Annotated in this window: 32 protein-coding genes and 1 pseudogene; 24 read left to right on the forward strand and 9 right to left on the reverse strand. The window is 45.2% G+C overall.

Going from position 1 to position 41990, the window contains the following annotated elements:
* The first annotated feature begins 94 nt into the window (after positions 1 to 94).
* From AC6RV6_RS24960 to AC6RV6_RS25000, 9 genes and pseudogenes are all read left to right on the forward strand, one after another.
* Positions 95 to 1726: a calcium-binding protein gene (locus AC6RV6_RS24960; protein ID WP_500243596.1), complete on the forward strand. Its 1632-nt coding sequence runs from the start codon at positions 95 to 97 to the stop codon at positions 1724 to 1726.
* Positions 1727 to 1833: 107 nt separating this feature from the next.
* Positions 1834 to 2202, forward strand: a pseudogene (locus tag AC6RV6_RS24965) (calcium-binding protein); the annotation flags it as partial.
* Positions 2203 to 2244: 42 nt separating this feature from the next.
* Positions 2245 to 4344: a calcium-binding protein gene (locus tag AC6RV6_RS24970; protein WP_500243597.1), complete on the forward strand. Its 2100-nt coding sequence runs from the start codon at positions 2245 to 2247 to the stop codon at positions 4342 to 4344.
* A 111-nt stretch (positions 4345 to 4455) separates the two neighbouring features.
* On the forward strand, positions 4456 to 5397 hold the full coding sequence (locus AC6RV6_RS24975; RefSeq protein WP_500243598.1) for a phosphate ABC transporter substrate-binding protein: 942 nt from the start codon (positions 4456 to 4458) through the stop codon (positions 5395 to 5397).
* Between the two features lie 93 nt (positions 5398 to 5490).
* Positions 5491 to 6312, forward strand: coding sequence for a HipA family kinase (locus AC6RV6_RS24980; RefSeq protein ID WP_500243599.1), 822 nt, complete (start codon positions 5491 to 5493; stop codon positions 6310 to 6312).
* A gap of 193 nt (positions 6313 to 6505) precedes the next feature.
* Positions 6506 to 6898, forward strand: a complete 393-nt coding sequence (locus tag AC6RV6_RS24985) for a glyoxalase superfamily protein (protein ID WP_500243600.1) — start codon at positions 6506 to 6508, stop codon at positions 6896 to 6898.
* A gap of 96 nt (positions 6899 to 6994) precedes the next feature.
* On the forward strand, positions 6995 to 8083 hold the full coding sequence (rseP, locus tag AC6RV6_RS24990; RefSeq protein WP_500243601.1) for an RIP metalloprotease RseP: 1089 nt from the start codon (positions 6995 to 6997) through the stop codon (positions 8081 to 8083).
* Between the two features lie 97 nt (positions 8084 to 8180).
* A complete protein-coding gene (gene nth, locus AC6RV6_RS24995; RefSeq protein WP_500243602.1) occupies positions 8181 to 8849 on the forward strand; it encodes an endonuclease III in 669 nt (222 codons plus the stop codon).
* A gap of 48 nt (positions 8850 to 8897) precedes the next feature.
* Entirely contained in the window at positions 8898 to 9422 is a 525-nt protein-coding gene (locus tag AC6RV6_RS25000; protein WP_500243603.1) for a methyltransferase family protein, read from the forward strand.
* Positions 9423 to 9442: 20 nt separating this feature from the next.
* On the opposite strand, the gene AC6RV6_RS25005 is transcribed toward AC6RV6_RS25000, so the two are convergent.
* Both AC6RV6_RS25005 and AC6RV6_RS25010 read right to left on the reverse strand, forming a co-directional pair.
* On the reverse strand, positions 9443 to 10756 hold the full coding sequence (locus AC6RV6_RS25005; RefSeq protein ID WP_500243604.1) for an ABC transporter substrate-binding protein: 1314 nt from the start codon (positions 10754 to 10756) through the stop codon (positions 9443 to 9445).
* 78 nt (positions 10757 to 10834) lie between these two features.
* Positions 10835 to 11998: an ABC transporter ATP-binding protein gene (locus AC6RV6_RS25010; RefSeq protein ID WP_500243605.1), complete on the reverse strand. Its 1164-nt coding sequence runs from the start codon at positions 11996 to 11998 to the stop codon at positions 10835 to 10837.
* A 129-nt stretch (positions 11999 to 12127) separates the two neighbouring features.
* Here AC6RV6_RS25010 and AC6RV6_RS25015 point away from each other — a divergent pair, with 129 nt between their 5' ends.
* Complete coding sequence (locus tag AC6RV6_RS25015) at positions 12128 to 12517, forward strand: allophanate hydrolase-related protein (RefSeq protein ID WP_500243606.1); 390 nt, start codon at positions 12128 to 12130, stop codon at positions 12515 to 12517.
* 17 nt (positions 12518 to 12534) lie between these two features.
* Positions 12535 to 13467 (forward strand): GTPase Era, encoded by a 933-nt coding sequence (era, locus tag AC6RV6_RS25020; RefSeq protein ID WP_500243607.1) that lies wholly within the window; start codon positions 12535 to 12537, stop codon positions 13465 to 13467.
* A 24-nt stretch (positions 13468 to 13491) separates the two neighbouring features.
* Here era and AC6RV6_RS25025 read toward each other — a convergent pair whose 3' ends face one another.
* The 3 genes from AC6RV6_RS25025 to AC6RV6_RS25035 all read right to left on the reverse strand — a co-directional run bounded on the left by AC6RV6_RS25025 (position 13492) and on the right by AC6RV6_RS25035 (position 15167).
* Entirely contained in the window at positions 13492 to 13935 is a 444-nt protein-coding gene (locus AC6RV6_RS25025) for a hypothetical protein (protein WP_500243608.1), read from the reverse strand.
* An 18-nt stretch (positions 13936 to 13953) separates the two neighbouring features.
* Entirely contained in the window at positions 13954 to 14175 is a 222-nt protein-coding gene (locus tag AC6RV6_RS25030; RefSeq protein ID WP_500243609.1) for a hypothetical protein, read from the reverse strand.
* Positions 14176 to 14279: 104 nt separating this feature from the next.
* Positions 14280 to 15167, reverse strand: coding sequence for a hypothetical protein (locus tag AC6RV6_RS25035; RefSeq protein ID WP_500243610.1), 888 nt, complete (start codon positions 15165 to 15167; stop codon positions 14280 to 14282).
* A gap of 515 nt (positions 15168 to 15682) precedes the next feature.
* On the opposite strand from AC6RV6_RS25035, the gene lspA reads away from it, so the two are divergent.
* Together lspA and AC6RV6_RS25045 are read left to right on the forward strand one after the other, a co-directional pair.
* Complete coding sequence (gene lspA, locus AC6RV6_RS25040) at positions 15683 to 16183, forward strand: signal peptidase II (RefSeq protein ID WP_500243611.1); 501 nt, start codon at positions 15683 to 15685, stop codon at positions 16181 to 16183.
* A gap of 10 nt (positions 16184 to 16193) precedes the next feature.
* Positions 16194 to 18425, forward strand: a complete 2232-nt coding sequence (locus tag AC6RV6_RS25045) for a PBP1A family penicillin-binding protein (protein ID WP_500243612.1) — start codon at positions 16194 to 16196, stop codon at positions 18423 to 18425.
* A gap of 48 nt (positions 18426 to 18473) precedes the next feature.
* Here AC6RV6_RS25045 and AC6RV6_RS25050 read toward each other — a convergent pair whose 3' ends face one another.
* Positions 18474 to 18818: a late competence development ComFB family protein gene (locus AC6RV6_RS25050; protein WP_500243613.1), complete on the reverse strand. Its 345-nt coding sequence runs from the start codon at positions 18816 to 18818 to the stop codon at positions 18474 to 18476.
* 380 nt (positions 18819 to 19198) lie between these two features.
* On the opposite strand from AC6RV6_RS25050, the gene AC6RV6_RS25055 reads away from it, so the two are divergent.
* The gene (locus AC6RV6_RS25055) at positions 19199 to 22783 is read left to right on the forward strand and encodes a class II glutamine amidotransferase domain-containing protein (RefSeq protein WP_500243614.1); all 3585 of its coding nucleotides are present in this window, start codon (positions 19199 to 19201) and stop codon (positions 22781 to 22783) included.
* Positions 22784 to 22895: 112 nt separating this feature from the next.
* Here the strand turns inward: AC6RV6_RS25055 and proX are convergent, their stop codons facing one another.
* Both proX and AC6RV6_RS25065 read right to left on the reverse strand, forming a co-directional pair.
* The gene (gene proX / locus AC6RV6_RS25060) at positions 22896 to 23969 is read right to left on the reverse strand and encodes a glycine betaine/L-proline ABC transporter substrate-binding protein ProX (RefSeq protein WP_500243615.1); all 1074 of its coding nucleotides are present in this window, start codon (positions 23967 to 23969) and stop codon (positions 22896 to 22898) included.
* A 37-nt stretch (positions 23970 to 24006) separates the two neighbouring features.
* A complete protein-coding gene (locus AC6RV6_RS25065) occupies positions 24007 to 24915 on the reverse strand; it encodes an ABC transporter permease (RefSeq protein WP_500243616.1) in 909 nt (302 codons plus the stop codon).
* 238 nt (positions 24916 to 25153) lie between these two features.
* Here AC6RV6_RS25065 and AC6RV6_RS25070 point away from each other — a divergent pair, with 238 nt between their 5' ends.
* Together AC6RV6_RS25070 and AC6RV6_RS25075 are read left to right on the forward strand one after the other, a co-directional pair.
* Positions 25154 to 26515, forward strand: a complete 1362-nt coding sequence (locus tag AC6RV6_RS25070) for an MATE family efflux transporter (protein ID WP_500243617.1) — start codon at positions 25154 to 25156, stop codon at positions 26513 to 26515.
* A 73-nt stretch (positions 26516 to 26588) separates the two neighbouring features.
* Positions 26589 to 27035 (forward strand): hypothetical protein, encoded by a 447-nt coding sequence (locus AC6RV6_RS25075; protein WP_500243618.1) that lies wholly within the window; start codon positions 26589 to 26591, stop codon positions 27033 to 27035.
* Here AC6RV6_RS25075 and AC6RV6_RS25080 read toward each other — a convergent pair.
* Positions 27032 to 28156, reverse strand: a complete 1125-nt coding sequence (locus AC6RV6_RS25080; RefSeq protein ID WP_500243619.1) for a cache domain-containing protein — start codon at positions 28154 to 28156, stop codon at positions 27032 to 27034. The two genes, AC6RV6_RS25075 and AC6RV6_RS25080, sit on opposite strands and share 4 nt — an antisense overlap.
* A gap of 135 nt (positions 28157 to 28291) precedes the next feature.
* Between AC6RV6_RS25080 and codA the strand changes: the two genes are divergently transcribed.
* The 8 genes from codA (at position 28292) to AC6RV6_RS25120 (ending at position 41837) form a co-directional block, all read left to right on the forward strand.
* Positions 28292 to 29542 carry a cytosine deaminase gene (gene codA / locus AC6RV6_RS25085; RefSeq protein WP_500243620.1) on the forward strand — a complete coding sequence of 417 codons (1251 nt, stop codon included), beginning with the start codon at positions 28292 to 28294 and terminating at the stop codon, positions 29540 to 29542.
* Positions 29543 to 29803: 261 nt separating this feature from the next.
* Positions 29804 to 30214, forward strand: coding sequence for a GPW/gp25 family protein (locus AC6RV6_RS25090; protein ID WP_500243621.1), 411 nt, complete (start codon positions 29804 to 29806; stop codon positions 30212 to 30214).
* Between the two features lie 64 nt (positions 30215 to 30278).
* On the forward strand, positions 30279 to 32468 hold the full coding sequence (locus tag AC6RV6_RS25095) for a putative baseplate assembly protein (protein ID WP_500243622.1): 2190 nt from the start codon (positions 30279 to 30281) through the stop codon (positions 32466 to 32468).
* Positions 32469 to 32504: 36 nt separating this feature from the next.
* Positions 32505 to 33662, forward strand: a complete 1158-nt coding sequence (locus tag AC6RV6_RS25100; RefSeq protein WP_500243623.1) for a phage tail protein — start codon at positions 32505 to 32507, stop codon at positions 33660 to 33662.
* 531 nt (positions 33663 to 34193) lie between these two features.
* Positions 34194 to 35678 (forward strand): DUF4159 domain-containing protein, encoded by a 1485-nt coding sequence (locus AC6RV6_RS25105; protein ID WP_500243624.1) that lies wholly within the window; start codon positions 34194 to 34196, stop codon positions 35676 to 35678.
* A gap of 38 nt (positions 35679 to 35716) precedes the next feature.
* Positions 35717 to 37639 (forward strand): cache domain-containing protein, encoded by a 1923-nt coding sequence (locus AC6RV6_RS25110; protein WP_500243625.1) that lies wholly within the window; start codon positions 35717 to 35719, stop codon positions 37637 to 37639.
* Positions 37640 to 37642: 3 nt separating this feature from the next.
* Entirely contained in the window at positions 37643 to 39562 is a 1920-nt protein-coding gene (locus AC6RV6_RS25115; protein WP_500243626.1) for a cyclic nucleotide-binding domain-containing protein, read from the forward strand.
* 49 nt (positions 39563 to 39611) lie between these two features.
* Positions 39612 to 41837 (forward strand): hypothetical protein, encoded by a 2226-nt coding sequence (locus tag AC6RV6_RS25120; protein ID WP_500243627.1) that lies wholly within the window; start codon positions 39612 to 39614, stop codon positions 41835 to 41837.
* Positions 41838 to 41990 lie beyond the last annotated feature (153 nt).

Consider the following 41990-nt stretch of genomic DNA (forward strand, 5'->3'; position numbering starts at 1 on the left):
TCATTTTTACTGTACTATTTATCTCTTTTTAGCACAACAACTTCGGTAGACCCCAATCATCAAGAATGTCAATATCAGTGGAAACCTCATTGATTTGCCAGAATGGTCTCCAGATTTCTTGAGCTTTCAGATGGATTTTCTTAATCTTGAAATAATAAATAACTTGCGTCGTGGTTTAGGGTTATCCGATCTTGAATTAAGTATACCTTTTAATCAATTGTATGCAATGTTTAATGGTGGTGAAGAACCTCTATTCAACAAGATATCTGTAGAAATTCCTTTCAATAGTATTTACCCAAATATTGGGACAGCGGATGATGATTTTTTAAGTTTACCGGAGTCCTTTGGGGCAGAAAACCTCTACGGTGAAGCAGGGAATGACACCCTCTATGGCAACTCATCCGACAATCGGATCATGGGTGCAGAAGATAATGATGTTATTTATGCCGGAGATGGGAATGATCGCCTTTTCGGAGAAGAGGGTACAGATGCCCTCTATGGTGAAAATGGTAATGATTTCCTAGATGCTGGGAATGAAGATAATTCTAACGACAGTCTCTATGGCGGTGCAGGGAATGATACTCTCTTCGGTTGGGGAGGTGATGACGATCTGCGAGGTGAAGATGGTAACGATGAACTCTATGGACATGAAGGAAATGACAGTCTCTATGGTGGTGCAGGTAATGACCTCCTGATCGGGGACGTAGGAGATGACGACCTGCGAGGTGAGGATGGCAATGACCGACTCTATGGACAGGAAGGAAATGATAGTCTCTATGGTGGTGCAGGTAAAGATACTCTCTTCGGGGATGTAGGGGATGACGATCTGCGAGGTGAAGATGGAGATGATGAAATCTATGGACAGGAAGGAAACGATACTCTCTACGGCGGTGCAGATAACGATCTTCTTGTTGGCGATGTAGGAGATGACTATCTGCATGGAGAAGATGGAGACGACTTACTCTATGGAGACGAAGGAAATGATACTCTCTACGGCGGTGCAGACAATGATACTCTCATCGGTGGTCTAGGAGATGACGAACTGCATGGAGAAGATGGCAACGATCTTCTCAAAGGAAATGATGGTCACGACAAACTCTATGGCGATGCAGGTGCAGATACTCTCTATGGTGGCACTGGCAACGATATCCTCGAAGGCGGTAGCGGTAACGATCGCCTCTATGGAGAAACGGGTAACGACTCCATCTACGGAAACTCCGGTTATGACTACATCGAAGGCAACGCCGATAACGACTTCCTAGATGGCGGTAGCGAAAACGATACCATCTACGGAGGTACGGGAGACGACCACATCTGCGGCGGTAGCGAAAATGACCTTCTCTTCGGACAAAGCGGACACGACAAAATTTACGGACAAGCAGGCATTGACTATCTTGACGGCGGTACCGGTAACGACCTCTTAGACGGCGGTAGCGAAAACGACCAACTTTACGGTCGCCTCGGGGACGACGAAATGTATGGCGGGACTGGCGATGACTTCCTCATGGGAGAACAAGGAAACGACTATATCGACGGTGGCGCAGATATCGATACCGTCAGCTATCATACCTCCCCCGAAACTATCTATTTCCCCAACAACTACGGCACCGCTTACAACGGCGTAACCGTCAATATTGACAACTGGATGCTTATAACAACGATCGCAGCCAACGCCGCAACCATCACGTCAACAACAAAAACCCCGACTCCTACTACATCGACCTAGAACCCAACTTCGCCATCAATAACGGCACAGCCTACGATGGTTACGGCACTATCGACACCCTCCGCAACCTCGAAAATATTATCGGTTCCGACTATAGCGACTTCCTCATCGGTAACGCCGAAGATAACGAAATCCTCGCCGGACTCGGTAACGATACCGTCATTGGCAGTGGCGGCGACGATACCCTCGATGGTGGCGACGGCATCAATACCGTCAGCTATCGTCGCGATCGCCGAGGAGTCGATGTTAACCTCACCACCGGCAAAGCCAAAGACGGGTTTGGCGGTAACGATGAACTCAGCAACTTCCGCCACGTCGCCGGATCCAAACGCGGCGATCGCATCATCGGTAACGCCGAAAACAACATTCTCACGGGAGATATTGGCGGCGACACCCTCGAAGGCGGCCGCGGCAATGACTCCCTCTACGGCGAATACGACAGCGATCGCCTCATCGGCGGCCTTGGCAAAGATACAATCTTCGGCAACCAAGGAAAAGACACCATTTGGGGTGACTTAGTGGGTAACACCACGACTGGCGATGCCGACTACATCCGAGGCGGCGACCAAAGCGACGACATTCACGCCGGCGGTGGCGATGACTTCGTAGCCGGAGATAGCGGTTTAGGTCACGATCGCATCTGGGGAGATGCCGGCAACGACACCCTCGAAGGCGGTCGCGGTGACGACCAAATTTCGGGCGGTACCGGTAACGATCGCATCTACGGACAAGATGACTACGATCGCCTCTATGGTGACGCAGGTCAAGATTACATCGAAGGCAACGGCGGTAACGACTATATCGAAGGCGGTGCCGGCAACGATACCCTTTACGGTAACGGCGATCGCGACACCCTTTACGGTAACGCCGGTAACGACACCATAGAAGGCGGAGACCTCCACGATAAAATCTGGGGCGGAAGCGGTACCGATCGCCTCTTGGGTAACGAAGGTTCCGACGAAATTCACGGCGACGGCGATCGCGACTATATCGAAGGAGGAAGCGGTCAAGATACCCTCTGGGGAGACGATGGCGCAGATACCCTCTTTGGCGGCGACCAACGCGATAAACTCTACGGCGGTAAACATAACGACATCCTCTACGGCGATGCCGACATGGACACCCTCTACGGTAACGACGGCAGCGATCGCTTATACGGTGGCAGCGAAAATGACCAACTTTATGGCGGAACCGGTAACGATCTCCTCGAAGGAGGAAGCGAAAACGACCAACTTTACGGCGACGAAAATAACGATCGCCTCTACGGTCAAGACGGCCTCGATACCCTCTTTGGCGGTAGCGGCAATGATAAACTCTACGGCGGCAATCAAAATGACGAACTTTACGGCGGGTTAAACAATGACAGCCTCGAAGGGGGAGACAATAACGATAAACTCTATGGCGAAGCAGGTAACGATCGCCTGAAAGGAGATGCCGGAGACGACCTCCTTTACGGTGGTTTAAATCATGACATCCTTGAAGGGGGCGACAATAACGACCAACTCTACGGCGATGCTGGCAACGATCGCCTCCAAGGAGATGCCGGAAATGACCATCTTTGGGGGGGAACCGACCGCGATCGCCTCTGGGGAGGTGCCGGCGAAGATACCCTCGAAGGAGAAAGCGGTAAAGATCGCCTCTGGGGAGATGCGGGGAATGACCTGCTTTATGGTGGCGATAATCACGACGATCTTTATGGAGGCAGTGAAAACGATCTTCTCTACGGAGATGCCGGCAACGACCGTTTAGAAGGCGGAGACGACAACGACACCCTTGATGGTGGTAGCGGTAACGATAACCTCAAAGGAGATGCTGGCGATGACCGTTTAGAAGGTCAAGACGGTAACGATACTCTCGCCGGTGGCAATGACAATGACACCCTCTTCGGCCAATATGGCGACGATCGTCTCTACGGTGGCAGTGGTAACGATACCTTGGATGGAGGACGCGATCGCGATCGCTTATTCGGGGATCTCGGCTTCGACCTTCTCCTCGGCGATCGGGGGAATGATACCCTCGACGGGGGTGCCGGCAATGACACCCTCAAAGGTGGATTTGATAACGACCTTCTTAAAGGCAATACCGGCAACGATGACCTTGACGGAGAAGATGGCAACAATGCCTTCTATGGCAGTGAAGGTAACGATACTCTCAAAGGTGGCACGGGCAATGACTACCTTGACGGCGGCAGCGACCACGATCGCCTCTTTGGTGGGTTGGGTAATGATATTCTCTACGGTCAAAGCGGTAATGATGTTCTCAATGGATCGGAAGGTCACGATCTGCTCTCTGGACAGGCAGGAAACGATTTATTGTACGGTAACGATGGGAACGATACCTTGCAAGGCGGATCGGGTTGGGATGGTCTCTATGGTGGTAGTGGTGCCGATACCTTTGTCTTAGAAGCGAATTCCGGTTTGAATACCATCTTTGACTTCGATTTCAATGAAGACCGTTTCGATTTAAGGGGAGCGTTGAGTTACGATGATCTCACCTTTACTCAAGGAAGTGGCAGCCAAAACGGTCGTGCTCTTATTGGTATTGAAAACAGCACAGATATTCTCGCTGCTTTAGTCGGAATTGAGGCTGGACTTCTCAACAATTCTTACTTTAGTTAATATTTTCATTGACAAATAGGATGCGAGGAGAAGTCTTCTCTCGTATCCTGAAAGTATTCAAATTGATGTTAAGGTTTGGGAAGAAGCAATGCCGAAAGTTAAATTGCAATCATGTCCCAAAAAAATGAAACGATTCCTCTCATTTTGGCACTTTTAATGACTGCGGGGATTTTAGGAGGGGGATTTTGGTGGTTGACTCGCAGGCAATCCAGTAATCTGACTCAAAGTCCTCCATCTGCCAATCCTCCGGCAACGGCTCCCAATGCCCCGCCTCCGGCAACGGCTCCGATCACAACTTCAGCACCGGGAACAACTTTTCCGCTTCTTCCTTCCATTCCGGCTGGCACTTTTATGAGAGTTGATGGCTCGACGAGTATGGCGCAAATTAATAAGGCGTTACAGGAAAAATTTGAGGAAAAATATCCAGGAGCCGGAGTCGAGTGGCAATCTCGAGGCACGAGCAAGGGTCTAGAAGCAGTTTTATCTGGAAGGGCAGAAATTGCGGCCATTTCTCGCCCTTTAACTCCTCAAGAACAAGGGCAAGGATTGGTGAGTATTCCCATTGCACGAGATGCGATCGCGATCGTTGTCAGCAACCGTAACCCCTTTCAACGCGGTTTAACTCAAGCGCAAATTGTTGCTATTTTTACCGGACGAATTACAGATTGGTCGCAAGTCGGAGGAACACAAGGACAAATTCGCGTTCTCAACCGCCCGGAAATTAGCGGGACTCACCAAGCCTTTAAAAGTATTGTGTTAAACGGGGGCAATTTTGGCACGAGTTCTAATATTCAAATAATGCCCAGAGATGAAACAACAGGAATGTTGCAAGCACTAGGAAGAGATGGGATTGGTTACGCAACGTTTAATCAAGTCGCCGATCAGCGCACCGTGCGCGTTGTTCCGATTGATGGAGTCACGCCAGAAGCCGCGAGTTATCCCTACCAGCGAGAGCTTGCCTATGTTTATAAACAACCGCCAACGAGTAGCGTAGAAGCCTTTTTGGGCTATGTTACTTCTGATGAAGGGAAGGCAGCGATCGCGGGTCAATAATTCTCTTGGTTTCAAAGTGTTAATAGATCGCAAATTTCTGCTTATATTTTTTGCAGTTGAACCCGATTTTTTGAGCCTACTGCTCATTGTTTAATGACTTTATCAATTTATCAGGGCATCCCAATCTATACAGCACGGCGTATTGTCTCATCTGAGAAACGTGGAAGCTCTCGCCCCATAGTCATTGAAACAGATGCCGGTTATTTTCTAACAAAGTTGCGTGGTGCGGCACAAGGCACATCAGCATTAGTAGCAGAGATCGTGGTTGCTGCACTGGCTGAGGCTCTGGGATTATGGGTTCCGTGTCAAGCCCTGATCTTAATTGATGCTGCGATCGAGAGTGAAAATCGTGAAGCTGAATTTCTAGATCTTCTGACAGCAAGCTATGGCATTAATCTAGGATTTCAGTACTTGCAAGAAGCCAGAGATATACATCCTAATGAAATTGAGACAATTGATGAAGATTTCGCTTGCAAAGTGCTTTGGCTAGATGCTTTGGTGATGAATGTCGATCGCACAGTTTGGAATCCAAATTTGATGTTTTATCACAACAAAATTTGGCTGATTGATGGTGGAGCCGCTCTTCCTTTCCAATACAATTGGTCGGCTGTTTTAGAAGACTCTCCACGTAATATGCCATATGCAATGAACCATCATATTTTTTGGGACAAAGCACATGATTTTGATATTTGGGATGATGAATTGGCGAGGAGACTATCAACCACCGTTCTTCAAGATGCCGTTTCTAAAATTCCTGATTGTTTTCTCCAACCTCTGCTAAATTCTGGAGCTTCTGCCGAAAAAATTGAACGAAAAAAACAGGCTTATGCAGCATTTTTATGGAAGCGATTGAAGTCTCCTAGACCATTTATGGATATGTGGCTATCTCACAAATCATTACAAAAAGAAAGTTAACGATAATTAAGAATCGCGATCTCTATCGAACTTTATTGCTATGCAGCTATAAGCGATCGCTAATTCTGAAATGCTATACTTTTAACAAAATATTTTGCCTATTGTTCTCGGTCAAACCGAAAATCCAAAACAACCTTGACAGTACAAGAAAACTAAATTAAGATAAAAAGAGAATGTTACTCTATCAAAAACAATGACTGCTCTCAACATTGCAGAAATTATTCCTATTTTCAGAATATTTGATGAAGCCAAAGCCAGAGAATTTTATTTGAATTTTCTGGGTTTTAAAGTAGATTGGGAGCATCGATTTGAACCCGATACGCCAATTTATATGCAGGTTTCAAGAGGAAAGATTATCTTACACTTATCCGAACATTCCGGCGATTGCAGTCCCGGAGCAACTGTCGTTGTTAATATGCAAAATATTGCAGAATATCACCAAGAATTAAGTCAAAAAAACTATCGGTATAACCGTCCCGGAATTGAAATTGCGCCTTGGAATGCGAAAGTGATGGAAGTTCTCGATCCCTTTAGCAATCGCCTGCGTTTTACCCAAGATATTCAAGAGGATAGCTCGACAACTTAACCCCTCAATGCGATCGCTTTTTCCAAAATATCGGGCAGTTAGGAAGAGAATGTGGCAATATAGTATGTTAAGCGTTCAGAATGAGCAAAAAATTCTATGTCAGTCTTGGCAGCAATCGGGGTTCTCGCCCTCTTAATCGTCGTACACGAACTCGGACACTTTGCCGCCGCACGGTTGCAAAATATTCGCGTCAATCGCTTTTCCATCGGTTTTGGTCCTGTATTGCTTAAATACCAAGGATCTCAGACCGAATACGCGATTCGAGCTTTTCCCCTCGGAGGATTTGTCGGATTTCCCGATGACGAACCCGATAGCGACATTCCTCCCGACGATCCCGACCTACTCCGCAACCGTCCCATTTTAGATCGAGCGATCGTGATTAGCGCGGGGGTAATTGCCAATCTCATTTTTGCTTACTTTCTCCTGACTGCTCAAATCGCCACAGTGGGATCCCCCGAGTTTAACTATCAACCCGGAGTCGCGATCGCGGATGTCGTCACCGAACCCGTAACGGCTGCACAGAAAGCAGGCATTGAAGCGGGAGATATTATTTTAAGCATTGATTCTCAGAAACTCGCAGCATCAGCAAACGTCCTGCCCGAGTTAATGGAAAAAATCCAACAATCTCCCGATCGCCCTCTCGACTTAAAAATCAAACGCGGGGAAGAAATTTTATCTCTCCAAGTTACCCCAGAAAAAGGAGAAGACGGTCAAGGGAAAATTGGGGTAATGCTTTCTCCCAACGGCGAATTATTCCACAAGCGTCAAAATCCTATCGCCGCCTTAAACGCAGGTGCCAGCGAATTTCAACGCCTTAGCGTCTTAACATTTCAAGGATTTGCTCATCTCATTGGTAACTTTAGCGAAACCGCCAATCAAGTGGCTGGACCCGTGAAAATCGTTGAAATTGGCGCGAGTCTAGCTCGTTCTGATGCGGGAAGTTTATTCCAATTTGGTGCGCTAATTAGCATTAATTTAGCGATTATAAATATCTTACCTTTACCGGCATTAGATGGCGGTCAGTTAGCATTTTTGCTCATCGAAGGACTGCGCGGTAAACCTCTCCCAGATCGCATTCAAGACAGTATCATGCAATCGGGCTTTGTTTTACTTCTCGGCTTAGGTGTCTTTCTCATTGTCCGCGATACAATCAATCTTGAAGTTATTCAAAAGTTGTTTCAGTAAATAGAGAATAAGCAACGAAAAAACTCAGTGAAAGTTAGAGAAGAGAAGGAAAGCTAATTTCCTAACAACAAATAACCAATAACTAATAACCACACCCGTGAGTGTAAATCGTAAGTGGGCGAGTCATCAACAAAGGGCGCTGGAAATTCTCGTTCGTCTCAAGCGCCTTTATCCTAATGCAACCTGTAGTCTCAGTTATCAAACAACCGTTCAACTTCTTGTTGCAACCATGCTTTCGGCACAATGTACCGACGAACGAGTCAATAAAGTCACGCCAGCATTATTTGCTCGTTTTCCCGATGCAAAAGCCTTAGCAGAAAGCGATCGCGAGGAACTCGAAACTCTCATTCGTTCGACAGGATTCTATCGCAACAAGGCGAAAAATATTCAAGGCACTTGTCAAAAAATCATCACCGAATTTAATAGTGAAGTGCCTCCCTATATGGATAAATTGCTGCAACTTCCGGGGGTGGCGAGGAAAACTGCAAATGTTGTTCTCGCTCACGGGTTTGGCAAAAATATTGGCGTAACGGTAGATACTCATGTTAAACGATTGAGTAACCGTTTGGGATTAACAGAACATAGCGATCCCATCAAAATCGAACGAGATTTAATGCGACTTCTCCCCCAAGCAGATTGGGAAAATTGGTCAATTCGCCTTATTTATCACGGTCGCGCGGTTTGCAAAGCCCGTAAACCCGATTGTCAAAATTGTACTTTAGCCGATCTCTGCCCTTTCAATGAGCAAATAACTAATAACCAATAACCAATTGTTTGCCGTTCGCTAATTTTGAGTTTATTTTAAATTGTACCCATGCCTATATTCCTCCGCCATATTCTCGCTATTGTGGCATTACCTTTCCTCGTAACCATCGTCATTCCAACCTTACTCGCACAAAAATTTCATTTAACTTTAACCTTTGGGACTACCTCGCTTGATTATTTTGCTCAAGCGATCGGAGCGATTATTTTTCTTTGTGGTTTAGTCTTTTTTCTCGGTTCTCTTCATCGTTTTATTACTGAAGGCCAAGGTACATTAGCACCGTGGGATCCCCCTCAGAAACTTGTCGTTAGCGGACTCTATCGTTATGCTCGCAATCCTATGATCTCTGGGGTTGTCTTGATTCTCATGGCAGAGGCTTTTCTCTTGTTATCGATCGCTCATTTTGCATGGGCGCTTTTTTTCTTCTCGATCCATTCAGTCTATATGTTAAAAATCGAGGAACCCCAACTAGCAAGACGCTTTGGGGATTCCTACTTAGAGTACTGTCAAAATGTACCGCGACTTCTGCCTCGCTTGCATCATTGGGAACAATCTGGGATGACAGACCTTAATTAATATTGAGCGAATAATTGCAGTTAAGCAGCAATAAACTCATTCCACTTTTGCACGAGATAAGTTTGTTCGTCCATGACAGAATTCCAACAAACAACATTGCCCAAGCGATCGTTAAAAGAGCCTCCATCGCGCACGGCATCTTTATCGGCAATTTTCTTGCCAAATGGATCGAGAATGTCCTCACTCGCAGGCTTTCCTTCATACCAGAAATCCCATTCAAAAGGTTTCATAAACTTCTTCGCATTTTCTGGTGTGGCGCTGTAATATCCCTGTCGTCCGAGGAATGCTCCTAACCAGCCATCTAACATCCAATTCAGATACTCATAAGCCGCATCTAATTCAATTCCAGAAAGATTGCGAGATAAACCAATACCGCCTCCCCAGCCGCGATATCCTTCTTTTAAGGGACCGTAAGTACATTCTATTCCCCTTGCGCGTACAGCCGTTACGGCAGGAGACCACATCGATTGTAAAACCACCTCTCCTGATGCCATTAAATTAACAGATTCATCAAAGGTTTTCCAAAAAGCACGGAATTGTCCGTTTTTCTTTTGTTCGATGAGAATTTCGGAGACGCGATCGAGTTCTTCTTTGGTCATGTTTCCTTTGTCGCCAAAGGTCATAATTCCTGACGCTTCAATGACCATTGCCGCATCCATAATACCGATGGAAGGAATATCTAAAATTGAGGTTTTGCCTTTAAATTCCGGATCGAATAATTGCGCCCAAGATTCAATTTTTTTGCCGACTAAATCCGGTCGCCAGCCGAGGGTATCGGCATTATATTGAAAGGGAATTAAAGTTGCCCAATCTGTCGGCGTTTCTGAAAATTCTTTTGAGTCTTCTCCTGTGAGAAACATGACTTTTCGCGGTGCAGTGCCTTGAGAAGTATTAACGGGAGCATTTGCATATAATTCCCCTGATGTAAAGATGGGAACGATTTTATCAAAATCCTTGACTTTCTTAACGTCAATCGGTTGTAAATTTCCAGAAGGAATTACTAAAGGTAAGCTGAAATATTCTCCATCAAAAATGTCGTATTGTTTGGGTTGAGTAATAGCAATTTGATTATTTTCCTCTGTACTCAGCGCCCGCGTATCGACCTTGAAACCGAGATCTTTTTGGATTTGCTCGGCAACGTCATTAATTTGGGAAACCCCTGTACCGATAAAACGCAGCGTGACATCTTTGATTTTATTGGTATTGAGTTCTGGACTTCTTGGTGTTTCTTTTTTCGTTGTCTCCGAACTATTATTAGTACAGCCTTTAGCGGTTAGAAAAGCACCGGCAGCAAGTCCGGTTTGCATGAGTCTACGACGAGAAAGATTTGACATTGTTATTTGTTGTTAGTTGCTTGTTCTTGGTTATTGATTGTGAGTGATCTAACTTACTCTTTCTTTTGATTTTTGTTTTTAATGAGACAGAAAAATACACTCATTTGGCGACCAACTGAGATGAACCAATTGCCCTTCTTGATACTCTTCAGCGAGCCAGTCTTCGGTTCGAGTCTTATATAATAACTCTTTTTCGTTGCTTTCTTGGAGTAGGGAAACGCGAGTAATATAACCTGTGAATTCAACAGAAATAATGCGAGCAGGCAGAGAGTTAGAGTTAAATTGAGAAGATTGAGAATAAGGATGTAAGTGCATTAGATCGGAGCGCACGCAACAGGCTGCTTTTGTGCCGATCGCGACGGCATGACCTGTTGCTAAAAGCGTACCAATGCCATCAACTTCGAGGGTAATGACCTCTCGATCGCCATCTCTTGAACTCCCCATGACTTCCCCAACAAAAATGTTGTTATCGCCCACAAAACGGGCGACAAATTGAGAAGCAGGATGGCTATAAATTTGGGCGGGTTTCCCGACTTGATCTACCCGTCCTCGATCCATGACGACGATGCGATCGGAGAGCGCAAATGCCTCATCTTGAGCGTGGGTGACTTGCACGAAGGTCATACCGAACTTTTTTTGCAACTTTTTCAGTTCCCACCGGGTTTTTACTCTCAGCGACTCATCTAAGGCGCTTAAAGGCTCATCGAGGAGCAAGACTTGGGGGCGGGTTGCGAGAGCGCGTGCAAGGGCGATACGTTGCTGCTGGCCGCCGCTCAGTTGATGGGGTTTGCGATGGGCAAATTCCTGCATTCCCATCAGATCCAGCATTTCCTCGATAATAATGGTGCGATCGCGTTCTTTCATGCCGCGAATTTTCAGGCCAAACCCGACATTTTCCCAAACGGTTTTATGTGGAAACAGGGCGTAATTTTGGAAAACCATCGCCGTATTGCGCTTGGCGGGTGGCAGGGCTGTTACTTCGCGATCGCCGATGAAAATTTGCCCCCCCGTCACCTCTTCGTGTCCTGCTAACATCCGCAGGGTGGTTGTTTTGCCGCAGCCACTCGGTCCTAGCAAACAACAGTAGGATCCTGCGGGAATGTCAAGGGTGATATTTTCCACGGCGACGACAGAGCCGTATTTTTTAGTCAGCGATCGCAATTTTACCCCGCGAGCCTCGGGATGTAAGGGATCGTATTGAGGTGGGAGAGAAGTCGGCAACGGTTGCGCGGCTTGGGTCATGGTCTAGGGGCAAAATAGTTAAGATTTGATTAACGCGAACGTCTTCTGTATACAGGTAGAATGCGATCGGTTAATGTATAACACTCTACAATTTTTTGAGAAACTGCACGCCCAAGGAGCAAAAAAACGATGTCAGAGTCCCAATTTGTTTTTATTTGCGGTTCGGCGTTGCGAGGACAACCGGATCATCAAACTATTGCCGAAACAAAGTTTATTAAAGAAGTTAAAACTAAGCCTTGCTATCGGCTGCATTCTGTTGAAGACAAACATCCCGGTATTTATGAAGTCGCAGAAGGTGGGATTTCGATTCCGGGGGAACTCTATGAAATGACACAAGAACAATACGAATATCTATTAGCCAATGAACCACCTCATCTTTATCCTTTTTCTGTTGCTTTAGAAGGAGGAGGCGAGGCGATCGCAATGCTATATCCTCGCGAAATTATTGAAGAACGAAACTATACCGATGTTTCTAAGTATGGTGGCTGGACGGCTTATCAATTATCAATGAATAAATGAATAATGAACAACCATCAATGAATATTGAGCAACAATCTGCGATCGCGGCAATTCCTTTAGCTCCTCCCGAGTTTAAATCAGGATTTGTGGGCATCGTCGGGCGGCCAAATGTAGGGAAATCTACCTTAATGAATCAATTGGTCGGGCAAAAAGTGGCGATTGTTTCTCCCGTTGCCCAAACGACAAGAAACCGCTTACAGGGCATTTTAACGACTCCTGAAGCGCAAATTATTTTTGTTGATACTCCAGGCATTCATAAACCTCACCACGAACTGGGAAAGGTTTTGGTTAAAAATGCAAAAATGGCCATTGAAGCGGTAGATTTAGTATTGTTTGTCGTGGATAGTTCTACTGTCGCAGGAGGAGGCGATCGCTATATCGCAAATCTTCTTAAAAATAGCAAGACTCCCACAATTTTAGGATTAAATAAAAGCGATCGTGCTACCCAAAATCATGATGAAAGCTACGCTCAATTACAAGAAAAAAAGGATTGGCAAATCACTAAATTTTCTGCTTTAACAGGAGAAGGTCTCGATAATTTACAACAGCAGATTATCGCGAAATTAGCACCGGGTCCTTATTATTATCCCCCAGATTTGGTTACGGATCGTCCGGAACGTTTTATCATGGGAGAACTCATTCGCGAACAAATTTTACTGCTCACTCGAGAAGAAGTTCCTCACTCTGTTGCTGTTACCATTGAACGCGTCATTGAAGAGGAAAATATTACTCGCATTTTTGCCACCATTAGCGTCGAACGAAAATCTCAAAAAGGGATTTTAATTGGTAAAGGAGGAGGAATGTTAAAAGCGATCGGTACTGCCGCCCGAGAGCAAATTCAAAAGTTAATTTTAGGAAAAGTATACTTAGAAATCTTTGTCAAAATCAAACCTAAATGGCGACAATCTCGCTTACAATTAGCAGAATTGGGCTATCAAGTCGAACATTAAATTCATTGAAAATTAGAGGCTGAATTAAGTATTAGTCATATTTTGACAAATTACTGTTTCAAGTCTCCGAGGTTGGTCAGTTCCGATGCGAAATTTTTTCCCTGAAGCAAATTCCATTTGTACGGCATCTAATCCCGATACATTAAACATCCATGCGTCGGGAATTCGCCGAACTCCCCAACCATAAAACCAACGGTTTTTAACGATTTTTACATCGGTGACTTCTGCAAGATTAAATTCTTGATGAATTAAACCTAATCCAAACCAACATCGCAGTTTTCCGGCTTCTACTTCAACAGTTAAAGTACCGAAAAGAATGGCAATAATAGCGAGAAAGCCAACTGTTGCGATCGGTATCCAAATCGGTGCTTCTTTACCGACAAAAATTGATATAATTACAATTAGAGCAGCAGTGATGGCAAGAATCGCTAAGATAGTAATGCCAATTTGCGTATGTTTATAAATCATAATTTTACCTCGACACTTTTATGATTCTTCGCTAAATGCAAGATTAGGAAGATAGCTTTTTTTAGGGTTAAACTTCCACGATACCCCTTCGGGATCTTTCTCTTGACTCCAACGCCCAAAATCTGAGGTTTTACTCATTTCTTGGAGCATTAACTCAGAAACATTTAATCGCTTTGCCAGTTCTGCTTGACCTAATCCCGATAAAAAATCGGCCAAGGTATCAAATTCTGCAATGTTCACGATCTACCTTTATTTTAATGACTTCACTTCTATTATGCGCGATCGCGATCGCATCATCGGGATAAAGTCAATATATTGTTACGAAATATTGTTACGGAATATTGTTACGAATCTAAATGATAAACATAAGCAGTTTTCGTCATTGAGTTGCGATCGATCCAATCTCCCATCTTTGTTAATTCTTGAAAAACCTCATAAGCCCGTTGGGCCATTTTAGCGGTATATTCTTCCTTCTCATCTTCATATTTAAAACTAAATTCAACCAGTAAAGGATTATGAGGATCTCCTTTGCGATCGCACCAAACAATCAAAGCACATTCAGCTTTAACAAGCGGTGATTTTCGGATAGTGAATTTAGCATCAGTAATGACAGCTTCTCGGGCAATAAAATCTCCCACTAAAACAATTTCTCTATCTTTTTTGAATCCATCGATTTTGGTTTCAATATCGGGATAAAAATTGCTAACATCCCCTAAATTCTTGAGAGTTTTACCATCGTTAATCTCCTGTTTTGTAGAAAAACTGTAGAGCTTTAAAAATTCAGGCTTGATATCTTCCTCAAATTCGGAAATCTCCTGTTTTGTAGAAAAACTGTAGCGTTTCAAAAATCCGGGCTTGATATCTTCCTCAAATTTAGTTTTACCTTTATTCTTTTTGCGAGCATCCATATTTCTATCTTGAGAAATATAACGATCGGGATGACGAAATTTTAGTGTTACTTCCCTTGACTTTTCATCCAGATCGATTCGCTCTCGAAATACATAGTTACTCGTTCTTAATAATCGTTCTTTTGTATCGTAAAACTTGATCGTTCGGTTCTTTTCGATCTGATTGAGATTCCCTTCAATTTCAGGAACAATCTGAGCAATACGGGTTTGAAAATCTTGCCAAAAAAGAGTTGAAGCAGAGAGGATTTTGGTTGTTTCTCCCCGAAATTTTTCGGCTTTTAACATGATTTTATATTCGCGGGAAATAACTTTTTCCTTGTTCATAAAACTTAATTTTTTGAAAAATGAAGACTAAATGCCTGTCAACTCATAATAATCGATTTGACTGCGATCTGAAGGTTATTCCGAGAGCGGCGTTCGCAGCGCAATCCAAGCCAATTATATTGGTATTAGCAATAAAGGCGATGCAATGCCCAATCAGCAAGACGGGAAAAGCATGGATCGGTCAATTGCACAAGCCCGATCCCGGTACGATTTAAGCCACCTTTTTGCCATATGATGGGAACGTGCAGCCCGATCGCGAAGTATCTCCAAAAGAGAATCGTTTATGGGCGATCGGCGATGATAACGGGACACAACATCCCAACTGGAGGAAGAGTGGCTGCTAAGGCTAAAATTCATTTTTTACCTGTGATTTTGGCATGGGTATTTTGCCTCAAAGTCTCCAAAAACCGAGAATCTCAGTTCTCAACAGCGCGAATTTTTACAGATTTTTTCCCTCTAAAACTCTCAACTCCTCGTCTACAATAAGCATTGCCCAATCTGAACTTGATAAATTTATGAAATCGCAACGCGGCAATTTGCGTAAAAATCTTTTCTTCTGGATCGCTGCCCTCATCGGGCTAACTTTAGACCAACTGAGTAAATATTGGGTAATGAATGGCTTTAACCTTGGCGAGACCATTCCCATTTTGCCCGGAATTTTTCATTTTACCTATGTGGTTAATACCGGAGCCGCCTTCAGTCTCTTTAGTGGGGGGGCGGACTGGTTGCGATGGCTTTCTTTGTTCGTGAGTTTGGGACTGATAGTTTTTGCGTGGTCAGGTCCTCCCATGAGACTCGTCGAACAACTCGGCTATGGGTTAATTTTATCAGGAGCGATCGGGAATGGAGTTTGTCGTTTTCTCTACAGTCACGTTGTGGATTTTCTCGATTTTCGTTTGATTCAATTTCCCGTGTTCAATCTGGCTGATACTTTCATTAATATAGGCATTGCTTTTCTCTTATATGCGGCCTTTTTTCAAACTCCACCGAGGAAAGAAATAATCAATAACGAGTAACCAATAACAAATGGCTAATAACCCTGTTACCCAAATTTTCACCCAAATTGCCCAAACCATTCAGGCGCAGGTTAATACGGCATTTGCCCTCAAACCGGGGGCGAGGGTTCCAGAGTTGTGGGTACAGGAAGAAAATGCCGACCAAGCTGATATTTATCCGTTAATTGGCGATAAATATACTTTAGGGAGAAGTTCTCGTCAAAGCGATATTGTGGTGCGAAATCCCGTGGTGAGTCAAGTGCATTTATCTTTGACTCGCGATCGCAAGCATCCAAATAATTTTCTCCTCCGAGATGAACAATCAACCAACGGAGTTTATATCAAAAGAAGGCGCTTGGATGCTCTTTTTCTTCGTCATGGGGATGTCTTGACTCTCGGTCCTCCCGAATTAGCCAATGGGGTTCGCATTCAATTTCACAATCCGCCCCCTTTATGGGTACGCCTCCTGCGTTACAGTCTCTATGGAGTCGGTGGAATTACGGGAATTATTACGGCATTAATTCTCTTAGAATGGACGAAAATTCCCATTCATCCCTTACCTTTGGGGGTGCAAGGTCCTGTGGTGATTAACGCCCGGGACGGACAAACTCCTCTGCGTCCTTTGCGTACTGATGCCCATCGGGAACTCAAGCGTTTAGGTGATTTTTCTCCCTATCTTCCCAAAGCTGTGATTGCCTCGGAAGACAGTCGCTATTATTGGCACATGGGAGTCGATCCTTTGGGAATTTTGCGGGCGGTAATTATTAATATTCAAAGACAAGGTATTGCCCAAGGAGGAAGCACGGTTACCCAACAGTTAGCAAGGAGTTTATATCCTGAATATACTGGGCGATCGAATACGGCGGGGCGGAAAATTCGCGAGGCGATCGTGGCTTTGAAATTAGAGACTTTTTATAGCAAAGATGAATTATTAAAAACCTATTTGAATCGCGTTTATTTGGGAATTGGCAGTTATGGGTTTGAAGATGCGTCCCGGTTTTATTTTAATAAATCGGCGGCGGATTTAACCCTATCAGAAGCGGCAAGTTTGGTGGCAATTTTACCCGCCCCCAATAGTTATAATCCGGTGCAGGATTACGAAACGGCGGTACAGTTGCGCGATCGCATTCTGACTCGCATGGCACAACTGGGGATGGTTTCCCAAGAAGAAGCGACTCGGGCGCGGCGATCGCGCATCGAAGTCAGTCCGGAAGCCGAAAAAGCGCTATCCAGCACTATTGCCCCTTATTTTTATAGCTACGTTTTTACAGAAATTCAGGAATTATTAGGGGAAACACTGGCAAGAGAAGGCAATTTTATTATTGAGACGGGGTTAGATATTGCCAAGCAAAAGGAAGCCGAAAAAGCCTTAAAAAATGCCGTGGAAGGAGACGGATCGCGCTTGAATTTCCAACAGGGGGCGATCGTCACTCTCGATAGTAAAACTGGGGAAGTTTTGGCTATGGTAGGGGGAGTGAATTATGCTCAAAGTCAGTTCAACCGGGCAACCCAAGCACAACGACAACCGGGATCGACCTTTAAAACTTTTGCCTATGCGGCAGCGATCGCAGAAGGAAATTCCCCCGATAAAACCTATGCTTGCACCCCTGTTTCATGGCTGGGACAGCGCTATCGGGGTTGCGAGCGCAGTAGCGGTAATATTGATATGTATCGCGGCTTGGCACAGTCGGAAAATGCGGTCGCCCTAAGAGTGATGAAAGATGCTGGCTTAAACGAAACGATCGCGATGGCAAAACGCTTGGGGATTAAATCTCAATTACGCGCCTCACCGGGATTGGTTTTAGGAGAAAGCGAGGTCAATGTCTTGGAGTTAACGGGGGCTTATGGGGCATTGGCGAATAATGGATTATGGCATCGTCCCCATGCCATTCGGCGCATTCTCGATAGTGGCGACTGTACCGATCCCAATAATCTCCAAACCTGTCGCATTATTTACGATTTTGCTCGGGACAGGAATGCTACTCAACAAGCCATTTCTCGCACGATTGCACAAACCCTCACCAATTTATTACAAGGAGTCATCCAAGGCGGAACCGGAGGACGTGCCGCGATCGGCTGGGGAGAAGCCGGCAAAACCGGGACGACCGATCGCGCTGTGGATCTCTGGTTTGTTGGTTACATCCCCTCACGCCAACTCGTAACTGGAGTGTGGCTGGGCAATGACAATAATTCTCCCACTCGTGGTAGTAGTTCCCAAGCAGCACAACTCTGGGGACGTTATATGCGCCAAATCGTGCGTTAATATTATGAGCTAATATTATGCTTTAACTTTGTTGCCTGCTTCTCTCCCCTACACCGATAACTGAGGAATTTTATTCTTTTTTAGATGGGTTGTCGGCAGAGCTTTATTACAACTCTTTTCCAAAACAAAATAAATGCCTTGACGAACCATTGTTTCTCGAGCTAATTGTCGTTCCGCCGATTCGTGCAGAAGATAGGATTGAATGGGAGGAATTTTTCCTTCTTCAAATACAGTATAGTTGTTAGGAATTCGACTTAAGACATAAGCAACTAAATCCGGAAATAAATCTCTTTTAAGAAAATCTTTCTGGATGCGATCGGGCTGTTCTGCAAGAATTTGGTCGATATCTTCTTTCACTAATAAGAGAGTCAAGTTGACCAAGTTTTTTGTCATATACATCCTCCTACAAATGCCTCCTAAAAACTCTTCCAGCAGACTAATAGCGGCTCTTGCTATCTAAGTCAATTATAAACATAAAACGGTAGTGTATGAAACCAAATAATCTTTATAATTCTTATGGTTTTGCTTTGAGTCACGATCGCATCATATCTTGTTACACAAAAAACGAGCCTTGTCAACTCCCGATATTAAGTAATTATGCTTGTTTGAGATAGCAAAGAAGCAAGAAAGGCATAACCCTCGATCGCGCATTGATAATTCATCGTTGATAATTGATAATTGAAGTCGTTCGTGTTAGCGTTCCCGATAGGGAGCAGAGATGCGGAACTCAATTCAGCATATCCAATCAACCTGTTGATACTTGATACTTGTTCATGTGCCGTAACTTCAACGTTTTTCTGAGTCCTGTTAAAATCGAACACCTGTTTTTTACCAAAGACCCGGAAACAGGAACTTATCGAGTGCGCCCGAGCAATATGATTCAAGCGACATTGCACGATCGCACGACCTACGCGACGGCACTGGCTGAAGATTGCTCCAAGAAAAGTACCAAAGCCGGCTACGATGCCGCAGGAATGGCGATCGGGGCGATTTCCCTCAATGCCATCTTAGACCTCGTGGAGGAATGCGATCGCAGCGATCGCGGACTCTCTCATGCAGAAATGGCTGAAGTCACCACCCGCATTCAAACCGAAGCATTAACAGGGGTTAAAGTCTCTCGGGATGGAGGAGATTTACTAAAAACTTGGGAGACTCTTTTAAATCGTGTAGATTTAAAGAACACAGAATTTGTAACTAATTGGGAAACTCACGTTCGTCAAGCCTCCCAAGGGGATATGTATTCTGAAAGTAATGCCCACCCTCATCAAGAATGTTTGACGCTGCCCAAGATCAGAATTTATCAACTCAGTCAAGAGGGACAACTTTTCTTTGAAGATCGCGATCGCGACCTCGGAGAAAGCATCTTTTCTGACACTCACAATGGCGATATCAATGATGCGTCCCGATACAAAAAGTTTTTAAGCTACGAAGGATTTCGCTTTTCTTCCAACTCCGATTCCTGTGTCGAACCCGCCCTCAAACGCTTTCTCTACGAACATCTCCGCAGCGATCGCCTTGCCCCTGCTTTACACCGTCTCGCTTATGTAGATCCAGATTATCTCGATAGCGATATCGCAATGGCCGACAGTAGCGGTTATATCGGGCATTATTTATTAGGAGAACAATTTGCCCAGAAAGAACTACAAGTTAAACTGAACGATAAAATTATTATCTTTTGTAATAACAATGGCAAACCGATCCAAGAATTTTTACAACAGGGTTTTTTGCGAGATGATAAACAATCTTTAGCCAGTGAAAAAATTGCTGAATTGTTAGGTTTAGCGACAACAATGGCACAAGCAGGAGCGCAACAAACTACAATTGCTTCCGCCCTCGTCGCCCGCATTTTTGAATATTCCAACCCAGAAAATAAGTTTACTTTCCAATCTTTTACTCCTCTTGGCAAACCCAGTCACGGGTTATTAAGTGGCGGGACTTTTAATATGTTGCGTGGAGGCACAGAACGCGGAGGGGAAGAAGGCGGAGAACTCATCTTTTATATTCCCAAATCTTACGATCTGAAGAACTATAACCGCGTTTCCTTTCTTTCCGCTTCTGAAGAAAATGCCTTGAAAGAGCAAGTTATTCTCTTAAATCCCGAATCTCTAACCGAAGGAAAAATCGAAATTGCTGATAAAATTGCTCAAGAGGTTAAATTTTTAAAAGACCTACAAGCAACTGCTTATATTACTGAAGGTGTTGCTCCTATTTACGACGTTCTCCCCGGTGAAATCGTCGAGGTTAGTGCCGATGGTCGGGTCAAATTATTCAATATCTATCGCGGTCGCGAAATCCCCTTGATTAGTGTTGAAAAACAGAACCAAACAGAGGCCTATATTCACACAGATATTCGCCGAGAACGTTTAGCCCCCCTCAAAGTTTTCAAAATTGAATATCGAGATTTAGAGAATCAATCAATTCCCTGTCCTTACAATAAATACGGGGAAGAAATTATTGTTATTCAACCTTTAGCCTTACGGAAAAACACCGAGAAATTATTTTCCAAATCTTATGATGGTACGGTGAAACTTCGCACCGGAGAAAGTGGCATTGGCTTAATGATGGGGACAGAAAATGAAACCTTACGCCATCAACGGATTCAAGCACTACAACAGATGATTACTGGTGCAGCAGGAACTTCTTTTCTTATCAATACGATCGCGGGAAATATGGCGCGAAAGCTCTGTCTAAATACTCTCCCGATTATGAATTTAGATGGCTTTACGGGGTCGGATACGATTCCTCCTTCTGCGAGTAGTAAAACGTTATTTGTGGCGAACTCGAATTCGGGGGGAACTTCCGATACTATTAAATTAACCCACGAACTGGCTAGCTTGCCCTCAGTCGTTGCGCGAATTGAGCGAGAAATTCAACATCGCGATCGCAATTTAGCCGCAACCATTGTAGCAAAAGCACGTTTAGAAGAACTGCGCTCCCTCATTAAACCCGACACCTTACGGGAAGATTTACCCCAGCATTTACAAGATTTTATCGCTACTAAAACACCTTGGATTTATGCCATTACCAATATCGAAGCCAGTCCATTAGGAAATATTGGCCGAGGACTTGATGCGATCATCCATCCGGCAGCCGGTGCGGGGATTACCAACTTACCAGAAGAAGAGTGCGTGGGGTCTACTTTTGCTGCAATGGCTTCCCTACAATGGCAATTGGCTTTACATACTTATATCGGCGAAATTCGCGGCGATATTTCTTCAGAATACGCCCAAGAAATCTATCAAGAATTAGCACGATTGCCAGATGTGATTGAAGAAATTGTCGGCGATAAAAAACTCATTTCTGAAATTGAAAGAATGTGTGCTGAATTAGTCGGGGGAAACTTTGATTTCGTCTACACAGGATATGTAGATGGAGTCCCAGAAGAACAGGCTCATAAAGCCGCCGAAATGATTCAAGAAATGTTTGCGGGTTGGCATTTCTTCCAGTTCCAACATGGCAAATATGCTCATATGAAACGCCGCACGCGTTACGCATTGGGATCGATTTTGGGGCACAATGCACCGCCCCCCAGTTGGTCATTTTTCCATGCCCGGGCGTTGAAATCTGCCAGCGAAATCGGTCCTCGAGTCGCAACTTCCTTTTTTATCGCCCACCAAAGCGATCGCGAAACCTTACAAAATATTCCCGACTACGCACCAGATTATATTTTTACCTATCCAGCAGATAGTATTGTTTTGTATCCCTTTCAAGCTATCGTCGTTTCTCATTTAATTTCCTATTTCTGGGGTTTGAAAAAGAAAGAAATTGCTCAAAAAATCGAACAATGGAATCGCCCTCTTGTAGATTTATTGTGTCAAGTCGATCCCACAAGTTCGGAAATCTCCGCAGATTTGCGATCGCAGGTGGAAAATGTCGCGCGATCGGTCTTACGAGAGTTTTTAGAAATGTGCGATCGCACTCACTATTTCGATCGCATGGAAGGACGGCGACGGGAAGCCATTTTTACAACCTTATCCCTCCTTGCTGGAGAAGCCTCCGACTACGAACAACTACATCAAATCGGTGGCTTTCTCCACAGCCAAAAACAAGAAGTACGCGTGAAAATTCATCGCTTTGCTACCGAAGCGATCGACCATCAAACCTACTTAAAATTATTAAAAGATTTGGCATTAGAATTGAGCAATATCGAACAGTCCAAACGACTCGCCGATCGCTTCCTTCTCGATGAAACGGGGGCAACTTTACCCATTCAAGTCAATATCGATCGCCCTCGCGATCGCGTCCGCACTCTTTACGAGTCGGATTATTTAGCAGAATACGAAGGGTTGGGCACATTTTACGACGTAGAACCCGTTCACCCCCCCAAAATCGCCAAAGCGAAAAAAGGATGGCTTTAAATCAGTTATCAGTCACCAGCGATGCGACCCCGCGTCGGCGTAAGACGCAAGGGAACGCACATCGAACCAGTCACCAGTTCGCAATTGTTTATCCATCGAAACATTATATTGATTAATTTTCCTGCAAGGCTTCTTTAATCCAACCATCAAAAGTTGCTTGATTTTTTTCAATCCATTCATTAGCATAACGCTCAATATCTTTCGGGCTATTTCCTTCCTTTTGCATGCGCTGGCTTTGAATACTGATGTCTTCCCGAGAAAGTTGAATTACTTCAAATAACCTTTTTGCCGCAGGATTTGCTTGAATAAATTCTTGATTGCCGATCGTTCTCCATCGATCGGCAATGAAACCGAGATTTTTGCCATCAACTGTTGTCTCTTTTTCGGAAACATCCCCTTGGATTTCCGGTAAATCGGTATAGGGAACTTCTAGCCAAATGGTATCTTCATCAGGTTTTAAAACCGTACCCAGCCAATAAGGTAAAAACGCAAAAAATAAGACCGATTCCTCTTTTTTATAACGATTAATCATGTCGGCAATTAAAGCCACATATTGTCCTTGATCGTGTTCTAGCGTATCTCGTAACTCATAAGCATCTAAGTGGTGTTCGATGACTAAAGCACAAGCCCAACCAGGATTACAACCCGTTATATTGGCTTTTCCATTACCATCGCGATCGAACAATTGGGCAATTTTGGGGTCTTTTAATTGTTCTAAATTGGTGATGTTATATTTATCGGCAGTTTTTTTATCAATTTGATACCCAAAAATCTGTTGGGGCATACTGACTCCCAATTTGACAAATTGTTCGTCTCCACCACTTCCTTCATAAAAATCATTATGCAATCGCTCTGTAAAAGTTGGCGTGTAGTCTGCATCTCCATTTGCCATCGCAATATACATGAGAGCAGTTTCAACTTCTAAAGTCGGTTCGACTTTATACCCCAATTTTTCTAAGGCTTTGTTGACGATCTGAGTCAGAAAAAGACCTTCTGGTAAATTGTAAGTGACAGGTTTAATTTTTACGCCAGCCCCGGGTAAATCTTCCGAAGATTGGGTTATCTCTGCTTCAGAAGAATTGTTTCCGATAGAGTTGGATTGCTGACAGGCCAAACTTCCAACAAATAAGAGCGAAAAAATAATTCCTAAAATAGAGAATTTAAATTTTGATTTAAATTTTGTCATATTGCTTGTGGTTTGCGACTTTTTGATGGGCGACATATTACCTTGTTTTCCCTTCTATTGACAATAGGAAACTCATAAAGCCGCGTTGTTGCCAAGGAATTTTCTGAGGCTGACCGAGAGCTTGGGTAAACCGATCGAGGAGAATAGCGATCGCTACAATCCCGATTCCTCCCACAATAGCCGATTCAATATTCAATTGTCCGATTCCTCTCAATACCATCATACCTAAGCCTCTCACAGCAATCATAGAAGCAACGACAACCATAGAGAGCGCTCGCATAATTGTTTGGTTCGCTCCCACTAAAATTGTCGGCATGGCTAGAGGAATTTGTATTCTCCAAAGGACTTGAGTAGCAGTTGCACCCAAGGCAAAAGCACCGGCAACAACTTCAGGAGAAACTTGGCGAATCCCGACATTCGTTAAACGAATTAAGGGTGGAAGCGCTGCAATGATAGTCACGATAGTCCCCGGAACCATCCCCACTCCAAATAACATAACGACGGGAACGAGATACACAAAAGGAGGCAGAGTTTGCATGGTATCGAGAATGGGTAGCAATATGCTCTCGATGAGATCGTTTCTTGATGCGAGAATCCCCAAGGGAATGCCGAGGACAAAGCAAAAAAGCATTGCTGCGATCGTGAGAGAAAGAGTAGTCATTGCGTCTGGCCACGCTCCGATAAATCCCACAAAACTCAGTGCCAATATACTATAAGCGGCCATTTTCCAGCCAATAAATTGCCATGCCAACAACCCCAAAACGATCAGGAAGATCAGAGGAGGAATTTCTTGCAAGAAGAATTCAAGACTATTGACAACAAAGCCAACTGGAGTCCCGATTGTTGCTTGCAGAAACGGATGGAAGCGATCGACCAGAACATTAATAATAGGTTTGAGCCATTCTTCTAGAGGAATTGTATACAGTTCAAAGGGGTTTAAAATCATCAGTTATTTTGAGTCAGTAAATGAGAAAACTTGATATCTTGGTTTTGTATGTTAAAATCAACCGCACGGAATACGTGCTGAAAACCAGTCAATTTTGACAAAATATTTGCATTCCATACATTAAATTACGCTCGCAATGCTATCAATCCAAGCTCAACTATACTCTCTATCTCGACAAGTTACAAAAACTTTTCTCGTTTGACCTGCTCCCTATATACCCATTACATTTTTTAAACTAATGTCAATCAATACAATTGAAGATAACTCCACACAAAGTCTGCGCTCTCGTTTTTTGCGACTCACGATTATTAATGTTTTTTCTAATATCATGGTCCCTCTTGTGGGGTTTATCGATACTGTATTTTTAGGGCATCTACCGGACATTCGCTATTTAGCGGGTGTTGGTCTGTCAACCATGATTTTTTTGTTAGTCTATCGTAATTGTGTATTTCTGCGGATGGGAACAACCGGACCAACCGCTCGAGCGGAAGGAAGTGCTAATTTTGAAGAAGTTCTTTTAATCTTGTTACGTAGTGGATTTATTGCCCTAATTTTAGGATTGCTAATCCTACTCCTACAGAATCCATTACGAACAGTTGCTTTTTCCTTACTCGCTGGCGATCCGGAAGTCAAAGCGGCTGGAATTGATTATTTCAATACTAGAATATGGGGTGCGCCTGCTGTTTTGATTAATTTTGCTCTCATCGGCTGGTTTCTGGGACGAGAACAAAGTGGGAAAGTATTAGTTTTATCAATCGTAGGGAGTGGGGCAAATATTATCTTGGATTATTTAACAATTGTGCATTGGAACTTGGCAAGTGCTGGCGCTGGAATGGCAACAACAATCAGTGAATATTTGATGTTAGCGATCGGATTGATTTTTGTTGTTTTGGAAAAAAACTTGTTGTCTAAACTTTTTACGGCTGCCAAGTTGGGACGCATCTTTGAAGTTAAAGCCATGATGTTTGTTTTCAAGTTTAATATTGATATTTGGTTGAGAACAGTCATTGCAACGTTAATTATTGCCCTGTTTATCGATCTGAGTTCTTCCTTTGGCTCAACGATTCTGGCTATTAATACTTTAATTCTTCAGGTTTTACTCATTACTTATTATTTTTGTGAAGGTTCTGCCTTTGCAACCGAAACTTTGGTCGGGTATTTTTGCGGACAAGGGCTTAAAAATCGTTTTCTTCCGATTCTCAGGCTATCTGTAGAAAGTAGTTTGGCAATTGGACTCGCGATCGCTTTCCTGTTTATTGTCTTTCCCGACGCTTTATTTGGTCTGATGACGAATCATTTTGAGATTTTGAGCGAACTAAAAAATTACCGTTTCTGGTTGATCCCCGTGTTGGTATTTTGTGCTTTAGCAACAATGTTAGATGGGTATTTCTTGGGATTGACAGAAGGTGCAGTGATTCGCAATGCTGCCATTGGAGGAGGGATATTGAGTCTGGCGATCGCTTTAATGGTTTGGCAACTTCACAATCCTCTCATTCTCTGGTTAGTAATGTGTGGGGTTTTAGGCGGTAGAATGATAATAATGGCTTCTCGTGTCCCTGCAACAATTAGCTCTCCCAATAATGAAACCGTTCTCAATTAAATAGATATCATTGTTTTGTCTCTGTTATACTAAAAACTATCGTATTGAAGCCATTGTCCCTATTACTCAAATCATGTTTGGAAATTTTCAGCAAAGTTGTTTGCGAATTGAGCTAGAAGCATCGGCAAAAACGATTGGGGAAAGTTTGTTACGTCCGGAGAATTTTCGCCAGTGGTTGTTTCCTCAGCAATTTGAAGAGAAATTGCCGGAGGAACTCACTTCGGGAATGACGTTTACAGCAAAAACAGGATTAATTGCGATCGAACATCAGGTTGATGTCGTGACTTCAGAATGCGTCCGTTTATTATTAAGCCAAGGCATTGATGGCTATCACGAATGGTATTGGGGAGAAGGCTGGGTTCAGTCGAAATTAGAAGGTATTTCTTTGTTGCCTTTGAGTTTGGGAAATACTTATGCTTTATCGCAATTGCGGTATTTTGTAGAGGGTAAAACCGATGAAAGTAAAACTGATGAAAGTGAAGAGAAGAAAGCAGAAAAAAATAGAGAAAAAGATAATTAATTTTTAAAGAAACGAGATGCGATCGCGCCTGAAATCATGGCTAGGATCGTGGCTAAAATAAAGGCAAAGAGACAAACCAATAGGGTCATACGAGTATTAGCTGCAATTTGAGCGCTAAAATCGCTTTCGGGAAGAATAACCCCCAGCAGCCAATCAATGCCGCGATCGTTTTCAAAGGCTTTAATTTGCACAAAATAACGATTTCCTTCAGCATCGACGATCGTGCCGCGATCGCGTTCTAATGTTGCTAGATTCTCAGCTTTTTGCCAATAGTTTACTGCCGCTTGGATCATAGGTTCTCCACTGGCACTCGCAGACAATCTCTCCCAACCTTCCGGAGTTTCTTTTAAAGGAGGTTTACCGATCGAGCTGGCCACAATCTCACCGGATCGCTCGATAATAAAAGCCTCTCCTGCTGTTCCAATCTCCAAACCCTGTAAAAACTCGCCGAGTTGCGATAAAGTGAGATCGATCGCCATGACTCCTTGTAATTCTCCTGTCGTGCCATAAATGGGAATCGCCGGGGAAATCCCTAAAATAGGAGGTTGTGCAAAGATATAAATCGGCGACCAGATTAACTCTCCCGAGGCTTTAGCATCGAGATACCAAGGACGATTTCGAGGATCGTATTCTTTTGTTTGCAGCCGTTCCTGACGCTCTCCTTTGACATCAAGGCGATAAATCTCCCAAAAAGGAGCAGTTTTTTGAGTGCGAACGGTAATAGTCGCCGGATCCCCTTGTTCGATTTGCAGAAAATCGCCAGTTTCACTCCCATAGTACAAAGTCGTAACCGTCTCATTTAACTTGGTTTGCTCCCAAAAATAACGCTGTAAGGGCTGAAAATCATCTAAGGCTAATTGCTCCTGTCGGACAGAAATGGCATTAATTTTTAAGAATAATTCAGAAGTAGTCAAATAGTTTTGTACGTGGGTTTCAATCCGTGCATTAATTTGTTGGCCGAGCCGATCGGCGAAGTCCGTAACGGCATTTCGTCCCTTTTGCCAAGACCAATATCCCATCACCCCAATGACAACCAAAATTGGCAATATTGTCATGGGCAATACTGTCGGAATTGCGATCGCTAACCGTAACGGAGATTTTTGGGGTTCGGGAGAATCCATCGTTTTGATGTGAAAATCTTAAGGCATTTAGAGAATTAATTTTAACATGAATTTATCCTCTGATAAAAATAGATATTAGTAGACAAGATCGTGCTTTTTCCACTATTCTAGAAATAATTGTAATGGTCATCAATTATGTCAGATTACGAATTAGTCTTGCGTCGCGCCAAAGTTTCAGAAAATCTACAACAAGAAGTTGATATTGGTATTGAAGCAGGATATATCCGTGCAATTGCCCCCAATTTGGCGCGATCGGGGACGCAAGAAATTGATATCGCGGGCAAGTTTGTTTCTCCTCCTTTTGTCGAGTCTCACATTCATCTCGACTCCGCATTAACAGCCGGAGAACCGCGCTGGAATGAAAGCGGCACATTATTTGAAGGCATTCAAATATGGGGAGAACGCAAAAAATCTTTAACCCGAGAAGATGCTAAAAAAAGAGCGATCGAAACTTTAAAGCTACAAGCATCTCAAGGAACTCTATTTGTGAGAACCCATGCTGATGTCAGCGAACAGAATTTAATTGCTTTAAAGGCGCTTTTAGAAGTCAGAGAAATAGTTAAAGATTGGATAACCGTGCAAGTTGTCGCCTTTCCTCAAGATGGTATTTACAGCCATGCGAATAATGAAGATTTAATCGAAGAAGCGCTCAAATTGGGTGCCGATGTTGTGGGGGGAATTCCTCACTACGAATTAACTCGAGAAGATGGCATAAAATCCGTACATCGTATTTTTGAACTGGCAGAAAAATATACTCGTCTCATTGATATTCACTGCGATGAAATTGATGACGAACAAGCTCGCTTTTTAGAAACCATTGCCGCTTGTGCCATTCGCACGGGCATGAAAGAGAGAGTCACCGCCAGTCATACCACGGCCTTTGGTTCTTATAATAATGCTTATGCTTATAAACTCATGGGCTTTTTACAACGCGCTCAAATCAATTTTATCGCTAACCCTCTCATTAATATTACTTTACAAGGTAGAACCGATACTTATCCCAAACGGCGTGGGGTCACGCGAGTGAAAGAGCTTTGGCAAAACGGATTAAATGTTAGTTTGGGCAACGATTGCGTTTGCGATCCGTGGTATAATTTTGGCATTGGTAATATGTTAGATGCGGCCTATATGGCAATTCATATCTGTCAAATGATGGGCAGAGATGAGATGGATGCTTGTTACGAAATGATTACGAATTATGGTGCCAAAACTTTAAATATCGAGTCGGAATATGGCATTGCAGAAGGCAAACCCGCTAATTTAATTGTTTTAGATGCGAAGGATCCTTACGATACCTTGCGCCGTCGCGCTACAGCACGCCATGTTATCAGTCGCGGGCGTATTTTGGCGAGTAACTCTGTCTCTGAATTGCAATGGTTGGGATAGTTAAGCGTTAATAGCGTTAACAATGAGAGAATCGGGCATTGCGATCGCGAATTTGCATAATTGTTGATTGAACTCAATTTGGTAGATATGCGATCGCGATCGACCAGTCCATAGGATATATTTTTTTCATCCGATCGCCTTTTGAAATTCAGCGATCGCAAACTTCAAGGCGCGATCGCCAAAAACTCGACTTTCGTAGAATTGTCATCCCGTAGCAACCTTCGCTACAGTAACGATTAAACTCGGAATGGTGTGGGCATCATGGCAGAAGCAGAGCAAGGTACAAATAAAGACTTTCTGGGAGCGAGTCTCTCCTTTCCCTTACGGCGTAACGTTCAAGGGAGCTTGCAACTCAGTGCCAGCGATCGCAACGTTGAGGAATCCATTCATATTATCCTCAGCACCAAACACGGCGAGCGCGTCTATCGTCCTAAATTCGGCTGTCGGCTGTCAGAATTAGTCTTTGCGCCGATGAATACGAAAACCTTGCTTTTAACCCGTCTCTATGTTGAAGAAGCCTTAACCCTCTGGGAACCCCGCATCGAAATCGATAATATTTATACCGAACCCGACCCCGTGCAAGGTCGCATTGATATCACTATTCAATACCATTTAAAAGAAGGTCACTCTCGAGGCAGTATTGTTTATCCGTTCTATCTTTTGCCCGAATAGCAAGCAGTTATTCAGTCACCAGTCACCAGTCACCAGTTAACTAGCGAATAACCTAATCATAAAAATGGACTTAAACTTTTTACCTAAACTCCCCAAAGCCAACCTCGACGATCGCGCCTACGAAGATCTCATCCAAGAGTGCTTGCTGCGAATTCCCCGCTACTGTCCCGAATGGACAAACTATAACGCCAGCGATCCCGGGATTACCCTCGTGGAACTCTTTGCATGGCTCACCGACCAAATGCTCTATCGGTTCAATCAAGTCCCGAGACGCAACTATATCACCTTTCTAGAAATGCTGGGGATTCGCCTCAATCCCCCCAAACCCGCCCAAACGAGCGTTACCATGTATCTCAGCGCTTCTCTGCCCGAAACTTATACCATTGCTGCGGGAGTTGAAGTCGCCACCGAACGAACCGATACCGAAGAAGCCATCGTTTTCACCACCAATCGCCCTCTCGCCATTGGCCTGCCCAGTATCCGTCATTTTCTTTCTTCCTCAACCCTCGAAGAACGCCCTCGCATTTTACGCGATCGCTTTAGCGGTACTTGGTCATTGCGCCCCGATGGAGAATGGGAAGGACTCGAACTCTCTTTCTTTGACGAACGCCCCCAAGAGGGCAACTGTTTTTACCTCGTCTTCGATCCCGATCCCCCCATCTCCGGCAATGTCATCGCCGTGACCTTTAAAGGAGAAGCAGCAACCTCCACCGGGATCGATCCCGAACGCCCTCCTCGTCGTTGGGAAGCCTGGAACGGACAAACTTGGCATCCCGTACTCTTACAAGAAAGCGACGATCGCACTCAAGGCTTTAGCTTTAGCGAAATGACCCGCAACGGCGGCAACCCCCTGCGCGGTGCCGATGTCATCCTCCACTGTCCGCAAAATTGGGTCGTAGAAACCTTTAGTACTTATCGCGGTCGCTGGTTGCGCTGTATTTGCGAACAACCCGCAGACGAGCGCCCCGAATACTTGCAATCTCCGCGCATCGTTGGGTTGAGCGTGCGTTCCCTCGGCGGTACCGTAGATGCCACCCAGTCCACTCGCATTAATAACGAAATCCTCGGGGACAGCGACGGCACCCCGGGACAAATTTTCCAACTGCAAAGCACCCCCATTCTGCCCCGTCAAGAGGAAGAATACTTACTCATTACCCCCGTGGGAGGCATCCCCCAACGATGGCAAGAAGTGGCCGATTTTTCCGAATCCGGTGCGGGGGATTCTCACTATACTCTCGATTCCCTCACCGGAGAAATTCAATTCGGCCCCCTCATTCGCGAACCCAATCAACTGCGCGATCGCACCCGAGCATTAACTGATTGGCGCACGGAACGCGGGCGACCTGAAGGAGAAGAAGAAGAACCAGAAGGACGGGAAACACAATACGGTGCCATTCCCTCCCGAGGCGCTTCGATTATGATGGTCTCCTACCGCACGGGAGGGGGTTTGCGGGGGAATGTCCAAGCCGGTACCATTCGCATTTTAAAATCCGCCGTTCCCTATGTAGCGCGACTGACCAACTATAGCCCCGCCCGAGATGGAGCCGACGCGGAATCCCTCGACTCTGCCGTCATGCGGGTGCCAAAAATGTTGCGAACTCGCGATCGCGCCGTCACGGCCGAAGACTTTGAAACCCTCGCCATTCAAGCGGGACGAGGTGCCGTCGCCCGAGCGCGCTGTTTGCCAGGCACCGAGAAAGAATCGGCGGGTATTGTCGAATTGGTTTTAGTCCCGCAACTGGGTTCCCAAGCGATCGAGCGCGGCCAGGGCATTTCTCCCCAAGCCTTATCTCTTTCCCCCACCCTCATGCAGCAAGTCATGGACTATCTCGACGAACGGCGGCTGCTAGGGGTCGAAATCCAATGTCGCGAACCGGAATACGTGGGAGTATCCGTGCAAACAGAAATCGCCCTCGAACCGGAATATAACAATCCCGGGGCACAGCAGGATATTCTTCACAAACTACAAGTTTCCCTCTATCGCTTTCTCAACCCTCTCACGGGCGGACCCGAAGGGAATGGCTGGCCCTTTGGTCGTCCCGTCTATTCCTCCGATATTGTCACCCTCTTTCAAGCCATTCGCGGCGTGCGCTATTTAGGCACGATTCAACTGTTTGAATTTCGCTACCAAGACAACCAATGGCGGCGATTTTTACCGCGAGAACCTGCGATCGCTCCGGGCCCCCTCGGACTGATCTGTTCTTGGCACGACAATCAAATTCGTTCCAGCCACGTCATTAACCTACTGCAATAAGCATTGATAATTGATAATTGATAATTGGTAATTGAAATGACTCAAGCCAGCGAAACCCAACCCCTGCGATTGCAACTGACTCCCTTGCAACTTCCAGAAAGTGCCTGTCAGCCGATCGATACGCCTTGGAACGATTCGGGGCGGGGCAGTGTGTTTGGCGCAACCATGACAACCGCCGGCAGCAGAATTTGTCAATTGGTCCTTTATCCGGGAGAACCCTGCGAACTCCTCATCCAGTTAGAAAATATCAGCCGCCATTCTTTGGCATTAAATTTGGAAATTGAAGGGAATTTTCCTAGCAATTGGTATCGCGTTGGTGGCGAAGGAAACGAATTGCCCCCGGGGGCAAAGATGGAAATCGTACTTTATTTCCAACTCGATCGCCAGTTTTTTGAAGACATTGCCCCCAAAAAAATTCGTCAGCCTCTCACCTTGGATTATCGCGGTCAAATTCAGATCGCCTACAATCAAATTGTCCCCGAGTCCGAGGATTCCGCTCAACAACTTTCCTCGACAGCGATCGAGACCAACACTGGTGAAAATACAAGGCTCGGCAAAATTTATCAACAATTTGCCCCCTTTCAACTCTACGTCCGTCCCCGCAGTCTCTACTTAAAATTTCTGCCGGATCTTTACCGAGACGTTGATTTTGTCGGTCGCTTGCTGAAAATTTTTGAAGAAGCCTTCGAGCCGGATTTTCATATCGCCTCTACCCTTTGGGCTTACTTGAATCCTCGCACGGCTCCCGAAACCATGCTCCCCTTTCTCTCTCATTGGGTGGGATGGCAAATGAGTCCTGCTTTGAGCCTAAAAAAACAACGGGCTTTAATTGCTGAAGCGATCGATATTTACCGTTGGCGAGGAACTCGGCGGGGGTTGCGCCATTATTTGCATCTTTTTACCGATTTGCCTCTCGACGACCATCTTGAGGAAGAAGACAAACATATTAGCATTCAAGAACTCGGGGGACGGGGGTTTGTCGTTGGCGAAGCCGATATGGGACAAAATACCATTATGGGAGGCGGTCAGCCCTTTCATTTTATCGTTCGCCTGCGCTACCAACGCGATCGCCCCCTGGATGAAAACTTGATTCGCAAGATAATCGAACAAGAAAAACCTGCTTTTTGCACTTACGAATTATTTTTAGAAGAAGAAGAAGAAAAAGTGATGACGACCTTAACCCAAAGCGAGTAGCTGCTTTCAACCCCAAAAATCAATTGTCAATCATCAAAGTTTATGGTTTGGCCTTGTTGAGCGATCGCTATCCTAAAGTACAATAAGTGAACCGAGAGTTCTTTGCTTAACTCGATAGTTTTTTAGCTTAACAGTACTCGATCAAAAATGTGTCAATCTTGCCTTAATCTTTACATCCCTTAATTGAGTCTCGATCGCGGAAAAGACAAGGTAGAATCAGAGAAATATATTGGACTGAAAATTTAGTTATTTTGCACTAAACTCTCAGGCTAGGTCATGCAAGGGTTAAACCAAGCTCATTTTCCTCGGAAAATATGAGCCGAAAATCCCTTGTTTTTCCAGTTATTTGTTGCTCCCAATCCCAAAACGAGAAAACGCGCTGAAGGAATCTTGACAGGATGATTTCAATGGTAAGATTTTGTTGCTCCCATCATCCTTCAGTTGCGCGGCAAAATTAATTTTTTTCTCGTTGACTGTTGACTGTTCGTTAACTGTTAATTGTTAACTGTTGACCGTTTACTTGAATTACCGATGACACAGTATTGGTCTCCCCCGTCTCGCCAACCGTTAAAACGGCTGCAAGTATCCGATGGTTTATTAATGAATGCCAAGCGATGGCGCTTGGCGCATCAATATCACCGCTTGCGCCAGAATATACACTATCAATCTCTCAATCAACTGGGCATTGTTGAAGGCTTGGGAGTCAGCCCCATCGAAGCCCCCGAAGATGTGCGGGCGCAATATCGCGATCGCCGTTGGTTGCAAATCCAACCCGGGGTCGCCATCGATATTTTTGGCAATCCGATTATTGTTTGCCATCCCATTGAGTTTCGCTTGGCCTCGGAAAATCGCTCCGGGCGATCGCTAACAGTTTATTTAGTCATTCGCTACGTCGATCCCGATAACCTCAACCGCAAACAGTCAGGAGAGTTGGTAGAAGAAACCTTTCGCATTGATGAGAAGACCGAGCCTCCTTCAGAAGCCGATGTAGAATTGTGTCGCTTGGTTTTACCCGGGAATACGGGCAGCAATGGGGTTATTTTACCCGTCGAATTAACGCCAGCAGTCAATGTCTTTCAACCTCAACATTGCCAGCCCAATTTTTTACACCGCCAGACCGCGCGATCGCGTCCCCAAATCCCTCTAGAAATTGCAGGGATCGAACACGCTAACACCGCCCCAGAAGCGGAAGAAAAACTCGCTCAATTGAGCGCCCTCTTAGAAGCTGCAGCCGGACTCAGCCCGGGACTAGAAGGGGCAAATAGCTTGGAATGGAAGCGTTTGAACCCATCGCAAACAGCCAGTTCTTCGACAGCAGACCCCTCGGGGGAGACAACCCCCGAGCTAGAACGATATCATCTGCTTTATTTTCCCCTGCGAAGCGATCCCAGCCTCGCCGAAACCGAAGAATTTGCCTTACGGGATTACCTGCGCTCTGGAGGAACAATTTTCGCCGATGTGGTGGGAGAACCCACCGATCTGATCGAAGTGTTGAAAATTCAGCGAGAACTGTATGGCGCGATCGCGGAAACCGAGCGAGATCAAGACTTGGCCGGGTCTCAAGCAGAACTGATCGCCGAACTCAATGCCTTGCAACAAGACCTATCTGCAAAAGTTTCCCGAGTGTTCCCCACTTTAGAACTCTTGGCACAATATTCCCAAGGTCACTTGCAATCCTTAATCGGCTTGGATCATCCCCTACAAACCCAACCCTTTTCTTTTTCTGCCCTACCGATTATTCAAGGAAAGTTAACGTATCTTGCCGTCGGAGGCGGAGTCATCCTCTCCATTGGCAATCTCTCCTCGGCATGGAAACCAACCCCCAACACCGTCTTATTTCGAGAAACCCTACGCTCGGCGCAAGAATTGGGTATTAATATACTCTATTATGCTTGGCGTAGAAAACAACTCATCCAATGGCAAACCTCTCCCTTCCCCACCGAAACAGGAGTGGATAATTTAGAAACCATGCCCAAACCCATTGCCCATCCCTTCGATCTCAGCAAAAAATCTTAAGCGTTCACTGTCATTTAGCATGCAAGGTTGATAGGTTTATGCGATCGCTCTCTATCAAAACCACAATTCCGTTACTTATCGTCACCCCGATTTTGGCCTCTGTGGCCATAACAGGATGGGTTTCCTATCAAAATGGTCGCAAAGCCGTCGAACAACTGGCAATGGAAGTGAACTCCGAAGCGACTCAAACCATCGAAGAACACGCAACCAAATTCTTGCAAAAACCGCAAATTCAACTGCAAGTCAATGTCGCCAATTTACAAAATCATGTTGAAACCTTAGAAAACTTCGGGAAATTACAAGATATTTTTTGGGATATTACCCATCAAGTCGATACCGTTCGCAATTTTTATTACGGTACGACAGAAGGCTATTTTCTCAGTGTCACCGCCCCTCCCGAGGGAGACTTCACCCTGAGAATTCGCGATGAGTCTAACGCCCCCGATCGCGAAATTTACGAACTGGATACCACGGGACAGATCGGCAAACTCCTGCAAACCACTGATTACGATCCTCGATCGCGCCCTTGGTATCAGATTGCCATCGCCAAGCAAAATCGGGAGACGGTTTGGAGTCCGGTGTATACCTTTGCCAATCCCCCTAATTTAGGCATTACGGCGGCCAAACCTCTTTATAACAAGAACAATGAACTGCTCGGAGTGTTTGCCATTGACTTGTATTTATCAGAGATTGGAGCGTTTCTCCGGAAATTAAAACTCAGTCCGAGGGGGGTGTCCTTCATTATGGAGCGAGATGGTGCCCTCGTTGCCTCCTCCACCGACCAGCCCACGCAAACAGAAATCGCAGAAAAAGTCGAGCGCGTTAATATTTTTGAGAGTGAGGATGTCCGACTCAAAGAACTCGCGATCGCCATTCTCGAAAAATTTGATAACGATTTAGGCAAAATTGCCACTGAAGAACAATTTGCGGCCACCATTCACGGCAAGATCTATTATATCGGCGTAACTCCCCTCGAGGACAAGCGCGGCATTGACTGGCTGTTAGTGGTTTCCATTCCCGAACTCGACTTTCAAGACCTGATTAACGCCACCACCCATTCCACCGTTTGTATTGGTATCGCGATCGCCATTCTGGGAAGCATTGGAGGACTCCTCGCGGCTCGTTGGATTGTCAAACCCATTAACTCGTTAAATGCCGCCGCCCGAGCCATTGAAGCCGATCGCTTTGAGCCGATGACCTTAAACCGCATTGTTTCCCGTTCCGATGAAGTGGGAGAGTTGGCTCGAATTTTTCAGAATATGGGGATTGCGATTAGTGCCAATCAAACTAATTTAAAAGAACAAATGCAAGACCTCAAAGGGAAAGTAGCCGCCGCCAAGCGCCAAACTGCCCGAGGGAAGCGCTACGACACTAGCACGATTCAAGGGTTGCTCGAGCGATCGCGTCAAACTCGCAGTCAATCTACACCCCTAACAGAGGCAAACCCCTTACCCCTCGACACCTTCCTCCCCCGAGTTCCCGCATTTGCCGATTTTTCTGCCGAAGAAATTCAAGCATTAATCTCCTTCGGCCAGCAGCAAAGCTTCTCCGCAGGCCGAGAAATTCTTCAGACCCAGACCTTATACCTCCTACTGTCCGGGCGTGTTGAAATCTGTCTCACCAATGGCGATCGAGAGCGCTCGATCCTCTCATCGGGGGATATTTTCGGCCAAGAATCTTTACTCTTGGATGCACCACCCGTCTCAATCCTGCGAACTCTAGTTCCCAGCCAACTTTTTGCGATCGATCGCCAAGCCTTGAAAAAATTTCTCGAACAATATCCCGGGGCGATCGATAAAATTGTCGTACAACTTACTCGCGATCGCGAGAAACTTCTCTCGCTGCAAGCCCTGCTCGTCTCGGAAAACGCCAGTGAAAATCGAGATCCAGACACCAATCTCAGTGAATGGGTTCGCGATCGCCTCCTGTCACTCTTTGATTTATCAAGGGAGAAGATTTAAATCATGCCATTTTTATCGATTAACAGAACCATCCCGTTGCTCATTGTCAGCCCCATTCTCGCGTCCATTGCCGTGACGGGATATCTCGGTTATTACAACGGACTCAAAGCCGTTGACGATCTCGCTCAAAAAATTAATTTGCAAGGTACGCGAGCGATTGAAGCCTATTTACAAGAATTTTTAAGCGATCCTCACGAACTGTTAGCGTTTAACGAAGTTCATATTCAAAGTACGGATTTAGATCTTAGCGATTTTGACACCCTGAAAACATTATTTCGCCAAACCGTTCCAGACAAGGCTCGCGGTTTTTCCTACGGCAACGAGCAAGGCCACTATATCGGCATGAGTTTAGACGAAACCAACAATAAAGACTTAACTTTCTGGCTGCGGGATGAATCTACGGGTTCCAATGTCCATTTACATAAAACGCAACCCGGACAGCCGGATCGCTTTACCAAAGCAACACCCTTCGATCCTCGAGTGCGCCCGTGGTATCAAAGCGCGAGAGAAGCCGGAAAAGCCGTATGGAGTGAGATTTATCCCTTTGCCGGAACAGGGGTTTTGGGTATGAGTGCTGCCGCTCCAATTTACAACGACGACCAGAGCTTGCAAGGTATATTCATTATTGATGTCATTCTCAGCGATATCAACGAATTCTTAGAAAATCTGTATATTTCTCCACGCGGCGAAGCCTTTATTATCGAAAGTAATGGCCTTGTAGTGGGCAATTCTTTAGGAGAATCGCCCTTTACTGTCACAGGCGATCGCCAAGAGCGATTAAACGTTCGTGACAGTCCTCATCCTTTACTACAAGAAGTCTCCCACGAGCTTTTCAAGAGAGCCGAACATGAAAAATTCTCCCTGAATGAAGAAACTTATCTAACCTTATTCGCCAATAACTCTCGCCAATATGTAGGCGTGATGCCCGTGCGAGATGGACGAGGGATTGATTGGCTTATTATCGTCGCTATTCCCGAAACGGACTTTGCCCCCGTTATTTTGGCAAGCGTGTTTTCGACCTTGATTGTCGGGGGTATCATTGCCATTCTCGCAACAGTTGGGGGTTTATGGGCGGCAAGATGGATTATCAATCCCATTCAGTCTTTAAACTGGGCTGCCAAAGCGATTGAAGAAGATCGCTTCGAGCCGGCAACCCTAACCCAAGTTACCAAGCGGCAAGATGAAGTCGGGGAATTGGCCCGGGTCTTTGAAAGAATGGGAACCGTAATTAGTGCCAGTAAAGCCAGTCTCAAGCAACAAATGTCGGAATTAGAGAGTCAAGTCGCCCGCGCCCAACGCAAGAGTAGCGATCGCCGCCGCTACGATCTGAATAGCATTCGCGATCTCCTCGAGAGATGCCGTCAAATGCGAGATATCTCGAACCTTTCCGAAGAGAGCAATGGTTACAAAAGTTTGTCAGAGCAATTACAACAGGTCAAGTATTTTGCAACCTTTTCCGAGGAAAGATTACAGCAGTTGGTTACCCTCGGGCGGAAGCAAATCTTAGAGTCCAATGAAATTCTCTTTCGCGAAGAAGAACCCGGGGAATCTTTTTATTTAATTCTCCAAGGTTCCGTTAAAGTTTATGTCGAACAACTCGATCGATTTCTCACTAATTTATCGGCGGGCGAATTTTTTGGCGAACTGTCTTTACTCCTCGGCGTTCCTCGCACGGCAAGTGTCAAGACATTAGAAAAAACATCTTTATTCGTATTAGATAGACAAGAATTTCAAACTTTTCTACAAAGTTATCCCAATATCGCTCGAGAAATTGCTCAAAAACTATGCGAACATCAAGAAGAGTTAGAAGAACGCAAACAATTACTCAAAGCAGCCGGAATCTTAGACGATGAAGAAAGTTTTAACCAAAATCCCTTAAACTGGATACGAAAAAGAATTTTACACTCCATCGTTCCCAACTAAATCCCCGATTTTTTCCTCCCGATTTTTGCGTCCCTTTCCTTTAGAAAACATGAAAGAAAAAAGTGTAGAAACTTATATTTTTCCCAAAGAACTGGTGTTTAAACCGGGAGATAAACCCGCCAGCTTTGAAATTACGGCGATCAATCAGAGCGATCGCTTTGCCGGCTTTCAAATTGAAGTGACGGCAGCCGGTGTTGATACCGTTGGCGATCGCCGCAATTGGTACGCTATCAGTCCAGAAGTCAGCACGAAAAAACCCCCCGGGGATTCGACCAAATTTCAAGTGACGGTGATCGATACCCCCATTCCGGGTTTTGTGGGTTTGATGAATTTGACGGTGCGGATTTTTTCTCTCGATCTACCCGACGAAGACCGGGAAATTTTGCGGTTGCAAGTAGAGCAGAGCGATCGCGAAGTTCCCCTCGTTCTAGAAATGCCCGTCCAAGAATTTCTCGCCAAACCCGGGGAACAAATTGACATTCCCGTAGAAATCTTTAACCCCAGCCAACTCCCTGCCAATGCGACCCTGAATTTGCAAGGATTAAACCCCAAATGGTTGGATCTCGGAGTCGAAAAACATTTGACAGTGAGGGCAGGGAAAGAGGCCGAAACTTTCTTTTCTTGTCAGTTGCCCCAAACCAGCGAAGCCATCGCCCGAGTCTATCCCTTTAAAATCCAAGCCAGCCGAGGGAAAGCCCCCCCCAGTTTTATTGAGGCTAAACTCGAAATTTCTCCCCAAGGCACCATCGCCTTTCACGGACAGAAAAAATTCGCTAAAATTCCCCAAAAATGGTCATGGCTTCCCGGTTGGCACGCGCCTCCCGTCACGTTTCAACTTGACTTTGACAACCGCAGCAACCTCAATCAGACCATTTCTCTGCAACTGGACGAGGAGGGAGAAGCATTGCCCCGGACGGCTTCTCTGCAAATCGACCCCGAACAACTGAAACTCTGCCCGGGGGAAAGTAAATCTGTAGAAGTGACGGCGCGATCGCGCCGTCCCCTATTGGGATTTGCCAAACAAATCGCCCTTAATTTTCAAGCCGTCCTTTCCGATCGACGCGTGGGCAATACAACCCCCGGGCGACAATTTTTAAAAGTCCGCGTTGCTCCCATGATTCCTCTCTGGGCGATCGTCTTAGGAATACCCGCATTGCTGTATTTAGCTTGGCGATTTTCTTATTTAAACCCAGAAAATCCTTGGTTCGGTCATAGCGCTGCTGTTAATTCTGTTGCGATTAATGGCGATGGCAGTTCTGCTATTAGCGGCTCGAACGATCGCACCCTGCGGATGTGGAATATTAGCGGCTTTGGCTGGAATCTCATCAACCCAGAGATTGGCATTGTCGGAGAAACCGATAAAGCCGTGCGAGTCGTTCGCTATAAACCCGTTAACAATAATGAAATCGCGGCCGGTTTAGAAAATGGCGACATTCAATTATGGGATGCCCTTTCAAGTATGCACCTCCTCAAGTCGTTTGTTTATCGCAAAGACGATCGAGTGCTTGACCTTACTTTTGCCCGGGACTCTCGGCATCTCTTTAGCGCTCATGGTAGTGGCTTAGTTTTGCAATGGAATATCGAATATAGCCTCGACGACCTGCAAAATGACACGCTTCCCCCCAAGCGTCCCGTGCGGGAACAACAGATGGACTTTGCCGTGTATGCCTTGGGATTGGTCGATCGAGAAGACAATATTCTCGCGATCGCTGGACGTTTTAATCAATTGGTGCTGTGGAATATGAGGACCAATAAAACTCGTGTCCTGCCCTATCGAGACGGAGGTAAAGACGATTATATTTTCAGCCTTGCCACCGCCGAACTGCGTCCCGGTCTCCTTGCCACTGCCGACAATCAAGGTGAGATAACTATTTGGGATTTGAACGCCTGTTTGTACAGTCCTCGCAGTTGTCAAATTATCGATCGCTGGTCTGACGGTCACGGTGAGCGTCCCGTGCGATCGGTTTCCCTGAGTCGAGATGGCTGTTATTTAGCCAGTGGGGGAGATGACGGTCGAGTGGTTCTCTGGCCTCTCTCCCCCGATGGCTCTCGGGCGGGAGTCCAGTACCCCAATGGCATCGAACTTGCTCGCTCCTATCCCGTGAAAGAAGGTTGGTTTTTCAATCGCAAACTGGTTTATCCCAAAGTCAATAGCGTCAATGCCCGACAGAGTAAAGATTGGCTCTACGTCGCCAGTGGTAGCGACGATACCCAAATTCGAGTCAGTCGCACCAAACGCCTGCCCGAGTTAAGTTGCGATGCGATTCCTCGGTAATCAGTCACCAGTTATCAGTTATCAGTTATCAGTCACCAGTTATCAGTCACCAGTTATCAGTCACCAGTCACCAGTCACCAGTCACCAGTCACCAGTTATCAGTCACCAGTTATCAGTCACCAGTCACCAGTCACCAGTCACCAGTCACCAGTC

This window comes from Spirulina sp. LEGE 11439 (assembly GCF_059821285.1).

Coding starts and splice junctions, on each gene's coding strand:
- AC6RV6_RS25015 (WP_500243606.1), top strand. CDS start 12,128: ATGTCAGAGTCCCAATTTGTTTTTATTTGCGGTTCGGCGTTGCGAGGA.
- rseP (WP_500243601.1), top strand. CDS start 6,995: ATGTCAGTCTTGGCAGCAATCGGGGTTCTCGCCCTCTTAATCGTCGTA.
- AC6RV6_RS25035 (WP_500243610.1), bottom strand. CDS start 15,167: ATGAACAAGGAAAAAGTTATTTCCCGCGAATATAAAATCATGTTAAAA.
- AC6RV6_RS25090 (WP_500243621.1), top strand. CDS start 29,804: ATGGCAGAAGCAGAGCAAGGTACAAATAAAGACTTTCTGGGAGCGAGT.
- AC6RV6_RS24985 (WP_500243600.1), top strand. CDS start 6,506: ATGACTGCTCTCAACATTGCAGAAATTATTCCTATTTTCAGAATATTT.
- AC6RV6_RS25050 (WP_500243613.1), bottom strand. CDS start 18,818: ATGACAAAAAACTTGGTCAACTTGACTCTCTTATTAGTGAAAGAAGAT.
- AC6RV6_RS24980 (WP_500243599.1), top strand. CDS start 5,491: ATGACTTTATCAATTTATCAGGGCATCCCAATCTATACAGCACGGCGT.
- AC6RV6_RS25010 (WP_500243605.1), bottom strand. CDS start 11,998: ATGACCCAAGCCGCGCAACCGTTGCCGACTTCTCTCCCACCTCAATAC.
- lspA (WP_500243611.1), top strand. CDS start 15,683: ATGAAATCGCAACGCGGCAATTTGCGTAAAAATCTTTTCTTCTGGATC.
- AC6RV6_RS25070 (WP_500243617.1), top strand. CDS start 25,154: ATGTCAATCAATACAATTGAAGATAACTCCACACAAAGTCTGCGCTCT.
- AC6RV6_RS25045 (WP_500243612.1), top strand. CDS start 16,194: ATGGCTAATAACCCTGTTACCCAAATTTTCACCCAAATTGCCCAAACC.
- AC6RV6_RS25000 (WP_500243603.1), top strand. CDS start 8,898: ATGCCTATATTCCTCCGCCATATTCTCGCTATTGTGGCATTACCTTTC.
- AC6RV6_RS25100 (WP_500243623.1), top strand. CDS start 32,505: ATGACTCAAGCCAGCGAAACCCAACCCCTGCGATTGCAACTGACTCCC.
- AC6RV6_RS25120 (WP_500243627.1), top strand. CDS start 39,612: ATGAAAGAAAAAAGTGTAGAAACTTATATTTTTCCCAAAGAACTGGTG.
- AC6RV6_RS25095 (WP_500243622.1), top strand. CDS start 30,279: ATGGACTTAAACTTTTTACCTAAACTCCCCAAAGCCAACCTCGACGAT.
- AC6RV6_RS25005 (WP_500243604.1), bottom strand. CDS start 10,756: ATGTCAAATCTTTCTCGTCGTAGACTCATGCAAACCGGACTTGCTGCC.
- AC6RV6_RS25075 (WP_500243618.1), top strand. CDS start 26,589: ATGTTTGGAAATTTTCAGCAAAGTTGTTTGCGAATTGAGCTAGAAGCA.
- AC6RV6_RS25080 (WP_500243619.1), bottom strand. CDS start 28,156: ATGGATTCTCCCGAACCCCAAAAATCTCCGTTACGGTTAGCGATCGCA.
- AC6RV6_RS25025 (WP_500243608.1), bottom strand. CDS start 13,935: ATGATTTATAAACATACGCAAATTGGCATTACTATCTTAGCGATTCTT.
- AC6RV6_RS24975 (WP_500243598.1), top strand. CDS start 4,456: ATGTCCCAAAAAAATGAAACGATTCCTCTCATTTTGGCACTTTTAATG.
- proX (WP_500243615.1), bottom strand. CDS start 23,969: ATGACAAAATTTAAATCAAAATTTAAATTCTCTATTTTAGGAATTATT.
- AC6RV6_RS25110 (WP_500243625.1), top strand. CDS start 35,717: ATGCGATCGCTCTCTATCAAAACCACAATTCCGTTACTTATCGTCACC.
- AC6RV6_RS25105 (WP_500243624.1), top strand. CDS start 34,194: ATGACACAGTATTGGTCTCCCCCGTCTCGCCAACCGTTAAAACGGCTG.
- era (WP_500243607.1), top strand. CDS start 12,535: ATGAATATTGAGCAACAATCTGCGATCGCGGCAATTCCTTTAGCTCCT.
- codA (WP_500243620.1), top strand. CDS start 28,292: ATGTCAGATTACGAATTAGTCTTGCGTCGCGCCAAAGTTTCAGAAAAT.
- AC6RV6_RS25055 (WP_500243614.1), top strand. CDS start 19,199: ATGTGCCGTAACTTCAACGTTTTTCTGAGTCCTGTTAAAATCGAACAC.
- AC6RV6_RS25065 (WP_500243616.1), bottom strand. CDS start 24,915: ATGATTTTAAACCCCTTTGAACTGTATACAATTCCTCTAGAAGAATGG.
- AC6RV6_RS25115 (WP_500243626.1), top strand. CDS start 37,643: ATGCCATTTTTATCGATTAACAGAACCATCCCGTTGCTCATTGTCAGC.